Here is a 57,671-nt window from a genome sequence, read left to right as displayed (position 1 = left end):
ATCGCCACTGTGGGTGAGACCAACCGGGCGCCGTTCGACCTGCCCGAGGCCGAGTCCGAGCTGGTCGCCGGCTTCATGACGGAATACAGCTCGCTGAAGTTCGCGCTCTTCATGCTCAGCGAGTACGTCGCGATGGTGACCATGTCCGCGGTCACCACCACGCTGTTCCTGGGCGGTTGGCGAGCGCCCTGGCCGATCACCATCTGGGAGGGCGCCAACTCCGGTTGGTGGCCGATGCTCTGGTTCTTCGGCAAGGTGATCGCCCTGGTCTTCGTCTTCGTGTGGTTGCGTGGCACGCTGCCCCGTCTGCGCTACGACCAGTTCATGCGGCTCGGCTGGAAGGTGCTGCTGCCGATCAACCTGGCCTGGATCCTGGTCCTGTCGGGCCTGCGCTCCATCGAGGACTGGGACACCCGCGGCAAGATGATCGCCGTCGGCATCCCGGCCGGCATCCTGCTGATCGCCACGATCTTCTGGCCCAGCCGGCGGCCGAAGCCGAAGCCGACGACGCAGGAACAGGTCGACAACCGGCCGCACGGGAGCTTCCCGCTGCCACCGATGGATCTTCAGGTACCACCGAGCCCGCGCATCACGCGCGTGGTCGCCGAGCGGGAGCCGGCCAACATCGTTGCCGGCTCGGACTCCAGGGAGGTGTGACGTGGGCGCGATCACCGGAACGTTCAAGGGATTCGGTGTCACCTTCTCGCACATGTTCAGGAAGGTCGTCACGACCGACTACCCGTTCAAGCCGCCGGTGTCGGCGCCGCGCTACCACGGGCGGCACATCCTCAACCGGCACCCGGACGGCCTGGAGAAGTGCATCGGCTGCGAGCTGTGCGCCTGGGCCTGCCCGGCGGACGCGATCTACGTCGAGGGTGGCGACAACACCGACGAGCAGCGCTTCTCGCCGGGTGAGCGGTACGCCAGCATCTACCAGATCAACTACGCCCGCTGCATCTTCTGCGGGTTGTGCATCGAGGCCTGCCCGACCCGGTCGCTCACCATGAGCAACGAGTACGAGCTGGCCCGGGACAACCGGCAGGACCTGATCTTCACCAAGGAGCAGTTGCTCGCGCCGTTGCTGGAGGGCATGGAGCAGCCTCCGCACCCGATGCGGCTGGGTGACAGCGAGAAGGACTACTACGTCGGCGCGCTGGACAACCCGGGCACCTCCGCCGGTGCGGAGACGTCCCCGATGGGCCCCGGCCGCTACCAGGTCGAGGAGCACCCCGGCGTGACGTTCCCGGGCGCCGAGCAGGCCGCCCAGCGCGTCGCGGCCGGCAAGGGAGAGAAAGCATGACCACGTCTACGGTGCTCGCCGCGGCGGGTTCGGTCTCCACCGGCGAGGCGGTCACCTTCTGGATCCTCGCCCCGCTCGCGCTCATCGGCGCGATCGGGATGGTGGCCGCGCGCAACGCCGTGCACTCGGCGCTGTGGCTGGTGCTCACCATGCTCTGCCTGGGCGTGTTCTACGTCCTCCAGGCCGGTCCGTTCATCGGCATGGTGCAGATCATCGTCTACACCGGCGCGATCATGATGCTCTTCCTCTTCGTGCTGATGCTGGTCGGCCGCGACTCCACCGACTCGCTGATCGAGACGCTGCGCGGCCAGCGGGTCGCCGCGATCGTGCTCGGCCTGGGCTTCGCCGGTCTGGTCGGCACCGGGCTCTACCAGGCGCTGGACCGGACCAACACGGTCGGTCTGGAGCAGGTCAACGCCGAGGGGAACGTGCAGGGCATCGCCCGGCTGCTGTTCACCAAGTACGTCTTCGCGTTCGAGCTGACCTCGGCGCTGCTGATCACCGCGGCGGTCGGTGCCATGGTGCTGGCCCACGTCGAGCGGCGTAAGAAGGACAAGATCGACCAGGTGTCGACCATGAAGGCGCGCTTCGCCCCGGGCAACTACCCCGGCCCGAAGCCGGGTCCCGGCGTCTTCGCGACCTCCTCCTCGGTGGCCACCCCGGCCCGGCTGCCCGACGGTCGCCTGACCGACCGCAGCACCCCGGCGATCCTTCCGCAGCGCGAGCTGACCGCCGAGGAGACCTCGCTGAAGGGGACGGACAAGTAATGGAATCGTTCTTCTCGGTCGAGCCGACCTACTACCTCGTGCTCGCCGCGGTGCTGTTCACCATCGGCGCCGCCGGGGTGCTGGTCCGGCGCAACGCGCTCGTGCTGTTCATGTGCGTGGAGCTGATGCTCAACGCGGCCAACCTGACGCTGGTCACCTTCAGCCGGATCAACGGTGACCTCAACGGCCAGATCATGGCGTTCTTCGTGATGGTGGTGGCGGCGGCCGAGGTCGTGGTCGGGCTCGCGATCATCATGTCCATCTTCCGGACGCGACGCTCGGCGAGTGTCGACGACGCCAACCTGCTCAAGTACTAGAGGGGTCCACCGGTGGAAGAGACTGTGGAATACGCCCAGGCCACGGGGCTGCTTGGGGGCGTCTGGCTGCTGGTGGCGATCCCGCTGGTCAGCGCGGCCATCCTGCTGCTGCTCGGCCGCCGGGCCGACCGCTGGGGGCACTGGTTGGGCGTCGCCGCCATCGGCGCCGCGTTCGTGCTCGGCCTGAGCTTCTTCTTCCAGCTGCGTGGCCTGGAGAACAAGTCGGTCGAGCTGAGCCTCTGGGACTTCATCGCTGTCGGTGATCTGCGCGTCGACTTCGGCCTGCTCTTCGACCCGCTGGCCGCGGTCTTCGTACTGCTGATCACCGGGGTGGGTTTCCTGATCCACCTGTACGCGGTGGAGTACATGTCGCACGACGCGGGCCGTCGTCGGTTCTTCGCGTACTTCAACCTGTTCGTCGCGGCGATGCTGCTGCTGGTGCTCGGCAACAACTACGTGATGCTGTACTTCGGCTGGGAGGGCGTCGGTCTGGCGTCGTACCTGCTGATCTCCTTCTGGACCGAGCGGCCGAGCGCGGCCACCGCCGGCAAGAAGGCGTTCCTGATGAACCGGGTCGGCGACGCCGGCCTGGCCATCGGCATCTTCATCATGTTCGCCACCCTGGGCACCACCCAGTACGACGAGGTGTTCAACGGTGTCGGCGCGCTGACCGGCACCACCGTGCTGGTCCTCGGCCTGTTGCTGCTGCTCGGGGCGGCCGGTAAGTCCGGCCAGTTCCCGCTCCAGGCGTGGTTGCCGGACGCGATGGAGGGCCCGACCCCGGTGTCGGCGCTCATCCACGCCGCCACCATGGTCACCGCGGGCGTCTACCTGATCGCCCGGTCCAACCCGATCTTCTCGGCCAACTCGACGCTGCAACTCGTGGTGGTCAGCGTCGGCGCACTCACCCTGCTGATCGGCTGCATCATCGGTGCGGCCAAGGACGACATCAAGCGGGTGCTCGCCTGGTCGACGGTGAGCCAGATCGGCTACATGTTCCTCGGTGTCGGCCTCGGCGGCGCGGCGTACGCACTGGCCATCGTGCACCTGCTGGCGCACGGCTTCTTCAAGGCCAACATGTTCCTGGGCGCCGGCTCGGTCATGCACGGAATGAAGGACCAGGTCGACATCCGCCGCTTCGGTGGGCTGTCCAAGTACATGAAGATCACCTGGTTGACCTTCATGATGGGCTGGCTGGCCATCATCGGGATGTTCCCTTTCTCCGGCTTCTTCTCCAAGGAGCCGATCATCGTGGCCGCCTTCGAGCGGGAGGACTGGACCGCCTGGCTCTTCGGCGGTGCGGCACTGCTCGGTGCCGGGCTCACCGCGTTCTACATGACGCGGCTGTTCGTGCTCACGTTCCACGGGCCGCAGCGGTGGACCGAGGACATCGAGCACCCGCACGAGTCGCCGAAGCTGATGACCATCCCGCTGATCCTGCTGGCGGTCGGGTCGGTCGGCGCCGGCTTCCTGCTCGCCACGTCCGTTCCGGACTGGCTGACGGAGACCGCCGGGCTGGGTGGCGAGCACGCGGAGCACGCGGCGGTCCTCTCGCACACCGTGATCACGATCCTGTCGCTGCTGGTCACGGTGCTCGGTGCCGGGCTCGCCTGGTTCCTGTTCCGGGCCGGCACCGCCACCGCGCCGCAGCCGGCCGGGGTGCTGGTCACCGCCGCCCGGCGCAACCTCTACACCGACACGGTCAACGAGGCGGTCTTCGAGAAGCCGGGCATCTTCCTCACCCGGGCGCTGGTGTACCTCGACAACCGGGGCATCGACGGGCTCGTCAACGGGCTCGCCGCCGCTGTCGGCGGGGGCTCGGGTCGCCTCCGTCGGATGCAGACCGGCTTTGTCCGCTCGTACGCCACCTCGATCCTGGCCGGTGCGCTGCTGGTGATGGCGGCGTTCCTGGCGGTGCAGGCGGGGTGGTTGGCGTGATCGACCTCTTTCCGGCCGCCCCCGCCGGCGGACCACGCAGTGACGACGGAGGTAAGGCCGCATAATGTCCAACTTCCCGTTCCTCTCGGTGCTCACTGTGGCGCCGCTGGTGGGCGCCCTGGTGGTGGCCTTCCTGCCGCGCCACCGCCCGGAGCTGGCCAAGCAGGTGGCGTTCGCCTGGTCGCTGCTCGTGCTGGTGCTCTCGGTGGTGATGTGGGTCAGCTTCAACGCCGGCGGTGACCGGTTCCAGTTCCGCGAGTCGTACTCCTGGATTCCGAACTGGGGGGTCAGCTTCACCTTCGCCGCCGACGGCATCGCGCTGGTGATGCTGATGCTGATCGCGGTGCTGGTGCCGCTGGTGATCCTGGCGTCGTGGCACGACGCCGAGTCGTCGAAGCGTTCGGTGCCCGTCTACTTCGCACTGCTGCTGGTCCTCGAGTGCACGATGATCGGCGTCTTCGCGGCCGCCGACGTCTTCCTGTTCTACGTGTTCTTCGAGGTCATGCTGGTGCCGATGTACTTCCTCATCGGCAGCTACGGCGGACACCAGCGGCAGTACGCGGCGGTGAAGTTCTTCCTCTACTCGCTCGTCGGCGGTCTGTTCATGCTGGCCGCGGTGATCGGCCTGTGGGTGGTCGGCGGGAAGACCTTCGACTGGCAGGCGCTCTCGCAGGTCGACATCAGCACCGGCACCGAGCGGTGGCTGTTCCTCGGCTTCTTCCTCGCGTTCGCCATCAAGGCGCCGTTCTTCCCGTTCCACACCTGGTTGCCGGATGCCGGTGGCGCCGCCCCGGCGGGCGCGGCGGCGTTGCTCGTCGGCGTGCTGGACAAGGTCGGCACCTTCGGCATCCTGCGCTACTGCCTGCCGCTGTTCCCCGAGGCGTCGAAGTGGTTCGCGCCGTGGGCGCTGGCTCTGGGCGTGATCGGCATCGTCTACGCCGCGCTGCTGGCGGTCGGCCAGAACGACCTCAAGCGGCTGGTGTCGTACACCTCGATCGCGCACTTCGGCTTCATCGGCGTGGGCATCTTCGCCTTCACCACCCAGGCCGGCACCGGCGCGGTGCTCTACATGCTCAACCACGGGCTGGCCACCGGCCTGCTCTTCCTGGTGGTGGGCATGCTGATCTCCCGGCGTGGCTCGTCGCTGATCAGCGACTTCGGTGGCGCGGGCAAGCTCGTCCCGGTGCTCGCCGGGGTGCTCTTCTTCGCCGGTCTCGCCTCGCTCGCGCTGCCCGGCACGGCGCCGTTCATCTCCGAGTTCCTGGTGTTGATCGGCACCTTCACGGTGAACAAGCCGGTCGCGGTCATCGCCACGCTCGGCATCATCCTGGCCGCCGCGTACGTGCTGTGGATGGTGCAGCGCACCACCCAGGGCACCCTCAACCCGGCGCTGACCGAGGTCGACGGCATGCGCCGGGACCTCAACCTGCGCGAGAAGGTCGTGGTCGCCCCGCTGATCGCGCTGATCGTGCTGCTCGGCTTCTTCCCCAAGCCGGTCACTGACGTGATCAACCCCGCCGTCCAGGCGACCATGGACGACATCGGCAGAACCGACCCGGCGCCGTCCGTGGGCGGCACCGTCCAGGAGGCGGCAAAGTGACCGAGTTGAAGCTGCCGTCGATCGACTACGCGGCGATCTCTCCGATCCTGATCATGCTGGGCACCGCGTTGCTCGGTGTGCTGGTCGAGGCCCTGGTGCCTCGTCGCTGGCGGCACGTCGTGCAGTTGACGCTGGCGCTGCTCGCGGTGCTCGCGGCACTGACCATGGTGGTCCTCAGCGCCGATGAGCGGATCATCACCGCGGGCCAGGCGCTCGCGATCGACGGGCCGACGCTCTTCCTCCAGGGCGCGATCCTGGTGCTGGCCGCCATGGCGCTGCTGCTGATCGGTGACCGTTCGGTCGAGCGGGGCGGGGCGTTCGTCGCCCAGGCCGCGGTGACCGCGGAGTCGGCCGACGACCGGCGGCAGGCCGAGGGGCGCAACGGTCTCACCGAGGTCTACCCGCTGACCACGTTCGCGATCGGCGGCATGCTGATCTTCGTGGCGGCGAACGACCTGCTGACCATGTTCATCGCACTCGAGGTCTTCTCCCTGCCGCTCTACCTGCTCTGCGCGCTGGCCCGTCGCCGGCGTCTGCTGAGCCAGGAGGCGGCGATGAAGTACTTCCTGCTCGGCGCCTACGCCTCGGCGTTCTTCCTGTTCGGCGTGGCCCTGATCTACGGCTTCACCGCAGGCATCCCGGGCCGCACGGCCGGCGTCGACTTCGCCACCATCCACGCGGCGGTGGGCGAGTCGCCGGCCAGCCCGGTGCTGCTCTTCGCCGGCATGGCGCTGCTCGCCATCGGTCTGCTCTTCAAGGCGGCGGCGGCCCCGTTCCACGTCTGGACCCCGGACGTCTACCAGGGCGCTCCGACCCCGGTCACCGGGTTCATGGCGGCCTGCACCAAGGTCGCCGCGTTCGGTGCCCTGCTGCGCGTCTTCCAGGTCGCGTTCGCCGACGCCAACTGGGACTTCACGCCGGTCCTCGGCGCGGTGGCGGTGCTGACCATGCTCATCGGCGCGGTGCTCGCGGTCACCCAGACCGACATCAAGCGGCTGCTCGCGTACTCCTCGATCGCCAACGCCGGTTACCTGCTGGTCGGTGTGTTGGCACCGAGCCGCGACGGGCTGGCCGGCACGATGTTCTACCTGGTCGCGTACGGCTTCTCGGTGCTGGCCGCGTTCGCCGTGGTGACGCTGGTACGGGACGACGACGGCGAAGCCACCCACCTGTCCCGCTGGGCCGGGCTGGGCCGACGGTCGCCGTTCTTCGCCGCGCTGTTCACGTTCATCCTGCTGGCCTTCGCCGGTATTCCGCTGACCAGCGGCTTCACCAGCAAGTTCGCCATCTTCGGGCCGGCGCTGGAGGGTGGCCAGGCCTGGCTGGTGATCGCCGGTGTGTTGACCAGCATGATTCTCGCGTTCCCGTACCTGCGGGTCGTGGTGATGATGTGGCTCTCCGAGCCGGGCGAGTCGACCCCGACCGTCACGGTGCCCGGTGGGCTCACCTCCGCCGCGCTGATGATCGGTGTGCTGGCGACCCTGGTGTTGGGTGTCGCCCCGGCGCCGCTGCTCGATCTGGCTACCGGAGCCGCCGAATTCGTTCGATGACCGAAGGACCGATCACCGGGGGTCGGCACGTGTTCACGTGCCGGCCCCCGGTGCGTATCCCCGGCCCGGAGCAGGTCGAACGGGTGTGGCATGGTTGATGGCGTGGTGAAACCGGCGGGCGAGCGTTCAGGTGCCTCCGGCTCCGGCGGTCGTCGGGGTCGGGCGAGCACGAGTCAGTTCGGCGCGCTCGGCCTCAACCTCGCCGATCCTCGTGTCGAGGCGTCCGTGCTGGGTCTTCTGGGCACGGTCGAGGTCGAGTTGCGGGCCAGCGTGTCCAGCGCCGACCCGTTCGTCACCGAGGCCGCCCGGCACCTCGTCGAGGCCGGCGGGAAGCGGTTCCGACCGTTGCTGGTGGCCCTCGGCGCCCAGTTCGGTGACCCGACCGGCGCGCAGGTGGTCCCGGCCGCCGTGGTGATGGAGCTCACGCACCTCGCCACCCTCTACCACGACGACGTGATGGACGAGGCCGCCGTCCGTCGGGGCGCGCCGAGCGCGAACTCCCGGTGGACCAACTCGGTCGCCATCCTGGTCGGCGACTACCTCTTCGCCCGCGCGGCGGACATCGCCGCCGACCTGGGCCCCGAGGCGGTCCGGTTGCAGGCGCGCACCTTCGCCCGGCTGGTGCACGGCCAGATCGCGGAGACGGTGGGGCCGCGCGCCGACGACGACCCGGTGGCCCACTACCTGCACGTGATCGCCGAGAAGACCGGCTCGCTGATCGCCACGTCCGCCCGGTTCGGCGGCATGTTCGGCGGTGCCGCGCCGGAGCACGTGGAGGCCCTCGCCGGGTACGGCGAGACGATCGGCGTCGCCTTCCAACTCTCCGACGACCTGCTGGACATCGCCTCCGAGTCGGTGCAGTCGGGCAAGACACCCGGCACGGACCTGCGCGAGGGTGTCCCGACGCTGCCGGTGCTCTACGCCCGCGAGGCGGACGACTCCGACGCGTCGTCGGTGCGGCTGCGGGAGATCCTGGCGACCGGCCCGTTGACCGACGACGCGCTGCACGCCGAGGCGTTGGGGCTGCTCCGGGAGAGCCCGGCGCTCAAGCGTGCCCGGGAGACCGTGCGCAGCTACGCCGAGGACGCCCGCGCGCAGCTCGCCCCGCTGCCGCCCGGCCCGTCCCGCAGCGCGCTCGAGTCGCTCTGCGACTACATCGCCGACCGCACCAGCTGATCCACGCCCCGGCCCGTTGCGGCGGCGGCGCGGGTCAACAGTCGGCTGCCGACGAGCATGAGGGCGGCGGCGAGCAGCATCGCCACGGCCGCGATGGTCCACATCGCCGGGTAGCCGAGGTGGGCGGCGAGTGGACCCAGGCTCAGCGGGCCGAGACAGCCGCCCGCGTACACCCCGGTCTGTGTGATCGAGGTGGCGGCGGCCGGTGACTGCGGGTGGAGCCGGACCACCGCGAAGTTCATCAGGCCGGGCCAGGCCCAGCCCAGGCCGAAGCCGAGCACCACGCCGACCACCAACGGCACCGAGCCGGTCAACGCGAGCAGGCCCAGCCCGACCGCGCCGACGAGCAGCATCGCGGCGATGAGGGCGATGTGGCCGGTCTCGCGGCGGTCGGCCAACCAGCCGGCGCCCACCCGAGCCGCCACGCAGACCGCGCTACCCAGGGTCAGGGTGAGGCCGGCGAGGCCCGGCGACAGACCCCGCGCCGCGGCGGAGTCCACCAGGAAGGTGCCGAGCGCGTTGGCCGCGCCCGAGGCCAACGTCGCCGCCGCGCCGATCACCACCAGCGCCGCCGTCGCCCGCCCTGCGCGGGTGGCACCGGCCCGCCGGGCCAGGCCGGGCAACTGCCGGGGTACGGCGGCCAGCGTCGTCAGCGCGGCCACGGCGGCGGCCACGAACGCCCACCGCCAGCCGGCGGTGAGCGCGATGGTGGGCACCGCCACCCCGGCCAGCAGGGTGGAGACCGGAATGGCGGCCTGCTTGACACCGAACGACAGCCCCTGCCGCCGGGCCGGCACGTGCTGGGCCAGCGCGGCGTTGCTGGCCAACTGGCCGAGCGCGTTCGCGGCGGCGCTGAGCGCCAGCAGCCCGACCAGCACCGGGTACGACCGGGCGAAGGCGGCCACGGCCAGCATCGACCCGGCGGCCAGCAGGATGCCGCAGCGGGCCACCAGGGCCGGCCCGTACCGCTCGACCAACCGCCCGGAGGGCACCGAGGCCAGCGCGCTGACCCCGAAGTAGACGGAGACGGCCAGACCCAGACCGGCCGGGGAGAAGCCGAGGTCCGTGCCCATCTGCACGGCGAGACCACCGAGCAGGAAGACGGGGAGTACGCAGGCAACTGTGGTGACGACTGCGCCGGCGCTGGCCCGGACCGGACGGGGTCCGGCAACGGCCGGATCGGGGGTGTTGGAGGTGTCGGTCATCGTTCGGCAAACCTACGCGAACCCCGCTCACCGCACTCCTGGTGACCGGCGGGGCACAAGCAGTGGATGGTGATCTGGCATCCTCGACCCGAACAGGCATTTCGCACCGGGCCTGTTTTTCATATGGTGTAAGTCCCCGGCGGCGGAGGTGGTTGTGCGCGACCCCTTGGCAGAACCTTCGGACCTGATTCGCAGCGTGTCCCGAGCGCTACGGGTGCTGGAGTCGGTCGGTCGCGCCCCGAAGGGCCTGACCGTCAAGCAGATCGCCCGGCGCTGCGAGCTGACCGTGGCCACCACCTACCACCTGGTCCGCACCCTCGCCTACGAGGGCTACGTGATCCGTCGCGAGGACGGCACGTACATCGTGGGGTTGGAGGTGGCCGACCGGTACCGGGAGCTGGTGACGGCGTTCCGAGGCCCGCCGGCGGTCGGTGAGACGCTGCGGCGGGCCGCCCTGGACACCGGCTACAGCCACTACCTCGGTCGGTTCGTCGGCGGTCAGGTGGCCCTCACCGCGGTCGCCGAGGGGCACCGCTCGCCCTACCTGGAGGATCTGGTCCCCGGCTTCGACGAGGGGGCGCACGCGACAGCGCTCGGCAAGTCGCTGCTCGCCACCCTCACGACCGACCAGCGCTACCGCTATCTGCGCGAGTACGGCATGCGCCCGTTCACCACCGCCACGCTGACCACCACCGAGAGTTTCGAGGCCGACCTGGCCGCCGGCGACCGGCGCGGCATGCAACTGGAGATGGGGCAGTTCCGCCAGGGGGTGGCCTGCGCCGCGGTGCTCGTCGCGCCGGACAAGGACATGGAACGCCGCGTCGTGCTGGCCTGCGCGTTGCCGGCCAGCGAGATGATGACCTCCGCCCGGGTGGTACGCGCCAAGCTGCTCACCGTGGCCCGCGGCGTGGCCGACGGCATCGCCACCGACAACTGACGCCGAGAGGCCCTCTCCCGGGCTGGGAGAGGGCCTCTCGGTGCGGTCCAGCGCCGGACCGCCGGAGCAACGTCAGCGGCCGCTCGGCCGCGGGTACGGCGTCAGCTGCCCACCGGGCCGCCGTCGAGGCGCCAGGTGACCACCACGCCCGGCTTGGCGTAGTCACCGTCCGGCCAGTTCGAGGCCGGGTTCTCCACCGAGGCCCCGGTGATCTCGCCCGGGTGCTGCACGGCGACGAAGACCGAGCGGTTGTCGCCGGTGATGAACGGGCCGCAGGTCTCCGCGCCGAGCGGCACGGTCAGGAACTGCTTGAGGTGACCCCGCTCGGGACCCTCCACGGCGGTGGCGAACAGGCCGTCGTTGCTGCCCAGCGCATTGCCGTCGGTGGAGATCCAGAGGTTGCCGGAGGCGTCGAAGGCGACGTTGTCCGGGCAGGAGATCGGGGAGACCTTGGTCTTGTCGTACCCGGCGAAGAAGGTCGACGGGTCGGTCGGGTCGCCGCAGACGATCGGCAGCGACCAGGCGAAGGTCTCCGAGGTGTTGTCGTTGCGGTCCTCGACCAGTTCCAGGATCTGCCCGTGCTTGTTGGCGGTGCGGGGGTTGGCCTCGTCCGCCCTCGGGTTGCTGCCGACGCCCCGGTTGGTGTTGTTGGTCAGCGCCACGTACACCTTGCCGGTGAGCAGGCTCGGCTCGACGTCCTCGGGGCGGTCCATCCTGGTCGCGCCGACCTTGTCACCGGCGAGCCGGGTGAAGGTGAGCACGTCCGCGGCGGTCATCCCGTCGACGAACGACCGGTTGCCGCTGACCAGCCTGATCCAGCGACCCCGACCGTTGAACGCGCCGTCGGCGGGGAGCTTGCCCGAGCCGTCGATCTCGGCGGCGCTGGTCTGGTCGAGCTTCGCCACGTAGAGCGTGCCGGACTCCAGCAGGGTCAGGTTGTGCTTGCGGGCAGCCCAGGAGTTGCCCTTCATGAACTTCTTGTCCGAGACGAACTTGTAGAGGTAGTCGAACCGCTCGTCGTCGCCCATGTACGCGACCACGTGGCCGTCCTTCGCGACGATCACGTTGGCGCCCTCGTGCTTGAACCGGCCCATCGCGGTGTGCTTGCGCGGGCGGCTCTCCGGGTCGAACGGGTCGATCTCGACGACCCAGCCGAACCGGTGTGCCTCGTTGGGGTGCTTCGCCAGGTCGAAGCGCTCGTCCGCGCGCTCCCACTTGCGGCTGCCGCTGGGGTAGCGGGCGGCGGTGCTGATGCCGTACCGGTCCAGCTTCGGCTTCAGCTCGGCCGGGACGGCGTCGGCGCCCACGAAGTACTGGTTGAAGTTCTCCTCGCCGGAGAGCACAGTGCCCCACGGGGTCACGCCACCGGCGCAGTTGTTCAGCGTGCCGACGACAGTGCGGCCCCTGGGGTCGGCGGCGGTCTTCAGCCAGGCCGAGCCGGCGGCCGGGCCGGTCAGGTCGAACTTGGTGCTCAGGGCGGTGACCCGCCGGTTGTACGGCCGAGGGCCCTTGCCGACCGGTTTCCACTGCCCGGTGCCCGCGACCCGCTCAAGTTCCACCACGGACATGCCGTGCGCGGCCATCGCGGTGCGCAGCTGCTCCACGGAGAGCCCGTCCAGGCCGGGGAAGCCCGGGAACATCAGGTCCTCGTTGGTGTACTCGTGGTTGACCACGAGCAGCGCCCGCTTGCCCTGCTTGTCCAGCGGCAGCACGCCCACGAAGTCGTTGTTGTAACCGAACTGCCTGGACTGAGCGGCGGCGGTCTGGTGGTGCAGGTCGAACTCCGGCGCGCCCGGCAGCACCGGGTCACCCCACTTGATCACCACGGCGTGGTCGTAGCCGTTCGGCACGACCAGGGTGTCCAGCTTGTTCGGTGGGATCGGCTTGAAGGTCAGCGCGCCGCTGCCGGCACCGGTGCTGGGACGACCGAACCCGAAGTTCTCCGGAACGTCCGGGGCGGTCGGGGCCGCCATGGCCGGGGCCGCCCCGGCGAGCGCGCCGGCTGCCGCGCCGCCGAAACCGAGCACCAGCGCGCCGACCGCGCCGGCCCGGACCACGCCACGCCGTGACACCTCGGCGTTCACCACGTCACCGAAGTACGCGTTGTCGGAGGTGTTCGGGACCGGGTGGTCACACGCGTTTCCGCACCGGTACAGACAGGTCATGGCATCACGGGTGCCATGGCGGGTGCCGTTCAACAGGGGGAGCAGCCGGGGACGGTCGCTCATGGGGGAGGCCTCCAGAGACGTCGGTGGCACGACAGGCGGCTTACCAGCCGGACGCTAGGAGGACGTGGTGAGCGCTCGTCAGCCGCGATGTGAACCGCGCATGAACACCTTCGTCGGTGGCAACCGACACGCAACCGGTCTGACCTCGGGCTGAACCGATCGGCGTGACCGCACGTATTCCCGAGCGAACGCACCGCCGGACGCGCGCCGGAAGCGAGGGAGACCGCCATCAGCGACCACGACGCCCAACTGCTGCGCGCGCTACACGACGAGCACGCGGAGGCGCTGTACGCCCATGCCCTGCGGCTGGTCAACGGGGACCGGCAGCGGGCCGAGGACCTGGTGCAGGAGACGCTGTTGCGGGCCTGGCGACATCCGGAGTCACTCGACCCGACGCGCGGATCGGTGCGGTCCTGGCTGTTCACCACCGCCCGCAACCTGGCCATCGACGCCTGGCGGCGGCGCTCCACCCGGGTCGGCGAGGTGTTCACCGACGATCTGCCCGAACCGCCCGAGGCGATCGACGAGGCCGAACGGGCGGTGGAGGCGTGGACCGTCGCCGAGGCGCTGAACCGGCTCAGCCCGACCCACCGGGAGGTGCTGGTCGAGTGCTTCTACCAGGGGCGGTCGGTGGCCGAGGCGGCGTCCCGCCTCGGTGTACCGCCAGGGACCGTGAAATCCCGCACCCACTATGCGCTGCGGTCTCTACGGTTGGTCCTGGCCGAGATGGGGGTGACGGGATGACCCGGTGCGAGTTCGCGTACGACGACGGCGCGTACGTGCTGGGCGCCTTGGCCCCTGCCGAACGGGCGGCCTACGAGCGGCACCTGGGCGGCTGCGCCTCGTGTCGGGAGGCGGTCGCCGAGATCGCCGTCCTGCCCGGGTTGCTCGGGCGCCTCGACCCGGCGGGGTTGGAGCAGATCCTGCCGCCGCCGGCCCCGCCCCGGGTGCCCGCGCTGCTCGACGAGGCCCGCCAGCGCCGTCGTCGGGAACGCGCCGCGGATCGGCGACGGTACGTACTGACCACACTGGCCGCCGCCGGGTTGGCGCTGCTGGTCGGTGTGGGCACCGCCGTGGCGCTGCCTCGACCGGTCGACCGGTCCGGGCCGCCGGGCGCGCAGGGCAACCCGGCACCGCAGGTGTCGATGGTGGCCATGCGACCGGTGGCCGCCGCCGGGCCGGTGCACGCCGACCTCTGGCTGACCGGGACCAAGTGGGGCACCGAGGTGACCATGCGTTGCGGGTACGACGCGCGGACGAGCTACGGCAAGGCGTACCCGTTCCGGCTGGTGGCGCGTGGTCCGAACGGCGCAACCGAGCAGATCGGCTCCTGGCTGGCGGCTCCCGGCGACGACCTCAGGTTCACCGGCGCGACGAGGTTCACCGACGCCGAGTTGGTCAGCGTGGAGCTGCAGAAAGCCGACGGCACGCCCCTCCTGACCTACGCCGTCCCCTAACCAGCCCCCGCCCCGACGCCGCCCGGCCCGGCCCCGCCCTCACCCCCGCCCCCGCCCCCACCCCCGCCCTCCGCGATCTTGCAGTTTCTGTTGTCGATATGCCCTCGATGCCCCCTTATGGGAGGGCAGAAAGTGCAAGATCGCGGGGGCGGGGTGGGGCGGGGCGGGGTGGGTGGGGTTAGGGGGTTGGGAGGGGGGTTGGTTGGGGAGCTGGTTGGTGGGTGCGGCGGGTGCGGCGGGAGGTTCGGACGGCGTCGGCGGTGAAGACGATCAGGGCCAGCCAGACCAGCGCGAAGCCGGCCAGCCGGGCTGGCGGCATCGGCTCGTGGAAGATCAGCACCCCGCAGCCGAGCTGAAGGATCGGCGCCAGGTACTGGACCATGCCGAGGCTGCTCAGGGGCAGTCGGTTGGCCGCCCCGGCGAACAGCAGCAGTGGAATCGCCGTGGCCGCGCCGGCCAGCACCAGCAGCGCTGTGTGCCCGGCCGAGACGTGCCCGAAGGTCAGGTCCGCCTTCGCCATCAGCCAGCCCAGGTAGCCCAGCGCCGGCAACGCCAGCACCGCCGACTCGACGAAGAGCCCCTCCGCCGCCGGCAGCCCGAGCCGCTTCTTCACCAGGCCGTAGCCGGCGAAGCTGAACGCCAGGGTCAACGCCAGCCAGGGCAGCCGGCCGTAGTCCACGGTGAGCACCGCGACCGCCGACGCGCCGATCCCCAGCGCCACCCACTGCGCCGGGCGTAGCCGCTCCCGCAGCACCGTCACGCCGAGCAGCACCACGACCAGCGGGTTGATGAAGTAGCCGAGCGCGGTCTCCACCACCCGGTCGGAGTTGACCCCGTAGATGTAGGTGCCCCAGTTGACAGCGATCAGCGCGGCGGCGGCGACGATCCCCGCCACCGCCCAGGGGCGGCGCAGCAGCGCCCGCAGGAAGCCGACGTTGCGCAGCGCCGCCAGCAGCAGGGCCACGAAGAGCACCGACCAGACGATGCGGTGGGCCAGGATCTCCAGCGGGCCGGCGGGTCTCAGCAGCTTCAGGTAGAGCGGAAAGAAACCCCAGAGCAGGTACGCGCCGAGGCCGTAGAGGTATCCCAGGCGGAGTGGCGTCACGCCTCCACCGTAAGGGGCGTAGTGCTGCTTTGTTCCTTTCCGGTGATCGGGGTCACCGGCGGGCGCCGGTCCAGCTGCATCCACCGTTGCGGCGCGTCCAGCGGGGTGAAGCCCACCCCCGCGTACACCTGGTGGGCGTCGCTGGTGCAGAGCAGGATCCGGCGTACGCCCAGCTCGTCCAGGTGGTCGCGGACCGCGCCGGCCAGCCACCCACCCAGCCCGCGACCCCGGGCGGCGCGGTCGACGTACACGTCGCAGAGCCAGGCGAAGGTGGCACCGTCCGTGACGACCCGGGCCACCGCGACCTGGCGGCCGTCCTCCGGCCGGTAGATGCCGAACGGCAGTGAGCCGGCGAACGACCGCTCGGTGGTCTCCCGGTCTCGTCCGAGCGCCCAGTACGCGTCGGTGGACAACCAGTGGTGCACCAGGTCCAGGTCGATCCGCGCCGGATCGGTGCTGAGCAGGTGGCCGTCGGAATACGTCAGCGAGAACATGCCGCGACGCTAACCGCCGAGATGGGCGGTCCGGCCGCCAAATTCCCGAACTCTGGTCATCGGCCGACCGGGGCCCCGGCCGAGGTCGGAGCCCCGGACGGACCGGGTCGGTGCTGGCTGGTCGGTGGTCAGTCCCGATCGAGGACGGCGCCGAGGATCCAGGTCACGATGCTCACGAAGAGAGCGCCGAGCACGGCTGCCGGCCAGAAACCGTCCACCGAGAACGGCAGCCCGGCCTGGTCGGCGATCCAACTGGTGAGCAGGAAGAGCAGCCCGTTCACCACCAGGGCGATGAGACCCAGGGTCAGCAGGTAGAAGCCACAACCGACGGTCTTGATGATCGGCTGGAGAACCGCATTGACCACGCCGAAGATCACCGCCACCAGGAGCAGCGTGGTCACCGTCTCGGTGGCCGAGTTCGAATCCAGAGAGATGCCCGGGATGAGGAGCGTGGCCAGCCAGAAAGCCAGAGCTGTGCTGGCCAGCCGAATCAGCAGACCTTTCAGAAAACCCATGGCGGGGATCGTGCCACGGACACCGCACCGGCGTAACCCGCCGGCTGGCCGTCCCGGTGGATCAGCCGCGCGTCGGCGGTCCGATCAGTTGCGCCTCGATCGGAGTGGGGGAGAGCAGTGCCCAGCGCAGCGCCCGACGGTTGACCACGGCGACCATGTCCTCCCGGATCCGGGTCAGCCACTCGGCCGAGCCACCCAGCCCCAGTGCGGCTCCGGCCAGAGTGGCCTCGGCGGCGGTCAGCGGCTGGAGCAACGCCAGGTCGGCGCGGCTCAACGCGTCCATATCGGCCGGGGTCAGCTCGTCGCGTACCACCAGGGTGGCCCGCCACGGCGGGCCCGGCGCGGCCTCGGCCGCCACCGGCCCGGCGTCGACGATCAGCAGCAACGGACGCAGCGCGGTGCCCACCCCGTCGGCGACCGCCCGACCGGGAGGGAGCAACGGGATCGTGCCGCCCGGCGCGCCAACCCCTCGGATGAACGGCTCCCAGGCGCGTGGCCGGGCGGTCTGCACCACCACCAGCGCGCCGAGTGCCAGGGCGCGCAGGGCCACCAGCTGGGCTGCCCGTACCCCGCCGACCAGCAGCACGCGGGTGCTCTCCGGCCGGAACAGTCGTACGGTGACGGCTCGGCCGTGCCGGTTGGTGCCGACCATCATTCCCGCGTCGCCCAGAGACAGCTCCCAGTCGTCGACCGCCGGGGCGGGTCGCGCTCCGGGCGCCGGTGGGCGGGGTTGCGCCCCGGGTGCCGTCAGCGCCAACGGCAGCGTGGCGGCCAGCCCGCTCAGGTGGGCGCCGTCGAGTCGTCGCAGCTTGCCGCCCAGGTCGGTGACCAGGCGGACCAGCGCCTCGGTAGCCGCCGCCAACTCGGCCGCCGTCCCGGCGGCCAGGCGTACGGTCAGCTCGGTCGGCACTCCGCCGGCCGCCGGCGGACCCGACGACGTCGACATCGTCGGCGCCGGGCCGGAGCAGATCGACACCGTCGTGGCCGTCGCCGGCAGCGCGAGCAGGCGGGGCACCAGCCGGCGTCCAGCCCCAGCACCGGCGTCGGGCCAGTGGAGCAGACGGAAGGTGGCCTGGACGAGAGTCCCGGACCGGATCGCCGGCCAGGACTCCCGGACCGGTTCGCCGTCGTGGTGGGCCAGCTCGCCCAGGACGCGCAGCGCTGCCGGCACCCCGAGCGGCCGCGCGGCCAACGGCCCGAGCCGGCGGACGATCCGGCGGACCGTGCCGGCGAGCACCCGGCGCAGGTCCTCCTCGGACCAACCGTTCACCCGCAGCACCCGGACCGCCACCACCGCCCGCTCGCGCCCGGCGAGCCGCCCGTCGGTGAGCTGCCGGTACGAGGTGCCGACCGTGCCACCGGCGCCCGGCACCGGTGCCGGCGCACCGGCGAGCAGCAGTTGGACCAGCAGCGGGGGCTGGTCCGGCCCGGTCGGGGGGAGCAACGCGGCCGGGGCGGGGATCGCCTGGGACACGTCGCCCAGCAGGTCGCCGGGGTCGCCGAGCTCCAGGAGCGCGACCATGCCGGTGGTGTCCTTTAGGACGGCCGCCGGCCCGCCGGTCAACTCGGTCGAGCGGACCACCGTGCCCGGGGCGACCAGGTCGAGCAGTTCGGCCGCACCGGCCGGCCCGGTCAACGCCCGCCGGCGGGTGAGGTGCCCGATGGCGGTGCCCAGCCACTCGAACAGCCACCGCCCCCGCACCGGCACCCAGGCGGCGGCCACCAGCAGCAGGGCCACCAGTGCGGCCGACGCGACGACCGGTGCGGGCCGGCCGAGGGCGACGAGCACGAGCGCCGCCGCGACCTGCGCGGTGACCAGTTGGCCGGCTCGCGCTCCGGCAGCCGCACGACGGCCGTGTGCGACCCAGCGGGCCACCGGCGACCGGCGACGGGGGGTGCGCTGATCGACCGACCCCGGGCCGCGGTCGGTGGGCCGGTCCGGCCCGCCCACCCGTGAGGAGGCACCTGCCTCGGACCCGACCGGGATCGGCGGGTGCGGCCCTCCGGTGGTGATCGCCGGCACCGTGCCTCCTCGACCAGTGGGGACCGGGGCGGGCGGCCGGCCGCCTTCCGGCGGCCCGTCACGCGCCGCGACGTGGCTGCGGCACATCGTAAGCGACCGATGGCCGCCTCGGTTGTCCACAGGGGAAGCCGGTGGGGTAGCAGAACGGCTACGAGGTCGCTACCGTCAGCCACGAAGTCAGTCGCTGACCCGTGTCTCAGTGCTCGACGACCGGGCCAAGCGACGACGCGTCGCCCCGAGGTGGGCGCGTCGACGGCCAGGTGCGATCCGAGAGACGAGGTGACGTCCGGATGTCCCAAACCAAGGCAGAAGCAGCGGTGATGCAGCAGACTGCCGCGAAGTTCGAGCAGGTGGACCAGTCGTTGCAGTCCATGCTGACCGGCCTGCTGGCCGAGCTGGAGGTGTTGCAGCAGGCCTGGCGTGGCGCTGGTGGCCGGTCGTTCGAGCAGGTCAAGCAGCAGTGGTCACAGGACCAGGCAGCGCTGCACCGCGCGCTGCGCGAAACCGCCGGTGCGATCCGCACCGCCGGTCGGCAGTACCACGCGTCCGACGACGAGGTGGCCAGCCGGGTGGCCGGCACCAACCGCGGCGGCATCCAGTTGCCGCTCTGATCCCGCTGGGGAGGGAATCCGATGGACCATGGTGTGCTGGTCGTCAACTTCGCCGCGCTGCAGCAGGCCGGCGCTGACATTCAGAAGGCGTTGAACACCCTCGACGCGCAGCTCGGCCAACTCGAACGCGACGCCGCCCCGCTGGTGGCGAGCTGGACGGGCGAGGCGCGGCAGGCCTACGAGCAGCGGCAGGCGCGGTGGCGTTCGGCCTCGCAGGACCTGCAGGGGATGCTGCGTGACATCAGGTTGGCGGTGAACGACTCCGCCACCGACTACCTGGACACCGAGAAGAAGAACACCGGGCTGTTCCAGTGAGCGACGTGGGCCGGGAGCGCTGACCGTGTCCGGGTCAGCGCCCCGCCCGCAGCCGGTCGGCGATCTGGGCCGTGCGCGGGCGGGCTCAGGCCATGCGCGGGCGGGCTCAGGCCGGGCCGGCCGGTCGCCAGCGTCGATGGGCGCCTCGGGGCATCATCAGGGCGAGCAGCGCCACGGTGACCGCCGTGATGCCGGCCACCGCGCCGACCAGCAGGGCTCGGTCCCGTGCGGCGGCCCGGCGGGCCTGGTGGGCGAGCTGCGCCGGGTCGGCCCGATCGTCGGCGAGCGCGGCCACCGGCCGCGCGCCGCCCGCACGGCCGCCGCTGGTCTCGGTGACCGCCCGGTAGGGGTTCAACACCCCAGCGCCGTATGCGCCGCCCCGGCCCGCGCCCGGAGCCGGATCGGCGGTGGCGATGATCCGCTCCGCCACCTGGGCGGCGGTCAGCTCCGGCCGGTACTCCCGCAGCAACGCGGCGGTGGCGGCCACGAAGGGCGCCGCGTAACTGGTGCCTTCGACCCGATGGTGGCCGGCACCGGGTGCGGCGGTCAGCACCTCGCTGCCCGGGGCCACGAGATCGACGTACGGGCCGGTCTGCGAGAACGTCGCCCGCCCGCCGTCCGCCCCGATCGCGCCCACGCCGAGCACCCCGTCGTAGCCGGCGGGGAACGGTCGGGGGTCCCCGCTGCCGTGCAGGTTGCCGGCAGCGGCCACCAGCACCACGTCCCGGTCGACCGCGTACCGCACGGCCGAACGGACCTCCGGGTCGTCCGCGTACAGCACCACGGACAGGTTCACCACGTCGGCGTCATGGTCGACGGCCCACCGGATGGCCCGGGCGAACTCGTCGGCGCTGACCGTACGCCCCGACTCCCGCCCCTGCACCACCTGCTGCTCACTCACCCGCACCGGCAGGATCCGGGCACCCGGTGCCAGGCCGCGGAAGGCGACGTCGGGCCGGGGTGCCGCGACGATGATGCTCGCCACACCGGTCCCGTGCCCGGCGCAGTCCCGACCGCCGTCCCCGCCGGGGTCGAGCAGGTCGGTGCCGGCCAGCACCCGCCCAGCCAGCTGCGGGTGCGCCCGGTCCACCCCGGAGTCGACCACCGCGACGGTCACCCCGGCGCCGGTGGCCAGCGGTGCGAGCCGCGCGGGGTCGTACCGTTGCTGTGGCCAGGGCTTGGCCGCGACCGGCCGGACGGGGGCGAGTGGGGTCGAGCAGGCCGGTGCCGCCCGGAGCCCGGCGGTGGCGGCGACGGTCGGAAGGGCCGGTACGGTCAACAGGCTGGCGGCCAGACCTGCGAGGACCGGGCGCGTGATCGATCGGGACATCGACACCCTCCGTATCGTGTCGGCTCCGGAACGGGATGTTATCCCCTCCTCCGCGCCCTGGCAGGCCGCCGCCGGCCTGCCATTGTGATCTTGGTACCACCTTGTAGGTTGTACGCGATACCTGTGGCCTGTTCTCGGAAGGGGAGGTGGCCGTGACCGCATGGGAGCCGGCCACGGAGGCCGAGGTGGCGATGCGCGACGCGCTGCGCGCCAACGACCAGGAGCTCTACTTCCGGCTCCTGTCCCGCACCGATGTGCTGCTGCCGGTCTCCGCGCCGACGCAGCCCGGCCAGCCGCCCGCCGGATGGGGCACCTGGACCACCGGCGGCCGGACCCACGTCCTGGCCTTCACCTCCGCCGCCGCCCTGCGGGCCTGCCTCGGCGATCACGCCGGCGGCAACCGACGCATCCCCTTCGCCGATCTCGCGGCCAGCTGGCCCAACCACGAGTGGTGGCTCGCCGTCAATCCGGGTCTGCCGGTCGAGGGCTACCTGCCGGCCTGGTTCGTGTCGCAGCTCTCCCGAGGCGACGTGCGACTGCCCGGTCGTGCCATGGGTGCCCGCGCTCGCCTGGAGCGTGCCGAGACGTTGGCCCGTACCCGGCCCGGCGTGCCGCCGCGGGACGCCGCGCCAGCCGCTGGACCGCCTCCGGTGACGGGGGCGGCCTCGTCCGGGCCCGAGAGTTCTCCGCTCGCACCCCGAAGGCCCGCGCGGAGCCCGGCCCCTCGGGTGGGTGCCCTGCCGGTGCCGGGTCCGGCGCCCCGGCCACCCGTCCCCGCTGAGCCGCCGCGCCGAGGCGGCGAGGAGGACCTGCCCGCCGCCGGTCAGCGGCACCCGACCGAGCCGCCCCGGCCCGCCCCGGGCAACGGAGCGCTGCCCCGCACCGGCCGGCCGTCCCGGTTCACCCCGTTGGCGACCGCCGGCCCCACCACCGACCAGGCCGGGCCGGGCGCGGGCTGGCCGGCGCCGACCCGGCCGGGCGACGTCGACGGCCCCGCCCCGGGTAACGGCAACGGTGGCCCCCAGGCCGCGCCTCGGCGTTCCTTCTTCGACCCCAGTCCGGCCCGCGACCCGGCTCCGAGCGGGGGACGTCCCGGTGACCGGGCGGCCCCGCCGACCCGGTTCGGGCGAGGCAGTCAGCCATTCCCTCGCCGCCGCCCGGCCGACGCGCCGGCCGACGACGCCGCGACGCGGGCCTTTCCGATGGCGGCGGACCCGGCAGCCACCCAGCCGATACGACGGCCGGAGGGCGGCCTCGGCGCGTCCCGCGCGGTGGACTCGCAGCCATCAGGCGAGGAGATCACCCAGCCCCTGCCGCCGCGCCGGCACAACCCGCTGGCTGAGGAGCCCACCCGCGCGTTCCGGATAGCCGGTGAGCCTCCCCTGGCCGGTGCGCCTGGTCGGCCATCGGCGGAGGAGACGCAGGCGATCCACCAGGACCGTCCGGGCCGGTTCGAGCCGGCGGAGGAGCTACCGGTTTCCGTCGCGGAACCGGTCTCCGGGCCGCCCGCACCCCGCCGCGGCTTCACGCCCATCGTCATCGAGGGCACCATCATCGAGTCCCGCGACCTCACCGACCCGGTCGAGAGCAGCGCGCCCGTCGACGCGCCCCGGCGGCCCAGCCCTGCCGCCGCCCCGCCGCCGCCGTTCGGCTCGACGCCCTCCGGTCCGGGCCTGTTCGGTCCGTCTTCGCCCAGCCCCACCGGGGCCGCCGCGTCACCACCGTTCGGCCCGGCGCCCTCCGATCCGGGCGTATTCAAGGCGTCCCCCAGCCCCGCTGAGACCGCCCCGCCACCGGTCGACCCGTCGTCCGCCAGCCCCAGTCCATTCGCACCCCCGTCCTTCAGCGCCGATCAGCCCGCTCCGAGCCCGTCCATCCCGCAGCCTGTGATTCCGGCGGAGTCCGGCGCTGTCGGCGGTGGCCTGGGCAACCTGGGGGTCGACGCCCCGCTCAGTGACGATCGCTCCGACAGCGAGGCCTCGTCGGGAAGCCCGGCCGGCGACGACCTCTACCCGCCTGCCGACGAGCCGGCGCCGGTCGAGTTCGAGCCGGCCAACACGGTCGAGGAGGACCTGCTCAGCGCCGCCGGCTCGGGCAGCACCGACACGTTCCTGTCCACCCTGCTGCTGGCCCGGGTGCTACTGCCGGCGGCACCGGACTCGGTGCGGGGAAGCCGCCCCGGGGATCCCGGCTTCGTCTGGCGTACCGGGCAGCTCGACGGCGAGACGTACGTGGTGGTCTACACGTCGTCGGAGCGCCTCGCCGACCATGTCGACGGGGACGTCGACACGGTCCGGGTGAAGTTCGCCCAACTGATCCGGCGCTGGCCCGACGAGGACTGGTCGTTCGCCGTCAACCCGGGTACGCCGGTGGGTGCCAAGTTGCCCGGCGAGCAGATCGTCGCGTTGGCCAACTGGGCCGCCGAGGTGGGGCTCGGGGACGACCTGGAAGTGGACCAGGTGGAAGCGCCGGCCGTGGCCGAACCCGCCGCCCGTCCCCGGTACGCCCCCGCGGCGGTCGACCCGACCCGGCCGACGGTCATGCAGAAGGCGATCGCGCCCAGCCAGCTCGCGTACTACCTGGATCGTGGGTACGACCGGGTGTCCGGGTTCGTGCACCGTGCCGGTGAGCTGTCCCACCTGACCACACCGGCTCAGCTGCACGAGGCGCTGGGCCTCAGTTACCCCGGCTCGCCGTTCGCCCCGGACGCCGAGGAGATCTACGTGCTGCGCTGGCCGGCGCACCGGCCGAGCCTCTACCGCATCCCGTACGGCGGTCAGAACGAGCCGGCGATGCGGGCCATGGAGGGCTGGGTCATCGAACGTCCGCCGTTCCGGGGCAACGGCTTCGCCCCGAGTGAGAGCAGCGACGTGGTGGCGGAGTTCAAGGTGGACAGCGCACGGCTGCCGCACGGCGCCCAACTCTGGCGCATCGGCGCGGACGGCAGCGAGCGGGTGGTCGCCGAGCTGGACACCGACTCGGTCACCTGGCGACGGGTCGGGGAGGCGTGATGCGCGACGGTTACGTGGCCCGTTGGCAGGGCCGGGAATACCAGGCCAGCCCGGACGGCGACGACATCCGCCTCTACCAGCCCGAGCCGGGCGAGGGCTTCGAGGAGGTCCGCGCGGGCCGCTACGTCCGGGTGCTGCCAGCGAGCGAGATCGAGGATTTGGCGTACGTGCGGACCACCTGCACCTGGAAGGGGCAGCCGTTCATCGTGCTCGGGGAGCACGACGCCTGGCTGCGGGTGGAGTACACCGGTGGTCGCTGGCCGGTTGCCGAGGCGATGCGGCTGGAGGTCTTCGACTTCGGCGTCTACCAGGGTTGGGCGCCGGCCGCCGAGGTCACCGACCTGCGGGAGCAGCGGGTCTGACCGGTCAGGTCTTCGCCCACCGGAGGATTTCGCCGAGCACCAGCTCCGGTGCTTCCAGGTGCGGGAAGTGCCCCACCCCGTCGAGCAGTCGCCACTCGTACGGGGCGACGACGTACCGGCCGGAACCCAGCGCGGTGCGGGGCAGGGAGGCGGTGTCCAGGGCGCCGTGCAGTTGCAGGGTCGGAGTGGACAGCGGCTTCTGCATCAGGCGGACGAACCGGTAGCCGTGCAGTCGCAGCAGCGAGCGGAACGCCCACCGGTAACCCTCCAGCGCGCAGAACGCGGCCTGCGGGATGCACATCGCCTCCCGGCACCGTTCGGCGTACGCCTCGAAGTCCGGCCCGGCCACCCACTGTGGGCCGCCCCAGCGGCGCATGATTTCGCCGACGGCCGCAGCGCCATCGCGGGTCAGGACGTGCTCGTAGCGGGGTAGCTGGAACTTCAACGCCGGGGTGGAGGCGGTGAACTGCCCGCGCGGGTCGGCGAAGATGGCGGCGCGCAGTCGCAGCGGGTGCGGTGCCCCCAGCACGACGAGCCGGCGGACCAGGGACGGGTGGAACGAGGCCACCGTCCAGGCCACCATGCCACCGAGGCCGCTGCCGACGATCGTCGCGGATCGTTCACCGAGCGCGCGGATCAGCCCGGCGATGTCGGCGGCGAGGGTGTAGCCGTCGTACCCCCGGGGTGGTTTGTCGCTGGCGCCGTAGCCGCGCAGGTCGACGGCGACCGCCCGGAAGCCGGCGTCGGCGACCGCCGGCAGCATCTGGTGCCAGGCCCACCAGTGCTCCGGGAAGCCGTGCAGGAAGAGCACCATGGGCCCGGTGCCGGCCTCGACCACGTGGAACCGGCTGCCGTTGGCGCCGATGAAACGGTGCGTCCACGGCCCCTCGGTGAGGACACAGGACTCGTCGACGGCCCCGCCGCGCTGGTCGGTCATGGCAGACAGCCTAGGACCCGGTTGCCGCAGGCGACCCTGGCGGTCGCGTTGAACAGGGGAAAGCCCCGGGTTGCCCCGGACCAGGACCCGGGGGCACCGGGTCGATTGTCAGTGGAGAAAGCCGGTCCGGGACATCCGGGGGTGGCGCACAAAGCGCGACGCCCGGGCAGATGACCTGCCCGGGCGTCGCTGGTTGGTGCGGGATCAGTGGTCAGCTGACCCGGATCTTCATCGAGGTGCCGTCCTGCTCCAGAACCTTGATCTTGACACCGGCTGCGGGGAGCTTGACGCCGTGGTTCGGCAGCTCCTCGTAGAAGTACTTCTTGGTGTCGTCGAACAGCGGCTCAGCGGCCTGGCCACGGATGTACTGCGGCTGGCTGTTGAGGTGCAGGGTGAACGAGTCCGCCTTGTTCAGGCTGAACGGTGCGTCGTACATCTGGATGCGGGCCCGCCACGGAGCCCCGGTCAGGTTGTAGATCGGGCGCGGGTGCGCGTCGATGTACAGGTTGCGACCCTCGCCCGGGTGACCACCCGGGTTGGACGTCGACACCGGGGCGGTGTTGTTGTCGGAGAAGCGGGTGTTCCAGTACGAGATGAGCAGGCCCTCCTGGTACGCGTAGTGGTCCACCCAGTCCGGGCGGGTGTTCGCGTAGCCGAAGAAGTACGGGCCGGTCTTCAGGTACTTGTCGTACGAGACGTACGACCGGTTGCCGGCGATGTAGTAGTTGTCGAACAGCCGGGTGTAGGTCGCCCCGACCACCTGGAACTTGTCCAACGTCCAACCGGCGGCGGTCTCGGCGCCGTCGCTGAACACCGTCTGACCGTCGGCGGTCACGGTGATCGCGTCACCGAAGAAGCCGCCCTCGGAGACGCCACCGTCGGTGACGTAGTGCAGGCGAACCTGGGCCACCTTGCCGGCGACCGAGGTCAGCGGGATGTTGATGTCCGCCCAGGCGCCCCTGCTGGTGCCGGCGAGGGCCGGACGCCCCGCGCCGTCGACGCCGATCGGCGTGCCGTTGGCAGTGCCGTCCAGGTCGATCCAGGTCTTACCGCCGTCAGTGGACGCCTCGAAGTAGAGGTAGTCGTAGCCGGCCTCGATGCTGTACTTGCCCTTGAGCGACATCGCCGCTGCGGACTTGCCGGTGAGGTCGAACGTCCTCGTCATCTTGCTGTCGAGGTCGTCCTCATTGCCGGAGAAGTACTGCTTGGCGCCCTCGAACGGCGCGCCGTAGTTGAAGGTGTACTCCCGCTGCGGGAGCACGACCACGGCGGCCTGAGCCTTGTCCGAGTTGTACTCCTGCGGGCCGAGCTCCAGCGAGCGCTTCTGCCCCGCCACGATCACCTCGTAGTCGAGCCAACCGAGCTGGAGCTTGTTCCACGCGCCGAGGTCGCCGCCCCGGTCGCCGATGCCGACGTCGTTCTTGGCGCCGAGCCGGCTCTGGGCCATCAGGGTCCAGTGCTCGTTGCTGTTGTCCGCCGGGCCGTAGTCGTCCGGCAGGCCCAGGTCGTGGCCGTACTCGTGGTAGAAGACGCTGCGGCCACCGTTTTCCGGCTGGATCGTGTAGTCGCGGATCCAGACGCCGGTGTTGCCGATCTGGGTGCCGCCGATCGGGAAGTTCGGCGGGCCGACGGGCGAGCTGTTGAACGCCGACCAGCGGTGGCTCCAGATCGCGTCCTCGCCCTGCTGCGGGTCACCGTCGGCCTGGTCGCCGCCGGAGTGGACGATCTGGAAGTGGTCGATGTAGCCGTCCGACTCGTTGAAGTCGCCGTCGCCGTCGAAGTCGAACCGGTCCCACTGGTCGAAGGACTTCATCTCGGTGGCGATCTGGGCGTCCGTCCGACCCTTGGCCTTCTGGTCGGCGACCCACTGGTTGGCGGCGTCGGCGATCAGGTTCCAGGTGTTCGAGCAGACGTTGTCGGCGCAGACGGCCCGGTCATCCTGCGGGTTCGGCTCCTCGCCGGGCTCCGGGTCCGGGATCGGGTCGTCGGAGCGACCGTAGCGGGCCTCGTTGTACCGGACCTTGACCCAGTCGGTCACCTCACCGTCGACGGTGTAGCGACCCGAGGACTGGGCCTCGTAGTACTGCTTGAGCGACTCGTCGCCCGGGTTGGTGCCGAAGTACAGCTGGCGGAAGTGCTCCGGGCTGAAGTCCGGCTGCCAGATGGTGGAGTTGTCCACGGCCCGGTTGGGCTCGGGGATCTTGTTGTGCAGCGGACCCTCGAACGTTGCCGGTCCGGCGATGTTCGGGTTCATGTCCTTGTCCGGGTAGGACGGGTGCCGCTCGTCCCCGAACTCGGCCAGGATCACGAAGATCTTGTCGGTCCGCTCGCGCTTGAGCTCGACGTACTGGTCCTTGGTCTGCTTGGCGCCAGCGGTGGTGCGGGCGTTGGCGCCCGTCCCGGCCGCCTTGCCGACCTCGCCGACCTTGACGACCGTGCTTCCGTTGCGCTCGATCGGCTTGCTCCGACCGCTCAGCACGTCGCTGAGCCCCTGCTCACGCAGTGCGCGGCGCTTCTCCTCGAGCTTGTCGGGGAGTTCATCCTTCAGCGCCTGTGGTTCGGCAGCGGCCGGTGCTGCGGCCGGCAGTTTGGGCTGAGGCGCCGCCGAGGCGGACGGGCCGAAAGCCAGGCCTGTCGCCGTCAGTGAGAGCCCGAGCAGACCCACTGCGACTTTGCGCACGTGGTACCTCCGGTGTGAGGGAACCGGCCCAACGGGGGTACGGGCCGGTGGGAGATCGATCCCACTAGTGGGACCATTGGTGAACATAGTTACTGGCGGGACGGGTGGGAAGACGAACGCGTCGATTTGTTGCAAGATTTTGTTGGGAATGCTTTTCACCGTCACACCCCGCCGGTTCATCAGCCGCGCTGACCAGCGCGTGCCCGGGCGCGAACGTATACAACGACATTTCTCGATCAATCTGATCGCACATGCGACAGTGGGGCCGGCAGCGTCTCCGCCACCGGCCCCACTGTCAGTTCTCGATCCGTGAAACCGTTACTTCTTGGCCGGGGTCACGTAGATCATGGCCGACGAGTTGTCCCCGGCAGCCTTCTTGATCGTCAGCGAGACGCCGTAGTTCACGCCCTGGTCGCCGGGGTTTCCGGTGCCCAGCACGATTGCGCCACCGCCCAGGGTCACGCCGTAGAACTCCGGCGCCGGGCTGCCGTCCGGGTTGGTGACCCGAGTGGTGTACGGCGCGTTGCCACGCGACGGCAGGACCACCGACGCGTCGTTGTCGCGGGCGTAGGCAGCACCGTCGCGCATCTCGATGCCCGGGTACCAGCCCTTGGCGTCGGTGAACGCCTTCACCGGCGGCAGCCCCTTGAACTTCGTGCAGTACGCGCTGTACGGCTCGTCCGCCGCCTCCAGGCACTCGGTGAACGGGTACGTCCGGTTCAGCGTGAACGCCGCGTTCGACGACTGCGGGCGGCTCGGCAGGTTGTCCGTCACCGACGGGTCCTTCACGGCGGCCTCACCGGTGCGCCGCAACGGGTCGAAGTGCGAGTCGACGATGAGCAACCCGCCCTTCGCGCCGTAGCTGGGCAGCGCGGTCATCTGCCCGGTGACGTGGTTGACGTCGCCGAGCGCGGTGTCCCGGTACCAGACCAGCATGCCCGGCGCGTTGTAGGAGATCCGGTCGACCTTCCACGCCTCGTGCGAGTAGATGGTGTCGTAGGCGTACTTCAGGCCCTTGTCGAAGCCGTCGAAGTTGCGCCACTCCGCCAGGTAGTACTGGGCGTGCACCTCGGTGCCGCTGGAGACCTTCCAGCCCGCGCCGGTGGTGTCGACGAAGGTGCCGCCGGTGGCCGTCCAGCCGTTGGCGCCGCCCTCGACGTCGTCACTCCAGGTGGTGGCGCCGCCGCCGGTGACCGAGAAGTCGTCGACGAACCAGTTGCGCTCCTCGAACGCCTCGTCGGTGGCCAGGCGCAGCCGCACCTGGACCGTCGTGCCGGCGTACGCCGACAGGTCGACGTAGTCGTGCCGCCAGCCGTCGGTGCTGCCGGTCAGGCCGTACTTCTTGCCGCCGAAGTCGTTCATGCGGCCGTTCGGGTCCGGGTAGCCGTCCGGCGTGGTGACCACCGTGCCGCCCTCGTCGTACACCTTCTGCTCGGTCCAGGTCGTACCGCCGTCGGTGGAGAGCTCGACGAAGCCGTAGTCCCAGTCCTCCTCGATGATGTAGTTGTTCCACATCCAGAACTTCGAGTCGGCCGCCGCCGGCACGTCGACCGAGCGGCTGAGCTTGACGTCGGCCCACTCCTGGTCGTTGTTGCTGTGCCACATCTTGGTGCCGCTGTGCGGGGTCGCCAGCGTCGTCACCTTGTCCGGCAGGTCGACCTTGATGCCGTCCTCGGAGTCGATCGGGGTGCGCGACGTCTGGCCGAGTTTCACCTCGCGCGGGTTCGACCCGGGGCGGATGGTCAGCGGGTCGGCCCAACCGAGCACCCACTTGTCCCAGATGCCCATGTGCGTCGGCAGCGCCTGGAAGATCTCACCCGAGTGCGATCCCGAAGCCATCAGGTCCCAGAAGTCCACGTCGGAGTCGGCGTTGCCGGACGTGTCGTAGAGGTCCGGCAGACCCAGGTCGTGGCCGAACTCGTGGGCGAAGACGCCGACACCAGCGTCCTCCGGCTGCACGATGTAGTTCGACGCCTTCAGGTTGGTGCCCGGGATGGTGTAACCACCGGCAACCGTGGAGGAGTGCGCCCACACGGCGTACACGCCCTCGGCGCCGCCGCCGCGGGACTTGCCCTGGCCCGCGTGCACGAGCACGAGGTGGTCGATCACGCCGTCCGGCTCGAAGACGTTGCCGTCACCGTCACGGTCGGCCTGGTCCTCGATGTCGTAGTCGGCCCACGGGAAGTTCGGGTCCTTCGCGACGAGCGCGTCGATCGCGTCGGTCGCCAGGCGACCCGCGCCGGCCGGGTTGTCCGGGTGGCCGTTCATCGACTGCTCACGGCCGGGAACCCACGCGCCGGTCTCGTCCTGGAAGCAGCGGTTGGCCGCGTACCAGCCCTCCGAGTGCGGCACGGTGATCCACGGGCTGGCCTGCCCGTCCACCGTGTACGCGTTCTTGGACATCTCCAGGTACATGTTGTGCATGGTGCGACCGGACAGGTCGATGCCCTTCTTGCCGTCCGGGCCCTTCAGGTCGGTGCGGACCCGCTCGGTGATGCCCTTCTTGCTGTAGAGCATCTTGTTGTAGTGCTGCGGCGAGAAGTCCGGCACCCACATCGAGTTGTTGTCCTCGTGGGGCAGGCGCGCCGGGTCCGGGATCTTGTTGTGCTTCGGGCCGTTCTGGACCGTGCCGGGGACGCAGGTGCGGTCCTCGAACACCGTCTTGGGGACCATGACGCCGGTGAAGTCGTCGTTGGCCTTGTCGTTGAACTCCACCAGCAGCGTCAGTAGCTTCGCCGTCTGGGTGGTCGGCGCCTTCTTGAACTTGCGGGGGTTCTGGCCGGTCTTCAGCGACTTGGCCTCGTCCTTGGCCAGCTGCCGTGCGGTCACCGGGTTGCCCCGGGCGTGCTTCTGGTCGAACGCGCGCGCGGACTCCGCGGCAGGGGTGTAGATGCCACCCTTGCCCTTCACCTCACGGCCGGTGGTGTCCGGCTGCACCTCGGGCTCGGCGTAGTTGATGTAGTGCTCGTCGGCCCCGATCACCGCCTGGGGGGTGCCGGACGGCGACTGGGCCGCCGCGCTGCCACTCACGGTCAGTGACGTGGCCGCGAGGGCGATGGCGGGCAGCGCGACGAGTAGTCGTCGCCGCGCCCTGGACTGCGGTTTGTGGTTCATGCCGCTCCGTTTCTCGGGCATGGGGAGGATGACGTTGGCGTGGCCGACCATCGATGTGATGTGTGTCGAACTCTTCCAGCCTGCGTGAACCTAAAGCACAACCGGCCGAAAGGACAGAGGTGATCTCCGCCTGTGCCCGTTCAGCTTCTCCCGACTCCCCCGACCGACCGATGTGACAGTGGCGAGGCGGCACGAACCAAAGCCGTAAGACATGACGGAGGGTGGCGGTCCGCGTGGACCGCCACCCTCCAATGGGTACGCCTACCGTCAGTCCTCGTCGGACTTCGTACCGCTCATCCCCGAGGAGATCAGGTCCATCACCGAGGAGTCCTGCAACGTGGTCACGTCGCCCAGCGACCGGTTCTCTGCCACGTCCCGCAGCAACCGGCGCATGATCTTGCCTGAGCGGGTCTTCGGCAGCTCCGGCACCAGCATGATCTGCCGCGGCTTGGCGATCGGGCCGAGCGTCTTCGACACGTGGTTGCGCAGGTCGGCGATGAGCTGCTCGCCTGCCTCACCGGCGATGTCCGTGCTGCCCCGAGGAATGGCGAACGCGACGATCGCCTGACCGGTGGTCGGGTCGGTCGCGCCGACGACCGCAGCCTCGGCCACCGACGGGTGCGACACCAACGCCGACTCCACCTCGGTCGTCGAGATGTTGTGCCCGGACACCAGCATCACGTCGTCCACCCGGCCGAGCAGCCAGATGTGCCCGTCGTCGTCCTTCTTCGCACCGTCGCCGGCGAAGTACATACCCTGGAAGCGCGACCAGTACGTGTCGATGAACCGGTCGTCGTCACCCCAGATGGTGCGCAGCATCGACGGCCACGGCTCGCGCAGCACCAGGTAGCCGCCGCCACCGTTCGGCACCGACTGGCCCTGGTCGTCCACCACGTCGGCCACGATGCCCGGCAGCGGCGTCATCGCCGAACCCGGCTTGGCCGCCGTCACCCCCGGCAACGGCGAGATCATGATGGCGCCCGTCTCGGTCTGCCACCAGGTGTCCACCACCGGCAGTTCGCCCCGGCCGATGTGCTGCCGGTACCACATCCAGGCCTCCGGGTTGATCGGCTCGCCGACGCTGCCCAACAGGCGCAGCGACGACAGGTCGAAGCCCGCCGGGATGTCGTCGCCCCACTTCATCATCGTCCGGATCAGGGTGGGAGCGGTGTAGAGGATGCTCACCCCGTACTTGTCGATGATCTCCCAGAACCGGCCCTTGTGCGGCGTGTCCGGGGTGCCCTCGTACATCACCTGGGTGGCGCCGTTGGAGAGCGGGCCGTACACGATGTAGGAGTGCCCGGTGACCCAGCCGATGTCGGCCGTGCACCAGTAGACGTCCGTCTCCGGCTTCAGGTCGAACACCGCGTGCGTCGTGTACGACGCCTGGGTGAGATAGCCGCCGGTGGTGTGCAGGATGCCCTTCGGGCGGGCCGTGGTGCCGCTGGTGTAGAGGATGAACAGCGGGTGCTCGGCGTCGAACGGCTGCGCGGTGTGCTCGGCCGAAGCGGTCTCCACCGTCTCGTGCCACCAGTGGTCCTTCTCCGACCACGCCACGTCCTCGCCGGTGCGGCGGACCACGAGCACGTGCTCCACCGACGGGGAGTTCGCCACCGCCTCGTCCACAGTGGGCTTCAACGCCGACGGCTTGCCCCGCCGGTAACCGCCATCCGCGGTGATGACCACCTTGGCGCTGGCGTCCTGGATCCGGTTGCTCAACGAGTCGGCGGAGAAGCCACCGAAGACCACACTGTGCGCGGCGCCGATCCGGGCGCACGCCAACATGGCCACCGCCGCCTCCGGGATCATCGGCAGGTAGATCGCCACCCGGTCACCGGCGGTCACTCCCAGGTCGGTGAGCGCGTTCGCCGCCCGGCAGGTCAGCTCGTGCAGGTCCGCGTACGTGATGGTGCGGGTGTCGCCAGGCTCGCCCTCCCAGTGGATCGCCACCTTGTCGCCCCGGCCCGCCTCGACGTGCCGGTCCAGGCAGTTGTACGCGACGTTGAGCTGCCCACCCACGAACCACTTCGCGAACGGCGGGTTCGACCAGTCGAGCACCTCATCCCACTTCTTCGACCAGGCCAGCCGATCGGCCTGCTTCGCCCAGAAGGCCAGCCGGTCGGCCTCAGCCTCGGCGTACGCGTCGATGGTGACGTTGGCGTGCGCGGCGAGTTCGGCCGGCGGGGGGAACTGGCGCGTCTCGTTCAGCAGATTGGCCAATGCCTCGCTCATGCCGTGACTCCTCATCCTCGGGGTGACCTGGGTCTCGATGGCACGAGGGTAGTCGCGGGGCCTGCGACCGGCCACGGCTGCCCGCTGCGTCGCGCCGAGTGGCCCCCGCCGCGCGCCCGGCGGCCCGTCCCCGCCTAGTCGCCCCGGCCCGTGTCGCCCCGGCCCGTGTCGGCGTGCGCGGGCCTGCGGGCTTTGATCATCACGGGTTCATTGGAATCGCGGTGTCCAGGGCAGGCGGACACCCCAACTTCAATGAACCCGTGTTGACCTTGCCGGAAGTGCCGCGCCGGGTCGGCTGTGCGGCCGCGCCGGCTCGGCTGTGCGGCTGCGCCAGGCGCGCAGGCCCTCCTCGGCCGTGGCCGCGCCGAGGCGGCTCGCGGCGGGTGGGGGCGAAGCTGCGCCGGGTGAGGTGCCGCGCCGGGCGGGTGGTCCGGGTCGCGTTGCGGGCGGGTGCGGCCCGCCGCGCCGGGCCGGGTCGTTAGCGTGGCGGGGTGACCACCGACCCGCTCGCCCCGTTGCTCGCGCTCGCCGACATCGCCGCCGCCGTCGAGCAGGCCCGCGCGCGGTTCGACCAGGCGCTCGGGCACCGTGCGCTGCGCCGGCACGGTGGACAGGTCGCCGCCGAGGTCAGCCTGCGCTCCGCGGTGGCCAGTGCGGCCCTTGAGGGGGCCGGGCATGAGCGTGAGGCGGTCCGGGCCGGCACCGTCACCGACCCGGTGCTCCAGGGGGCGCTGCGGGTCGCCGGAGCGCTGCCGGGCCTGAGCGAGCTGTGGCCGAAGGCGCCCCGCCAGGCCCTCGCGAAACTGCACGTGCTCGCCGCCCGGGACCTGGTGTCGGAGGCCGAGCTGGGCCGCCCGGTCGCCGACCCGGTGGTCGCCACCCGGCTGGACGGGCTGGCCGGCCTCGTCGCCGGTGGCACGAAGGTCTCCCCGTTGGTGCTCGCCGCTGTCGTACACGGGGAGTTGCTGAACCTGCGCCCGTTCGCCGGGCCGTCCGGCGTGGTGGCCCGTGGGGCCGCCCGGCTGGTGCTGCTCGCCAGTGGCCTCGACCCGCGTGGCCTGCTCCCCGTCGACGTGGGGCACCGCGAGCGGGAGCCCGAGTACGTCGGCGCGGCCGGTGCCTTCGCCACCGGCACCCCGGACGGGCTGCGCTCCTGGCTACGCCACTACATGGCCGCCGTCGAGGTCGGCACCGACCAGCTCACCGCCATCGGAGACGAGATCCTCGCCGCCGCCTGAACGGTTGGACGGGTGGAGTCAGGCGGTGGTGGCGGCTCGGGTGCGACGGTGGCGGCCGTACCAGGCGATGCCGATGGCCACACCCACCCCGACCCCCAGAGCCGCCGCGGCCACCGGGACCGCGGGCCGTTCCCGCAACCGCCGGCCCAGCGGGATCGGGTGCCGGAACTCCAGCACCGGCCACGCGTTCTCCGAAGCCAGCTTGCGGAGCTGCCGGTCCGGGTTGACCACGCTCGGGTGGCCCACGCACTCCAGCAAGGGGCGATCGCTGTACGAGTCGGAGTAGGCGTACGAATCAGCCAGGTCGTAGCCTCGGGCGGCGGCCAACTCGGTGACCGCCTCGACCTTGCTCGGGCCCGCCGCGTAGAACTCGACCTCGCCGCTGTACCGGCCGTCCTCCACCGTCATCCGGGTCGCGATCACGTCGGTCACCCCGAGCAGCTCACCGATCGGCCGGACCATCTCCTCGCCGGACGCCGACACCAGCACCACGTCCCGCCCAGCCGTCTGGTGCTCCACGATCAGGGCAGCGGCCTCGGCGTACACGTAGGGGTTGATCAGCTCGTGCAGCGTCTCCGCGACGACCTGGCGGACCTGCTCCACCTGCCAGCCCTTGCAGAGCGCAGCCAGGTAGTCCCGTGTTCGGGCCATGGTCTGCTCGTCGGTGCCGCCCAGCCGGAACATCAGCTGCGCGTACGCCGACTTGACCACGTCACGCCGGGTGATCAGCCCATCCCGGTAGAACGGCCGACCGAACGCCAGGGCGCTCGACTTGGCGATGACGGTCTTGTCCAGATCGAAGAAAGCGGCACTTCGGCCCACGGCGCGAAAGTCTAGCCGGATGGTCTATCGTCGGCGGGTGCCCGGGGTCATGCCACCCCTCAGACCTGCGGGCTCTCCGCTCCGCGTGATCACGCTCACACTCTGCGAGGAGATTTTCGCAGTGAGTGGAGGCAGCACCACTCGACGTGACGGGCGCGCTCAGGCAGACTTGTCCGTACGACGAGCTTTCACATCCTCGAAACAGGCAGACCCTCAGCGGTTGCACCCCCCCGTGACCGCTGAGTGGTTCGGCTCGACCCCCCCGGAGCCGAACCTCCGACGACCCCCGTCTCCCCCCGACGGGGGTCGTCCCTTTTCCGGGAGCGCTTCCGGCCCGGTGAACGGGTCCTCCCCGGTCAGCAACGGCAGCATCGGTACAGGGTTTCCTTCTCACCTCGTCGCGGACGGTGCGACCGCCGTCTGCCGTGTAATTTGCCAAACGGGACCAGCTGAGGAGGAAACACGTGGCTGCTGGTGGCTTCTCGTCGAAACGGCTGGCTCGGCTGCAAGGGTTGCTTGAGCACCACGTCGAGTCCGGCTTCGTCCCGGGCATGGTGGTCGTCCTCGCCCGGCACGGCGAGGTGCACATCGAGGCGACGGGTCATCTCGCGTTCGAGGGCGCAGGGTCGCGGACGCCGATGGCGGTCGACACGATCTGTCGCCTGGGCTCGATGACGAAGCCGATCGTCGCCGCGTGTGCGATGACCCTCGTCGAGGACTGCACCCTCCGCCTCGACGACCCGGTCGACGATCTCCTCCCGGAGTTGGCGGACATGACAGTGCTCGCCGACCCCCACGGTCCACTGGACGACACCGTCCCGGCGGAACGCCCGATAACGCTGCGGGACGTCCTGGACGGCACCCTCGGCACCGGCATGGTCCCCGCCGAGCCGGGAACGGTGCCGATCGCCGACGCGCTGGACGCACTCGAATATCAGTCGCCGGACGAGTGGATCCGCCAGCTCGGTGACCTTCCGCTCGTCCACCAGCCAGGTGAGCGCTGGATGTACGACACCGCCGCCAACGTCACCGGCGTGCTCATCGCCCGCGCCACCGGCATGTCCTTCGGGGATGCCGTGCGTGAGCGGGTCTGCAAGCCGTTGGGAATGGCCGACACCGCCTTCAACGTGGGTAGCGAGAGCATCGGCCGGTTCGCGACGGCGTACGAGCAGGACAACGCCGCCACCGGCGAGCCGGTCGTCGAGGACGCCCCCGACGGGCGGTTCAGTCGACCGCGAATGTTCGAGTCCGGTGGCGGCGGGCTCGTCTCGACCGCCCAGGACTACCTGGCCTTCGCCTCGGCTCTGCTCGCCGGGGGCGCCCACGGCGGCGAGCGGGTGCTGTCGCGACCGGCGGTGACGCTGATGACGAGCGACCACCTGACCCCGACGCAGAAGGCCGTCTCCGGGTTCTGGCCCGGATACTTCGACGCCATCGGCTGGGGTTTCGGAATGTCGGTCCGCACCCGCCGTACGCATCTCGGGCCCTCGGTCGGCAGTTACGGATGGCCCGGCTTCTACGGCACCGCCTGGTACAACGACCCCGCCGAGGACCTGACCACGATCGTGTTCATGCAGCGGGCGCACGCGGGCGACCAGCGGCTGCCGATGTGGCACAACTTCTGGACCACCGTCTACCAGGCGATCGACGACTGACCGCAGCGTTCGTTTCCCGTTGGGCGGCACCCGCCCTCGGCCGCGCGGTAATACCGGGCCCATCAGCGACACAAGCCACTGTGAGAGTCGCCGAGGCAGTGGGGGTTCGGGTGGGTCCACCGAAGAAGCGGGACGAGGGCTGGTTCACCAGTCTCTACGCCGCCGAGTACGAGCACATGGTCCGATACGGCCTGCGCCGGCTCGCTGACCGGGATGCGTCCGCGGAGCTTGCCCAGGAGGTCTTCGTCGTCGCCTGGCGTCGCCGCGCCGAGGTGCCGGAGCGCAGCCTGCCCTGGCTGTACGGGGTGGCCCGGCGCCTTCTCGCGAACCAGTGGCGGTCGCGGCGTGCCGCACCGGACCTCCTCTCGATCACCGATGTCGACCTCGAGCGACTGGCCGGATCGTCGGGTGCCGACACGAGCGTCGGGGTCGCCGACATCTGGACTGCTCTGGCCAACCTGAACGACCTCGACCAGGAGATCCTCCGGCTGGTGGGCTGGGAGGAACTGACGGTGTCCGAGGCGGCCAAGGTTCTCGGTTGCACCGGGGCGACCGCCGCGGTGCGCCTGCATCGCGCCCGCCGTCGTCTTGCCGAAGCGATGTCGGACCGGCCCACGCAGACCCGGCGTAGCCCGGTGTTGATGACCATTCGAGAGGATCTGTGATGTTCGGAGCAGAGCGAACCCGTACTCTTCTCGGCCCGGCCGACCCGGCCCGGCGCGCCGTCGTCGGGCCACCATTGGTCTCGGCGCGCGAGCTGATCGACCGCGCCGACGCCACCGAGACGGTGGCCGGGCGTCGTCGCGTACGACCGACCCGCCGGGTGGCCCTGGTGGCCGGCACGCTGGCGGTCGCGGTCGGCGCCGTGGCGGTGCTCCAGCCGTTCGGCGAGGGCGCACCGGACACTCCGGACGAACCAGCGGCGGCAGCGGGATTGGTACTCGTACCGGTCGCGTACCAGTTCGACGCGGATCCGCCGGCCGCCGGCCCGCAGCTGCGCATGCTGGCCGACAAGATCAAAGACGCGGCGTACGACCACCAGAGCGGACGCTACATGTATCACCACTCGAAGCTGTGGGGCGATCCGGTGATGACGTCCGCCGACGGTCGCCACCACGTGGCCTTTGCCAGCGAGACGAAGGTCTGGCAGGCCGCAGACGGGACCGGCAGCCAGGCCAGCTCCCAACTGGAGCCGCAGTACCCCGACCAGGAGTCTCGGGACTACTGGGAGCGCGAAAGCAGTGCGCGGCCAGCAGCCACCGGCACTCCCGCACCGAGTGTCATTCCACTACCGCCCAGGGAGCTCAGGCCGCCGTCGGCCGTCCCGTCCGAGCTGCGGGAGCGGCTGAAGGTCGAGTACGGCGCGGGGGCGGCGAGCAAGGAGGTCAGCACGCTCTACGGCCGGTACGTCGTACCGCGTGCGACCCGAGCGGCGGTCCTGCGGGTCCTCGCCGACGTGCCCGGCTTCCGCTGGCGGGGGCAGGTCACCGACCGCGCCGGCCGGCACGGAGTGGCCGTCACCTTCGAGGACCGCGAGCACGACCAGCAATCACTTCTGATCTTCGATCCGAAGACGGGCGAATTGCTCGCCGATGAGCTGTTGACGCTGTCGCCCGTGCGGATCAGCTCGTACAAGGTGATCCTCGATACCGCCTGGACCGACCGGGTCGGCTGACCGCCGACTTGCGAGGCCGCTCCTCTGGGGGAGCGGCCTCGCTGTCTTTCCCGCAGCGGCCGTAGCTGCGAAGTTGCCCGCGCTCGTAGCAGATCAACTGTCTCGGCGGCGGTTTTCCACATCCCACCAGGTTGTCCACAGGCGACCCCATCGGGACGGGTCGGAGGGCGGATCCCGAGCACTGTCGACGGCATACCAGAGCCCGACCGCTGGAGGCCGCGATGCCACCCCGTACCACGGTTCCGCCGATCCGCCGGCTCCCGCTGGTCGTCACCGGCGACGACGATCTGCTCGATGATGTGCTCCGGCTCGCCGCCGTCGGCGGGACCGAGGTGGAGCTCGCCCGCGACCCAGCGGCTGCCCGTACCCGGTGGCTTCCCGCACCCCTGGTGCTGCTCGGCGCCGATCAGGCGCAGGCCTGCCTGCGCGCCCGGTTGCCGCAGCGACCTCGGCTGGTGCTGCTCGGCCGGGCTGGTCAGCTCGACCCCGGCTGGCAGATCGCCGAGCTGATCGGGGCCGAGCACGTCGCCACGCTGCCGGCCGCGGAGCCGTGGTTGGTCGACCGGTTCGCCGAACATGACCCGGACCGTCCGGCCGGCGTCGGTGCCCGGGTCGTCGCGGTCCTTGGTGGTCGGGGCGGCGCGGGCGCGAGTGTGCTCGCCGGTGGTCTTGCGGTGACCGCCGCCCGGGCCCGGCTGCGCACTCTCCTGGTCGACGCCGACCCGCTCGGCGGTGGCCTCGACCTCGTGCTGGGCTGGGAGCAGTTGGAAGGCCTGCGCTGGCCGTCGCTCACCAGCGCCGACGGGCGGGTGGACGCCCCGGCGCTGGTCCAGGCCCTGCCCAGCCGTGGTGATCTCGTGGTGCTCTCCTGGGACCGCGGCGAGATGCTGACGTTGCCGGTGACCGCCATGGCAGCGACCGTCGACGCGGCCCGACGTGGGCGGGACTTCGTGGTGATCGACCTGCCCCGACAGTTGGACGACGCGGCCGTGGTGGCGCTGCAAGCCGCCGACCAGGCGTTCGTCGTCGTGCCGGCCGAGTTGCGCGCCACCGCTGCGGCCACTCGGGTGGTGGCCGCAGCCGCCCCGCACTGCGCCGCGCTCTCGGTGGTGGTGCGCGGGCCTGCCCCCGGGCGGTTGCGGGCGTCCGAGGTGGCGCGCGCGCTGGGCCTCCCGCTGGCCGGCACGCTGCGCCCCGAGCCGGGGCTCTGCCGTGGGCTGGAACGGGGCGAGGCGCCGGCCGCCGGGGGCAAGGGCCCACTCGCCGCGCTCTGCCAACGGATCGTCACCGACCTCACCGGCGTGCCGGCTACGGGTGCGGCATGACCACCGGGCCGGAGGACGGCACGCTCGCCGCCCGGGTGCGGCAGCGGATCGCCGCCGCCACCACCCCGGTCACCGCGGCGGCCATCGTCTCCGCGGTACGGGCCGAGCCCGCCGCGGCAGTGCTCGGCGATACCGCCATGCTGCGGATCGCCGACCGGGTGCGCGACGATCTCGTCGGCGCCGGGCCGTTGGCGCCGCTGCTCGCCGACCCGGAGGTCACCGACGTCCTCGTCAACGGCGCCCGGGTCTGGGTCGACCGCGGGTCGGGGCTGCACCAGGTCGCCGTCCCGGTGGGCTCGGTGGAGGACGTCCGCCGGTTGGCGCAGCGGCTGATCGCCAGCGCGGGGCGGCGGCTCGACGACGGCTCCCCGTACGCGGACGCGCGGCTTCCCGACGGCACCCGACTGCACGCCGTGCTGCCGCCGGTGGCGACCGAAGGTCCCTACCTGTCGCTGCGGACCTTCCGACACCGACCGTTCACCCTCGACGAGTTGGTGCGCCAGGGGACGGTGCCGCGACCGCTGGCACCACTGCTCGCCGCAGTCGTGGCCGCCCGCCTGGCGTACCTCGTGACCGGGGGCACCGGGTCGGGCAAGACGACATTGCTCAACACCCTGCTGGGGATGGTGCCGACCACCGAACGGATCGTGCTGGTGGAGGACGCCGCCGAGCTGCGTCCGGGGCATCCGCACGTGGTGGGGCTCCAGGCGCGTACCGCCAATGTGGAGGGGACGGGCGTGGTCAGCCTGGCGGACCTGGTCCGGCAGGCGTTGCGGATGCGCCCGGACCGGCTGGTGGTCGGGGAGTGCCGGGGCGGTGAGGTGGTCGACCTGCTGGCCGCGCTCAACACCGGCCATGACGGGGGCGCCGGCACGCTGCACGCCAACACACCGTCGGACGTGCCGGCCCGGTTGGAGGCCCTGGGCATGTTGGGTGGGCTGCCTCGCGCTGCGCTGCACGCCCAGGTGGCCGCCGCGTTGCAGGTGCTGTTCCAGGTGCGACGCAGCGACCGGGGTCGCGTCCTGGAGTCGGTCTGCCTGCTGCTGCCCGAGGGGCCCGAACGGATGGTGACCGTGGTACCCGCCTGGGTGCGCGGCAGTGGGCTCGGGCTCGCCGCCCGCGCCCTCGGGGCGCTGCTGCGGGAGCGTGGGGTGGCGGTGCCGCCCATCCTCAGCGAGCCATGGCCCGGATCGGCGGGTCCGGCATGACCGGCGAGACGATGCTGGTGGCGGCGCTGCTCCTGGTCGCCGCTGCCCTGGTGGCGTGGCCTATGCGGAGCATTCGGGCCCGTCGACGGCGCGTGCTGGCACCGGGACGGAGGGCCGACGGCGTCGATCCGGATGACGCTCTGGTGCAGTGGATCAGGGAACTCGGGCGCACGCCGGACGGGCCGGTCGACGGCATCGGCGCTGCCCCGACCTCGGGTCATCCGGTCGGCATCGCGTTCGAGTCGGCAACTACTGCGGACGCCAACGGAAGGCGGACGGCACTCGGCTGGCCTGACCGGGACGTCGCCCGCAGCCCGAGGTGGCCGGGAGTGGCAGGCGGGTTCACGCGTCCGGAGGGCCCGACGCGCCCGCCGGCCCGTCGGGATCCCCGACGCCCGAACGGCACCGCCCGCCCGGAGGTGGCCCCCACCATGCTCGACGCCGAACGACGGCCGGGCGCGTCGGCGGCCACGATCGCGATCGGTGTCAGCGGTGTGGACGTAACCGGTCGGAACGACGTCTCCGGTCCGGCAACCGCAGATGGGCACGGCGACCTGGACGCCGGCTGTCGGGGCGACGCGTCCGCCGGGGCGGCGTCCGACGGGTGCGCGATCGCCGATTGCCGCGTCCACGGGCGCGTCGGCCCGACAGACAGAAGGCCGGGTACGCCTCCGTCGGTGCGCATCTCGCGATCGCCGACCCGCGTGCTGCCGGTGGTCGGTCTGCTCGGTGGCGGTGTGGGTGCCGTGGTCGGCGGTCCGGTGGCCGCGGTCGCGATGGCCGGGTACGGCACGCTGGCCGTGCGCGCCGTGCTGCGTTGGCGAGTGAACCGGAGCGCCGAGCGGGACCGACGGCGTGGGCTGGACCAGCTCTGCGGCCTCGCGGCGGATCTGCGGGCCGGCCTGCCCGTCCCACAAATGCTCGACGTCACGGCCGTCGAGGGTGACGGGGCGAGCCGCCTACGTCAGCTGACCTCGGCGGCGGTGCGGTTGGCCGACCGGACCGGCGCGCCGCTGGCGGAGCTTCTGGAGCGGATCGAGGCGGACGCTCGGGCGACCGACCGGGGTCTGGCCGCGGCGGCGGCGCAGGCGGCCGGTGCCCGGGCCACGGCCTGGCTACTGGCGGCCCTGCCGGTCGGCGGGATCGGGCTGGGGTACGGCATAGGGGTCGACCCCATGTCGGTGCTCCTGCACAGCACGATCGGTGGCGCCAGCGCGGTTGTCGCGGTCGCCCTTCAGGTCGTGGGCCTCCTCTGGGCGGAACGGCTGGGCGCGACACCGGGGCGGGCCAGATGACGGCCCGAGGCCCAGCCGGCCAGCCCGGCGCCGCCGGTCAGCGCCGCTCTGGGAGCCAACGCAGTTGGGCGAGCCAACGCAGCTGGGTCGGTCAGCGCAGCCCAGCCGGCCGGCCCAGCTCGGCGAGCCAAGCCGGCTTGGCGAGCCAGCCCAGCTCAACCAGGCGACGGCGGCCGGACGCGATCCGGCTCGTGGCGGCGCTGGCTGGGCTCGCCGTGGCCATCGTCGGCGACGGCTGGCTCGGGCTGCTCGGCGCTCTCCCGGCCGCGTTCCTGCTCGATGTCCTGTTGCGGCGGATCGAGTCGCCCGCTGTGCGTAGGCGGCGGCAGCAGGAGGCCGCAGACCTACCGCTTGCCGCCGACCTGCTGGCTGCGGCGATGCGGGCGGGTGCCCCGGTGGATCGCTCGGTGTTGGCCGTGGCCGAGGCACTGGACGGGCCGCTCGCCGGCCGGTTGGCTCGGGTTGGCCGCACGCTGCTGCTTGGTGGTGGCCCGGTGGAGGCATGGTCCGCGCTGGACGGCGTGCCCGGCGCGGAGCGCCTGACCAGTGCGGCGTTGCGCTCGGCCAACAGTGGTGCCGCCCTGGCCGGCGCACTGACCCGACTCGCCGACGACCTGCGCGCCGACCGGGCCACCGCTGCCGAGGCATCGGCCCGCCGGGCGGGTGTGCTCATCGTCCTGCCGCTGGGGCTCTGCTTCCTGCCGGCGTTCATTCTCGCCGGCCTCGTGCCGGTGATCGTCGCCGTTCTCGGCGATGTGCTCTGACCCATCGAGAAGGGAAACAGTCATGCGCAAACTCATCGCTCACCTGCGCGGCGATGCCGGGATGAACACGGCCGAGTACGCCGTGGGCACCCTCGCCGCGGTCGCCTTCGCCGGGATCCTGTTGAAGGTGCTGACCTCCGGCAACGTCCAGTCGGCGCTGACCGCCGTCATCGACCGGGCACTGAAGTGATCGAGCGCCGGCGGGCCGGCCGCGATCCAGGGTCGAGCGTTCCCGGGCTGGCGGCACGCGGCGGACGGAGGCTTCGCGTCCTCGCGCCGACCGTTGGCGGGGACCGGGGCTCCTTCACCGCCGAACTGGCGGCCGGCCTGCCGGCGCTGCTCCTGCTCCTGCTGGCCGGCCTGACCGCGGTCAACGCCGTCAGCGCGCAGGCGGGCTGCCTGCACGCGGCCCGGGAGGCTGCGCTCGCCGCCGCCCGGGGCGCGGACGGCAGCGCTGAGGGTGGCCGGGCGGCGCCGGCCGGGGCGGCGGTGTCGGTGTCCGTCGACGGCGACCGGGTGCAGGCGACGGTACGGGCACCCGTCCGGACGTTGGGCGGCCGGCTACCGCGAATCACCGTGGTCGCCACCGCCGTCGCCGCCGTCGAACCGGGCATTCACGAGGGGAGCTGGTAGTGCCACGAACTGGCGATCCATCACGGCGTGCCGGTCACCCACCGGCTTCCGGAAAGCTCGTTGACGGCCGGCCGGACCGGCAGCGAGGTGGCGCGACGGTCCTGCTGCTGGCGATGGGGCTCGTCTTCGTGGTGTTCGGGACGTTCGGCGCCGCCATCGTCGCCGCCGGCATGGCGAGTCAGCGGGCGGCGGTGGCAGCCGACCTCGGCGCGCTGGCCGGGGCGGCGCGGGCGCTCGACGGCGACACTGCGGCTTGTGCGTCCGCGTCCGACCTCGCCGGTCGCAACGACGGCCGGCTGGTCGGCTGTCACCTCGACGGGCTGGACGTGCTGGTGACGGTCGAGGTGGCGTTCACGCCACTACCCGGCCTGACCCGGGTGGCTGCGGCGAGCGCCCGTGCCGGCCCGGTGCGGGGCTGACCCTCGCGGTGGCGTCTCCGCTCACCGCCGGCGCGTGCGGCGCAGGGCGCGTGCGGCGCAGGGCGCGTGCGGCGCAGGGCGCGTGCGGCGCAGGGCGCGTGCGGCGCAGGGCGCGTGCGGCGCAGGGCGCGTCCGACGGAAGGCGCGTGCAGCGCAGGGCGGCCTGTGGAGTTCCCGGCTGACCCGCGTCGCGGCATCAGGCGCAGATACGGGCCGGCGCGTGGTCGAAGGACCTAGGGGTCTGGGGGGTTTGGTGGGCGCTGTGGAGCTGAATCGTTTACGACATCAAGGGTGATGCGTTTACGACATCAGCTCCAAAGGGGGATCGGACCCCCTTCAGGGGTCGAGTCGCCAACAGCCTGCCCGCCGGGAGTGCGGTCCGACAGCCTGCCCGCCGGGAGTGCGGTCCAACGGCCTCCCGGCCGGGGAGTGCGGTCCAACGGCCCCCCGCCGGGGAGTGCGGTCCGACGGTGCCGGCCGGGACTGCGGTTCAACGGCCTCCCGCCCGGGGAGTGCGGCCCGACGGCACGCCGGCCGGGACTGGTCGAGGTCGAGGTCCCGGCCGGCAGCGAGGAGTGGGTGGCCGCGACGGCGACCACCGAGGGTCACCGCAGCGCACTGGTCCGGGCCGGGTGTGTCAGCGGGCCTGGAGCGCGTCGAGTGCGACGGCCATCGCGATGACCAGGCGACGGTCGATCTGCGGGTTCTGCACCTCGACGATGTACTTGTCGCGCAGGCCCCACTTCTTGACCACGGTGAAGACCGGCTGGCCGTTCGCGGTGAAGTCGAAGTGGTAGGGCAGCCAGGACAGCGAGTCGACGAATCGACGCAGCAGTGCCACCGGCATGCTTCGCTCCTGGCCCGTCACCTGCGGCAGGCCGCCCTGCTCGACGTGCCAGGTCGAGCGCAGCAGCGACTGGGCGAAGTCCTTGCGGAACAGGCCGATCGGGTTGCCAGCCGCGTCGGTGACGTCGTACGTGGCACCGAGGTCGATGCGCTGGCGGGCCTTGAAGCCGAGCAGAGGCTGCTGCTTGGAGTCATCCGTGTAGATGGTCACCTGCTCCTTGAAGGCGAGCCGCTTCTGCTGCGCGAACGCCAGCAGCTCACCCTCGGTGCCGTCGGGGGAGACCGCCCGGACCTCGTACTGGTTGACCATCATGCGCAGTCGCTGGCGAATGTGGAACTGGTGCTGGCCCTGCAAGTTGTCGAGCTGCATGTGTACTCCTCTGGGGTTGGTGCGCCGGAGTCTCGCACAGCCCGACAACCGTCGTGCCCCTGCTATCCATGATCAGTTGCTGCTGGGTAGCCGTCGAGGTCGCGGGACGACTACCCAGCACGGAGTGACCACTGGTGCCCTAGCAGGATCACTCCGGGAGACCTCAGCGACTGTCGACGGAGGTCGCGGCGCGCAGCGCCCAGGTGTTGAGGACCTGGTGGATGCCGCGCAGCCGCTCGTTGATCTGTTCCAGCCGTTCCGCCTGGGCCAGGGCGGCCAGTGCCGACCCCAGCGCGATCTGCTGGTCGAGGGTGAGATTGTCCTGGTCGATGGTGTAGAGCAGGTCGACGGTCTCGGCGATGGTGTCGGCCACAGCTTCTCCTCGGGCACGGGGGGCGATCAGCAACATTGGCATCGATGGAAGCGCTCCCACATCATTGTGCCCCGTGCCATGCCGATTCATGCAAGCCGCTCAGTCCGGCAGGTTCGTCAGCACCACGTCGAGTACCCGGATCGCGTCCGGCTTGGAGAGGGGGTTGTTGCCGTTGCCGCATTTCGGTGACTGCACGCAGGACGGGCAGCCGGCCTCGCAGCCGCACTCCGCGATCGCGACCCGGGTGGCCCGCAGCCACGCCGCCGCCGTCTTGTACGCCCGCTCGGCGAACCCGGCGCCACCCGGATGCCCGTCGTAGACGAAGACGGTTGGCGCGTCGGTGTCCGGGTGCAGCGCGGTGGAGAGCCCACCGATGTCCCACCGGTCGCAGGTCGCCATCAGCGGCAGCAGGCCGATCGCGGCGTGTTCGGCGGCGTGCAGCGCACCCGGCACGTCGGCCGGCTGGACCCCGGCGAGGGCCAACGACTGCGGTGACAGGGTGAACCAGACCGCCACCGTGCGCAGTTCCCGGGCGGGCAGGTCTAGCGGCCGGGTGTCGATCACCTCGCCGGTGGCGATCCGCCGCCGCTGGTACGACACGACCTGGCTGGTCACATCCACCTCACCGAGGAACATGCCGACCGGTCCGGCGTCCACGTAGGAGCGCACCGACACCACGGACAGCTCGGTGACGTCACGGGCGTGGGTGGACCAGTCGGGCTCCTCGGCGCGCACCAGCGCGCAACCGTCGGCCAGGTCGAGATGGTCGACCACGTACGAGACGCCCTGGTGCAGATAGACCGCGCCGGAGTGCAGCAGGAAGTGCGACGAGCCGCCGTCGACAGTGCCGAGCAGCCGGCCGGTCGACGACTCCACCACGGCGACCGGGGCGCCGCCCTCGCCGCGGAGGTCCACCTCGGGCCGCTCCCGGTGCCGCCAGTACCAACCGGTGGGCCGCTGCCGCAGCGCCCCCGCCGCGACCAGTTCGTCGACCGCCTCCTTCGCTCCCTCGCCGAAGAGCGCCAGGTCGGCCGGGGTGAGCGGCGCCTCCACCGCGGCGCAGGCGAGCTGCGGTGCCAGCACGTACGGGTTGGCCGGGTCGAGCACCGTAGCCTCCACCGGCGCGCCGAAGATCGCCTCCGGGTGGTGCACCAGGTAGGTGTCCAGGGGGTCGTCCCGAGCCACCAGCACCGCGAGGGCCTCCTGCCCGGAACGCCCGGCGCGGCCCGCCTGCTGCCACAGCGACGCCCGGGTGCCCGGGTAGCCGCAGATCAGCACCGCGTCCAGCCCGACCAGGTCCACGCCCAGCTCCAGCGCGTTGGTCGAGGCCAGGCCGAGCAGGTCGCCGGTCAGCAGGGCCCGTTCCAGCTCGCGCCGCTCCTCCCGCAGGTAACCGCCCCGGTAGGCGGCCACCCGGTCGCCGAGCCCCGGGACCGCGTCGTCCAGCGCTCGACGCGCGTTTGCGGCCACCACCTCGGCGCCCTTGCGGGAGCGGACGAACGCGAGCGTGCGTACCCCCTCGGCGACCGTGTCGGCGAGCAGGTCCGCGGTCTCGCGTAGCGCCGACCGACGGACCTGGTGAAGCTCGTCGTGCTCGCCCGTCGCCTGCGGCGGCACCGGGGAAGAGGCCGACGAGTCGGGTGGCAGCAGCGGCGGTTCCCAGAGTGCGAAGGTCACCCCGCCGCGGGGGGAGGCGTCTTCGGTGACCGCTGTCACCGGCAGGCCGGTCAGCCGTCCGGCCGCGGTGGCCGGGTCGCCGGAGGTGGCCGAGGCGAGCACGAACACCGGGGTGGCCCCGAACCGGGCGCACTGCCGACGCAGCCGACGCAGCACGTGCGCGACGTGCGAGCCGAACACGCCCCGGTAGGTGTGGCACTCGTCGATCACCACGTACGCGAGTCGGCGCAGGAAGCCGGACCACTGGGCGTGCCCGGGCAGGATGCCGTGGTGCAGCATGTCCGGGTTGGTCAGCACGAACCGGGAGTGCCGCCGGATCCACTCCCGCTCGGTGCGCGGAGTGTCCCCGTCGTAGCAGGCGGGGCGTACCCCCTCCAGCTCCAGCGCGGCGACGGCGCGCAACTGATCCGCGGCGAGGGCCTTGGTCGGCGCCAGGTAGAGCACCGTGGCCCGGGGGTCGGCGAGCAGGGTGGCCAGGGCGGGCAGCTGGTACGCCAGTGACTTGCCGGACGCGGTGCCGGTGGCGACGACCACGTGCTGGCCCTCGTACGCCAGGTTGGCCGCCTCGGCCTGGTGCTGCCAGGGCGCGACCACGCCGCGCCCTGTGAACGCCGCGCGCAACTCCGCCGGTGCCCACGACGGCCACGGCGCGGGCACCCCGGCGCGGGCCGGCACCCGTTCGACGTGGGTGACCGGGTCGGCGGCACCCCGGGCGCGTAGCCGGCGCAGCAGGTCGGCAGGCGTTGGCCCAGGGCCGGGACCAGCGGATACGGTGGCCGCGGACGACGACTCCAGGTCGTGGCGCGGCGTGCCGCGCGCGGAGCTGAAGTCGTTGGAGGTCACGCCCTGCACTCTCGCACTGGTGTTCGGAGATGAAAAGTCGGACACCAGGGTAAGGGGAAGCCTCCGCTGGCGTTCGCAGGCCGCCCCGGCGGTAGTGGTTAGATGCCCACGAGAGTTTACGGCTCTTGCGAGGAGGACCGATGGAGCTGTCACTGGCGACCCGCACCGTGGGTGAGCACACGGTGCTCGAGGTTGGTGGTGAGGTGGACGTCTACACCGCGCCCCGGCTCCGTGAACGACTCCTCGAACTGATCGACGGTGGCGCCCGTCACGTGGTGGTGGACCTCGGTCGGGTGGATTTCCTCGACTCCACCGGGCTGGGCGTGCTGGTCGGTGCGCTCAAGCGGCTCCGCTCGGCGAGCGGTTCGTTCGCGCTGGTCTGCGACAAGGAGCCGTTGCTCAAGATCTTCCGGATCACCGCGCTGGACCAGGTGTTTCCGCTGCATTCGACGGTCGACGCGGCGATCAGCGCCGACTCGGCGGGCGCCGGCGCGTGATGGCGACAGTCAAGCTTTCGTTCTCGCCCGCTCCGGTGCACGTGCGCACCGCCCGGCTGGTCGGCGTCGCTGTCGCCCGGCGGGCCGGGGTGCGGGAGGACCTGCTGGACGAGGTGCGCCTGGCCATCGGTGAGGCGTGCACGCGCGCGGTGGCCCTGCACCGGCAGTACGGCTTGGCCGACCCGGTGCTGGTGGAGATGTCCGACGGTGGCTCGTACGCCGTGCGGGTGGTGGACCGGGCGCCGATCGAGGCGGGTATCGGTCTGACCGCGCTGCCGCCGGATGAGCTGGCCAACGAGTCGCTGACCGATGAGGCGCTGACCACCGGCGTGGGCTTCGCGCTGCTCGCCGGTTTCGTCGAGGACCTCCAGGTGCGGCCGGTCGACGAGGGCATCGGCACCGAGGTGCGGATGGTGTGGCCGGTCGGTCGCTGAGGAGTTCCGCTGCGTAGGCCGCGTCCCCTGCTGGGGATGCGGCCTTCTTTGCATGGATCGGGCCCTATATCAGATTTCGTTTCATAACACAGCGACGAAGATCATCGCGACACGGTGCCACCTGGGTGTGACCTCCAACACTGCGGAGGGCTACAGTACCCGGGTTGTCAGCAAGTGACCTATCCCGCAGCCAGCGGGTATGGGTGTTCATCGCTGGTCCGCTGGTGGGTTGGCGCGCGCTTGCGAGTCCGCATCCAGGCGTCGGTCAGTGCGTCTCCACTCACCGGCGCGATTGTTCGGTAACAGGAGGACACAGATGTCCGAGACCTTGGCCGCCGACGGCGGCGGGCTTTCCCTTACCGGAAGCAACGTGACCTACGTCGTCATCGCCGCGGTCGTCGCGCTGGTGGCGCTCGGTTTTGCTGCCGCCCTCACGAAAACGGTGCTGGCCGCTGGTAAGGGCACCGAGAAAATGCAGGAGATCTCGGGGGCCGTCCAGGAGGGCGCCTCGGCCTACCTGCTCCGCCAGTTCCGCACCCTGGCGATCTTCGTCGTCATCGCCGTAGTGCTGCTCTTCCTGCTTCCGGTGCACGACACCGATGGCAGTGAGCTCGCGGTGAAGATCGGCCGCTCCCTCTTCTTCGTGGTGGGCGCCCTGTTCAGCGCGTTCATCGGTGGCGCCGGCATGTGGCTGGCCACCAGAGCCAACCTGCGGGTGGCAGCCGCCGCGCGGGAGCGGGCAGGCGGCCGTGAGGCGGCCATGAAGATCGCCTTCCGGACCGGCGGCGTCGTCGGCTTCTTCACCGTCGGCCTCGGCCTCTTCGGTGCCGCGCTTGTCGTTCTGCTCTACCGGGGTGACGCGCCGACAGTGCTGGAGGGCTTCGGCTTCGGCGCCGCGCTGCTCGCGATGTTCATGCGGGTCGGCGGCGGCATCTTCACCAAGGCCGCCGACGTCGGCGCCGACCTGGTCGGCAAGGTCGAGCAGGGCATCCCCGAGGATGACCCGCGCAACGCCGCCACCATCGCCGACAACGTGGGCGACAACGTCGGTGACTGCGCCGGCATGGCCGCCGACCTGTTCGAGTCGTACGCGGTGACGCTGGTCGCCGCACTGATCCTCGGCCGCGCCGCGTTCGGCGAGGAGGGCCTCGTCTTCCCGCTGATCATCTCCACCATCGGCGTGCTGATCGCGATCGTCGGCGTCTTCATCACCCGGCTGCGCGCTACCGACCGCAACGCCCTGACCGCGATCAACCGGGCCTTCTACCTGTCGGCGGTGCTCTCCGCGGTGCTGGTGGCGATCGCCGCCTTCGCTTACCTCCCGGCGACCTTCGGCGAGTTCGACAGCGGGCTCACCGACGCGCCCGGAAACCCCCGGCTGGTGGCCATCGGCGCAGTGGTGATCGGTATCGTGCTGGCCGCCGCGATCCAGGCGCTGACCGGCTACTTCACCGAGACCAACCGGCGACCGGTGCAGGACATCGGCAAGAGCTCGCAGACCGGTGCGGCCACCGTGATCCTGGCCGGCATCAGCATCGGCCTGGAGTCGGCGGTCTACTCGGCCCTGCTGATCGGCGCCGGCGTCTTCGGGGCGTTCCTCCTCGGCGGCAGCTCCATCACGCTGTCGCTGTTCGCGGTGGCGCTGGCCGGCACCGGCCTGCTCACCACGGTCGGCGTGATCGTGGCGATGGACACCTTCGGGCCGATCTCCGACAACGCCCAGGGCATCGCCGAGATGTCCGGTGACCTCGACGAGCACGGCGCTCGCACGCTCACCGAGCTGGACGCCGTCGGCAACACCACCAAGGCGATCACCAAGGGCATCGCGATCGCCACGGCGGTGCTCGCGGCGACCGCGCTGTTCGGCTCGTACACCGACTCGCTCCGCAGCGCGTACGCGACGGCTGGCGTCGGCGACGTCGGCAACGAGATCCTCAACTCGCTGAACGTGGCGAACCCGCGCAACCTGGTCGGCCTGATCATCGGCGCGGCGGTGGTCTTCCTCTTCTCCGGGTTGGCCATCAACGCGGTGTCCCGCTCGGCCGGTGCCGTGGTGATGGAGGTCCGCCGGCAGTTCCGTGAGCTGCCCGGCATCATGGACGGCACCCAGCGCCCGGAGTACGGCAAGGTCGTCGACATCTGCACCCGGGACGCGCAGCGCGAGCTGATGACCCCCGGCCTGCTCGCCATCCTGGCGCCGATCGCTGTCGGCTTCGGCCTCGGGCCCGGCGCCCTGGCTGCGTACCTGGCCGGTGCGATCGGTGCCGGCACGCTGATGGCGGTGTTCCTGTCCAACTCCGGTGGGGCCTGGGACAACGCCAAGAAGCTGGTCGAGGACGGCGCGTACGGCGGCAAGGGCTCCGAGTCGCACGCCGCCACGGTCATCGGGGACACCGTCGGCGACCCGTTCAAGGACACCGCCGGCCCGGCGATCAACCCGCTGATCAAGGTGATGAACCTGGTCTCGCTGCTGATCGCACCCGCCGTGGTGGCCTGGAGCGTCGGCGACGACCGCAACGTCGGCCTGCGGGTCGGCATCGCGCTGGTCGCGACGCTGATCATCGTGGCGTCGGTGGTGTTCAGCAAGCGCAAGGGCATCGCGATGTCCGACTCGGACGCCGATGGCAACACCGGCGCGGGCAGCACCGATCACCGCCCGGAGACGGTCAACGCCTGATCCAGGAACGGCCCGGGGTCCCCGGTCGACGTAGCCGTCGACCGGGGACCCCGGGCCGTCCGGCCCGATGCCACGCCTGGCCAAAGGCCGTACGCTGCAACGCATGCGTACGTGCCGGGCGTCTGCCGCCGGAAAGCTCACGGTGGTCCTGGCCACGATCGTCGTTCTGGCCGGCTGCGGCGGGGGTCCCAGCCCACGGGCCTGGGCGGCCTCGGTCTGCGGTGCCCTCACCCCGTGGCGCTCCGAGATCAACAAGCTGACCAGCAGCACGGACGAGCAGATGACCGCGCAGACCACGCCGGCGCAGGCCAAGGAGAACCTGGTGCGGCTCTTCGATGGGGCGGAGCAGGCCAGCGAGGCCGCGCGCCGCAAGGTGGAGGAGGCGGGCGTCCCGGAGGCGGAGAACGGCGAGGCCATCTCCGCTGGTTTCCGTAGCTCCCTGGGGAAGATGCGGGACGCGTACGGCCGTGCCCGGGACACCATCGACGGTCTGGGCACCGGCGAGCCGACCGTCTTCTACGACGGCGTGCGGGCCGCCGTGGAGACCCTCAACAAGGAGTACGACGCCAGCGCGTTGGACACCAGCAAGCTCAACTCCGAGGAGTTGAAACAGGCATTCGACGAGGTGCCGGAGTGTCGCTGAGCGGGTTCGGTGACACCGGGAAGGCGCAGCCGCCCCCGGCGCTGTTCCCCGCGCCCGAGTCCGACACGCCCACTCCTGGGCGACGCCGCGGCGGTGCGCCGCAGACCGGCCCGGCGCAGACCGGCCCGTCCCGCGACGGCGCGCCGCAGAGCGGCCCGGGGCAGCACGGGCCGGCGCGGCCGGGTTCCCCCCAGCAGGGCCCGTCCCAGGGTGACGACGCGGGCCGGCAACTTGTCTTCTTCGGCGCGGACGCGGCCGAACCGACCGTCGCCGATCTGGCCGGGCTGCTCGCCGGGCCGGGCGAGGTGGTCCGGATGGGCGGCACCGCCCGGCTCTCGGTGCAGGTGGACGCCGCCTGGCGGGTGCACGTGCTCGTCGCCGAGCTGGCGTCGCGCGGGCTGGCGGCGAGCTGGGAGCCGACCGAGGGCGAGCGACACGCCGTTCGTACGTCGTACACCCGGGTCTTGAAGCCGCTCGCGGCCGCCTGGCTGCACGGTACGATGAAACGCCCGCCGGCCGCGTTCCACCTGACCGGTCGACGATTGCGGCTGTGGCTCGCCGCCGCGGGGACGCCGGAGCCTCCAGACTGCTTCCTGTTGCGGCTGGGTGCCGACGACCAGGAGTGTTGGGAGCCGATCGGCGTGGCGCTCGCCTCGGCGGGGCTGGCTGGGCCGCTGCTCGGTCCGGGTGAGGGCGGCCCGGCGTACCGGATCACCGGCCGTCGCCGGTTGGTCCGCCTGGCCGAGCTGGTAGGCCAACCACCGCGCGCCGCGCCCACCAACGCCTGGCCAACCCGCTCCTGAATCGGTCATTCCGCCCAGGTCGGTGGTGCCGGTCGGGTGTCCGGTGCCGGACAGCCGGCGGGTCGATCCAAGCGGAAAACGGGCGTGTCGGGCCTCGCCCATGGGTCCGCCATCGTCACAGTGACCCGCTTCGAGCCCTACCCACGGTGTACGGTGGCGCCGTCCGGCAGTGCCGAGCGCGGCGGGGCGGTGTCGACCGCCGCGTCGAAGCGGTTTGCGGCCCGCGAAACCCGAAACGCGGGCGGCGCGTTACGTTGGACATCCGGACCGCCGGTGCGACGGCGGGGTCGAAAGCGGTCGCTGTCCGGGCGCCGGCAGGCCACGAGCAGGAGTGAGGTCGGGGAGAGACGTGCCGAGCAACGCTGGAACCACCCGTCTGGTCATCGTCGAGTCACCGGCGAAGGCCAAGACGATCTCGGGCTACCTTGGCCCGGGGTACGTCGTGGAGGCCAGCTTCGGTCACGTCCGCGACCTGCCGCGCAACGCCGCCGATGTGCCGGCCAAATACAAGAAGGAGCCCTGGGCCCGGCTCGGGGTGGACGTCGACAACGGCTTCCAGGCGCTCTACGTCGTCTCCGCCGACCGTAAGCAGCAGATCAGCAAGCTGGTCAAGCTGGCCAAGGAGGTCGACGAGATCTTCCTGGCGACGGATGAGGACCGCGAGGGCGAGGCCATCGCCTGGCACCTGGTCGAGACGCTGAAGCCCAAGGTGCCGGTCAAGCGGATGGTCTTCCACGAGATCACCAAGCCGGCGATCCAGGCGGCGGTGGCCAACCCCCGGGAGATCGACCGCGACCTGGTCGACGCCCAGGAGGCCCGCCGGATCCTCGACCGGCTCTACGGCTACGAGGTCTCCCCGGTGCTGTGGAAGAAGGTCATGCCGCGGCTCTCGGCTGGCCGGGTGCAGTCCGTGGCGACCCGCATCGTGGTCGAGCGGGAGCGGCAGCGGATGGCCTTCCGCACCGCCGAGTACTGGGACATCCTGGCCACCCTTGCCGTGGCGAACGCCGGCGAGGGGCCACGAAACTTCAATGCCACCCTGATCGCCCTGAACGGCGACCGGATCGCCACCGGTAAGGACTTCGAGCCGGCCACCGGTCGCGTCCGGGCCGGTGCTGGCGTCGTGCACCTCGACGAGAGTGGTGCCCGGGGTCTCGCGGCCCGACTGGAGGGGCGGCCGTTCACCGTCACCCGGGTCGAGGAGAAGCCCTACCGCCGTCGCCCGTACGCGCCGTTCATCACCTCGACCCTCCAGCAGGAGGCGGCCCGCAAGCTGCGCCTGTCCTCGCAGCAGACGATGCGCACCGCGCAGCGCCTGTACGAGAACGGCTACATCACCTATATGCGTACCGACTCGGTCAACCTGTCGGAGACCGCCATCTCGGCGGCCCGCCGGCAGATCGTCGAGCTGTACGGCGAGCGCAGCGTGCCGCCGGAGCCGCGCCGCTACACCGGCAAGGTGAAGAACGCGCAGGAGGCGCACGAGGCGATCCGCCCGGCGGGGGACAACTTCCGCACCCCGGGCGAGGTGGCCAAGGAGCTGTCGGCCGAGGAGTTCAAGCTCTACGAGCTGATCTGGCGGCGCACCATCGCCTCGCAGATGACCGACGCGGTCGGCTCCAGCGTCTCGGTGCGCATCCGGGCGGTCTCCACCTCGCAGGAGGAAGCCGACTTCGGCGCGACCGGCAAGACCATCACCGACCCGGGCTTCCTGCGCGCCTACGTCGAGTCCAGCGACGACGAGAACGCCGAGGCCGAGGACGCCGAGCGCCGGCTGCCCACCCTGGTCAAGGACCAGCCGCTGACCGCCGACGAGCTGGCCGCCCAGGGCCACCACACCCAGCCGCCGTCGCGCTACACCGAAGCGTCGCTGGTGAAGGCCCTGGAAGAGCTGGGCATCGGCCGCCCGTCGACCTACGCGTCGATCATGCAGACGATCCAGGACCGGGGGTACGTCACCAAGCGCGGGCAGGCGATGATCCCGACCTTCCTGGCCTTCGCGGTGATCGGGCTGATGGAGCGGCACTACCCCCGCCTGATCGACTACGACTTCACGGCCACCATGGAGAACGAGCTGGACGAGATCGCCGGCGGTGACCACGCTGCGGTCGACTTCCTCACGGCGTTCTACTTCGGCAGCTCCAACGGTGCCGGCGACCAGGACATCGCCCGTTCCGGTGGGCTCAAGAAGCTGGTCACCGAGAACCTCAGCGACATCGACGCCCGCAGCGTCAACTCCATCCCGCTCTTCACCGACGACGACGGCCGCGATGTCGTCGTGCGGGTCGGCCGCTACGGGCCGTACCTGCAACGTGAACTGCCCGGCGGTGAGCAGCCGGCACCGGCTGCCGAGGGCGAGGAGGGTGGCACCCAGGGTGACCGGGCGCCGATCCCCGAGGGCCTGGCCCCGGACGAGCTGACCCCGGAGAAGGTGCACGAGCTGTTCCTGGGCGGCAGCGGCGAGCGCAAGCTCGGCGACGATCCCGCCACCGGCGAGCCGATCGTGCTCAAGTCCGGCCGGTTCGGCCCGTACGTGTCCAGCGGCGAGCGGAAGTCGTCGCTGCTGCGTACGCAGACCCCGGACTCGCTGACCCTGGAGGAGGCGCTCAAGCTGCTCAGCCTTCCCCGGCTGATCGGTGTCGCGCCGGACGGCGTCGAGGTCTTCGCGAACAACGGTCGCTACGGCCCGTACGTCAAGCGGGGCGAGGAGTTCCGTTCGCTGGAGTCCGAGGATCAGATGTTCACGGTTGGCCTGGACGAGGCGCTGGCTCTGCTGGCCGCCCCGAAGGCCCGTGGACGGCGAGCCGCGGCACCGCCGTTGCGCGAGATGGGCGTGGACCCGGCGAGCGAGAAGCCGTTGGTGATCAAGGACGGCCGGTTCGGCCCGTACGTGACCGACGGGGAGTTCAACGCGTCGCTGCGGCGCGGGCAGACGCCGGAGGCGCTGACCATCGAGGAAGCGTCCGAGATGTTGGCCGAGAAGCGGGCGAAGGGGCCGGCGCCGCGGAAGAAGGCGGCGGCGAAGAAGGCGCCCGCGAAGAAGGCCACGGCCACCAAGAAGACGGCGGCTGCCAGCAAGTCCACGGCCGCGAAGAAGACGACGACGGCCAAGGCGACCACAACGGCTGCCAAGAAGGCTCCGGCCAAGAAGGCCGCCCCGCGCAAGGCCGCGACCAGCACGGAGTAGCACGCCCGCCCCCCTGGTCTATTCAGATCTTGGACAGTTTCCGTTCCGCCCGAACGGAAACTGTCCAAGATCTGTTTCTGGCTGCTGTTTTTCCGGCTCGACAGCCCCGATCCATCCCGGCCACCGACACCTCGCGGCTGGCGGGCGCCGACGGAAGCCCGTCAGACCCCGAGGACGTGGGTCAGGTGGGGGTTGGTGAAGACGCGGTGGGGGTCGAGCCGGTCGCGGACGGCCTGGAAGTCCGCGAAGCGGGGGTACGCCGTGGCCAGCGAGGCGGCGTCGCGGTAGTGCAGCTTGCCCCAGTGCGGGCGACCGCCCAGCCCGGCGGCCACCTGCTCGAAGGCCCGGAAGTACGGCTCGTACGGCATGCCGACGTACTGGTGCACGGCGATGTAGGCGTTGTCCCGGCCGTAGCCGTGCGACAGCCAGATGTCGTCGGCGGCGGTGAACCGCACCTCCACGGGGAAGAGCACCTTGAAGGGCAGGCCGTCCACGATCCGCTGGAGCGCGGCGAGCGCCTCGGGCAACGCCTCGCGGGGCAGGCCGTACTCCATCTCCACGAAGCGGACCCGGCGCGGCGTGCAGAAGACCCGGTCGGAGCGGCCGGTGTACTGGCGTTCGGTGAGGGCACGGGCGGAGACCGCGCTGATCCCCGGGGCCAGCGCGGGCACGGCCCGGCCGAGTCGACAGGCCCCGGCGAAGACCCGGTTGGACAGGAAGTCGTCGTCCACCCAGCCGCGCCAGCGGGACAGCGGGCGGTTGTTGGCGGGTACCCGGTCGTTGGCCTTGACCTGGACCCGCGACGTGTACGGGAACCAGTAGAACTCGACGTGGTCGTGCCGGCCGATCAGCTCGGGCAGTTCGCCGAGCACGTCGGCCAGTTCGGCCGGTCGTTCGTGGGCGCGCAGGACGAAGGCGTCCACGCAGCGCAGGGTCACCTCGACCAGGACGCCGAGCGCGCCGAGTGACACCCGGGCGGCGGCGAGGACGTCGGGATGCTCGTCGGCGGAGCAGCGCAACACCTCGCCGGTGCCGGTGACCACCGTGATCGCCTCGACGAAGGTGGAGAGGCACCCGTAGCCG

48 protein-coding genes (2 of these 48 only partly in view) are annotated in these 57,671 nt (G+C 71.4%); 32 read left to right on the top strand and 16 right to left on the bottom strand.

Annotated elements, in window-relative coordinates:
• From nuoH to ACFYP0_RS10380, 8 genes are all read left to right on the top strand, one after another.
• Positions 1-657: the 3' portion of an NADH-quinone oxidoreductase subunit NuoH gene (gene nuoH / locus ACFYP0_RS10415; protein WP_124857706.1), read on the top strand. The gene continues 696 nt to the left of window position 1, outside the view; only the last 657 of its 1,353 coding nucleotides appear in the window; its start codon lies beyond the left edge, outside the window; its stop codon occupies positions 655-657.
• A 1-nt stretch (position 658) separates the two neighbouring features.
• On the top strand, positions 659-1,300 hold the full coding sequence (gene nuoI / locus ACFYP0_RS10410; protein ID WP_196920665.1) for an NADH-quinone oxidoreductase subunit NuoI: 642 nt from the start codon (positions 659-661) through the stop codon (positions 1,298-1,300).
• Entirely contained in the window at positions 1,297-2,067 is a 771-nt protein-coding gene (locus ACFYP0_RS10405; protein WP_355496127.1) for an NADH-quinone oxidoreductase subunit J, read from the top strand. Before nuoI ends, ACFYP0_RS10405 begins: the two co-directional genes overlap by 4 nt.
• Complete coding sequence (gene nuoK / locus ACFYP0_RS10400) at positions 2,067-2,384, top strand: NADH-quinone oxidoreductase subunit NuoK (RefSeq protein ID WP_112638712.1); 318 nt, start codon at positions 2,067-2,069, stop codon at positions 2,382-2,384. Before ACFYP0_RS10405 ends, nuoK begins: the two co-directional genes overlap by 1 nt.
• A gap of 12 nt (positions 2,385-2,396) precedes the next feature.
• The gene (gene nuoL / locus ACFYP0_RS10395) at positions 2,397-4,322 is read left to right on the top strand and encodes an NADH-quinone oxidoreductase subunit L (protein WP_091395553.1); all 1,926 of its coding nucleotides are present in this window, start codon (positions 2,397-2,399) and stop codon (positions 4,320-4,322) included.
• A 64-nt stretch (positions 4,323-4,386) separates the two neighbouring features.
• Complete coding sequence (locus ACFYP0_RS10390) at positions 4,387-5,922, top strand: NADH-quinone oxidoreductase subunit M (RefSeq protein ID WP_091395550.1); 1,536 nt, start codon at positions 4,387-4,389, stop codon at positions 5,920-5,922.
• A complete protein-coding gene (nuoN, locus tag ACFYP0_RS10385) occupies positions 5,919-7,472 on the top strand; it encodes an NADH-quinone oxidoreductase subunit NuoN (RefSeq protein WP_124857696.1) in 1,554 nt (517 codons plus the stop codon). The genes ACFYP0_RS10390 and nuoN overlap by 4 nt, the downstream gene beginning before the upstream one ends.
• Before the next feature lie 90 nt (positions 7,473-7,562).
• Positions 7,563-8,648, top strand: a complete 1,086-nt coding sequence (locus ACFYP0_RS10380; RefSeq protein ID WP_386995383.1) for a polyprenyl synthetase family protein — start codon at positions 7,563-7,565, stop codon at positions 8,646-8,648.
• On the opposite strand, the gene ACFYP0_RS10375 is transcribed toward ACFYP0_RS10380, so the two are convergent.
• Positions 8,624-9,853, bottom strand: a complete 1,230-nt coding sequence (locus tag ACFYP0_RS10375; RefSeq protein WP_124857693.1) for an MFS transporter — start codon at positions 9,851-9,853, stop codon at positions 8,624-8,626. The genes ACFYP0_RS10380 and ACFYP0_RS10375 overlap by 25 nt on opposite strands.
• Positions 9,854-10,007: 154 nt before the next feature.
• Between ACFYP0_RS10375 and ACFYP0_RS10370 the strand changes: the two genes are divergently transcribed.
• Positions 10,008-10,790: an IclR family transcriptional regulator gene (locus ACFYP0_RS10370; protein ID WP_091395539.1), complete on the top strand. Its 783-nt coding sequence runs from the start codon at positions 10,008-10,010 to the stop codon at positions 10,788-10,790.
• A gap of 101 nt (positions 10,791-10,891) precedes the next feature.
• On the opposite strand, the gene ACFYP0_RS10365 is transcribed toward ACFYP0_RS10370, so the two are convergent.
• On the bottom strand, positions 10,892-13,018 hold the full coding sequence (locus ACFYP0_RS10365) for a PhoX family protein (protein WP_386995380.1): 2,127 nt from the start codon (positions 13,016-13,018) through the stop codon (positions 10,892-10,894).
• Positions 13,019-13,267: 249 nt separating this feature from the next.
• Here ACFYP0_RS10365 and ACFYP0_RS10360 point away from each other — a divergent pair, with 249 nt between their 5' ends.
• Both ACFYP0_RS10360 and ACFYP0_RS10355 read left to right on the top strand, forming a co-directional pair.
• The gene (locus ACFYP0_RS10360) at positions 13,268-13,762 is read left to right on the top strand and encodes a sigma-70 family RNA polymerase sigma factor (protein WP_231393341.1); all 495 of its coding nucleotides are present in this window, start codon (positions 13,268-13,270) and stop codon (positions 13,760-13,762) included.
• Positions 13,759-14,475, top strand: a complete 717-nt coding sequence (locus ACFYP0_RS10355; protein WP_386995377.1) for an anti-sigma factor family protein — start codon at positions 13,759-13,761, stop codon at positions 14,473-14,475. Before ACFYP0_RS10360 ends, ACFYP0_RS10355 begins: the two co-directional genes overlap by 4 nt.
• Positions 14,476-14,653: 178 nt before the next feature.
• On the opposite strand, the gene rarD is transcribed toward ACFYP0_RS10355, so the two are convergent.
• The 4 genes from rarD to eccE form a co-directional block, all read right to left on the bottom strand.
• A complete protein-coding gene (gene rarD, locus ACFYP0_RS10350; RefSeq protein ID WP_386995375.1) occupies positions 14,654-15,580 on the bottom strand; it encodes an EamA family transporter RarD in 927 nt (308 codons plus the stop codon).
• Positions 15,577-16,074 (bottom strand): GNAT family N-acetyltransferase, encoded by a 498-nt coding sequence (locus ACFYP0_RS10345; protein ID WP_386995373.1) that lies wholly within the window; start codon positions 16,072-16,074, stop codon positions 15,577-15,579. The genes rarD and ACFYP0_RS10345 overlap by 4 nt, the downstream gene beginning before the upstream one ends.
• A 128-nt stretch (positions 16,075-16,202) precedes the next feature.
• Positions 16,203-16,589 (bottom strand): phage holin family protein, encoded by a 387-nt coding sequence (locus ACFYP0_RS10340; RefSeq protein WP_091395522.1) that lies wholly within the window; start codon positions 16,587-16,589, stop codon positions 16,203-16,205.
• Between the two features lie 61 nt (positions 16,590-16,650).
• Positions 16,651-18,612 carry a type VII secretion protein EccE gene (eccE, locus tag ACFYP0_RS10335; RefSeq protein ID WP_386995371.1) on the bottom strand — a complete coding sequence of 654 codons (1,962 nt, stop codon included), beginning with the start codon at positions 18,610-18,612 and terminating at the stop codon, positions 16,651-16,653.
• 290 nt (positions 18,613-18,902) lie between these two features.
• Here eccE and ACFYP0_RS10330 point away from each other — a divergent pair, with 290 nt between their 5' ends.
• Positions 18,903-19,223 (top strand): WXG100 family type VII secretion target, encoded by a 321-nt coding sequence (locus ACFYP0_RS10330; protein WP_091395516.1) that lies wholly within the window; start codon positions 18,903-18,905, stop codon positions 19,221-19,223.
• Positions 19,224-19,244: 21 nt separating this feature from the next.
• On the top strand, positions 19,245-19,538 hold the full coding sequence (locus ACFYP0_RS10325; protein ID WP_112585712.1) for a WXG100 family type VII secretion target: 294 nt from the start codon (positions 19,245-19,247) through the stop codon (positions 19,536-19,538).
• Between the two features lie 106 nt (positions 19,539-19,644).
• Here the strand turns inward: ACFYP0_RS10325 and mycP are convergent, their stop codons facing one another.
• A complete protein-coding gene (mycP, locus tag ACFYP0_RS10320) occupies positions 19,645-20,868 on the bottom strand; it encodes a type VII secretion-associated serine protease mycosin (protein ID WP_386995369.1) in 1,224 nt (407 codons plus the stop codon).
• A 152-nt stretch (positions 20,869-21,020) separates the two neighbouring features.
• On the opposite strand from mycP, the gene ACFYP0_RS10315 reads away from it, so the two are divergent.
• Together ACFYP0_RS10315 and ACFYP0_RS10310 are read left to right on the top strand one after the other, a co-directional pair.
• The gene (locus ACFYP0_RS10315; protein ID WP_386995367.1) at positions 21,021-23,879 is read left to right on the top strand and encodes an SseB family protein; all 2,859 of its coding nucleotides are present in this window, start codon (positions 21,021-21,023) and stop codon (positions 23,877-23,879) included.
• Positions 23,876-24,241 (top strand): hypothetical protein, encoded by a 366-nt coding sequence (locus tag ACFYP0_RS10310; protein WP_030334177.1) that lies wholly within the window; start codon positions 23,876-23,878, stop codon positions 24,239-24,241. Before ACFYP0_RS10315 ends, ACFYP0_RS10310 begins: the two co-directional genes overlap by 4 nt.
• 4 nt (positions 24,242-24,245) lie before the next feature.
• On the opposite strand, the gene ACFYP0_RS10305 is transcribed toward ACFYP0_RS10310, so the two are convergent.
• From ACFYP0_RS10305 to acs, 4 genes are all read right to left on the bottom strand, one after another.
• Entirely contained in the window at positions 24,246-25,178 is a 933-nt protein-coding gene (locus ACFYP0_RS10305; protein WP_386995364.1) for an alpha/beta fold hydrolase, read from the bottom strand.
• 211 nt (positions 25,179-25,389) lie between these two features.
• A complete protein-coding gene (locus ACFYP0_RS10300) occupies positions 25,390-27,843 on the bottom strand; it encodes an immune inhibitor A domain-containing protein (RefSeq protein WP_386995514.1) in 2,454 nt (817 codons plus the stop codon).
• Between the two features lie 333 nt (positions 27,844-28,176).
• On the bottom strand, positions 28,177-30,972 hold the full coding sequence (locus ACFYP0_RS10295) for an immune inhibitor A domain-containing protein (protein ID WP_356975885.1): 2,796 nt from the start codon (positions 30,970-30,972) through the stop codon (positions 28,177-28,179).
• Positions 30,973-31,239: 267 nt separating this feature from the next.
• Positions 31,240-33,204 (bottom strand): acetate--CoA ligase, encoded by a 1,965-nt coding sequence (gene acs, locus ACFYP0_RS10290; protein ID WP_112680829.1) that lies wholly within the window; start codon positions 33,202-33,204, stop codon positions 31,240-31,242.
• A 491-nt stretch (positions 33,205-33,695) separates the two neighbouring features.
• On the opposite strand from acs, the gene ACFYP0_RS10285 reads away from it, so the two are divergent.
• On the top strand, positions 33,696-34,442 hold the full coding sequence (locus tag ACFYP0_RS10285; RefSeq protein WP_091395499.1) for an oxidoreductase: 747 nt from the start codon (positions 33,696-33,698) through the stop codon (positions 34,440-34,442).
• A gap of 18 nt (positions 34,443-34,460) precedes the next feature.
• Here ACFYP0_RS10285 and ACFYP0_RS10280 read toward each other — a convergent pair whose 3' ends face one another.
• Positions 34,461-35,264 carry an HAD family hydrolase gene (locus ACFYP0_RS10280; protein WP_124854222.1) on the bottom strand — a complete coding sequence of 268 codons (804 nt, stop codon included), beginning with the start codon at positions 35,262-35,264 and terminating at the stop codon, positions 34,461-34,463.
• A gap of 464 nt (positions 35,265-35,728) precedes the next feature.
• On the opposite strand from ACFYP0_RS10280, the gene ACFYP0_RS10275 reads away from it, so the two are divergent.
• The 10 genes from ACFYP0_RS10275 to ACFYP0_RS10230 all read left to right on the top strand — a co-directional run bounded on the left by ACFYP0_RS10275 (position 35,729) and on the right by ACFYP0_RS10230 (position 44,238).
• Positions 35,729-36,919 (top strand): serine hydrolase domain-containing protein, encoded by a 1,191-nt coding sequence (locus ACFYP0_RS10275; protein ID WP_356979926.1) that lies wholly within the window; start codon positions 35,729-35,731, stop codon positions 36,917-36,919.
• Between the two features lie 110 nt (positions 36,920-37,029).
• On the top strand, positions 37,030-37,584 hold the full coding sequence (locus ACFYP0_RS10270; protein ID WP_356979928.1) for an RNA polymerase sigma factor: 555 nt from the start codon (positions 37,030-37,032) through the stop codon (positions 37,582-37,584).
• Positions 37,584-38,594, top strand: a complete 1,011-nt coding sequence (locus ACFYP0_RS10265; RefSeq protein WP_356979930.1) for a CU044_5270 family protein — start codon at positions 37,584-37,586, stop codon at positions 38,592-38,594. The genes ACFYP0_RS10270 and ACFYP0_RS10265 overlap by 1 nt, the downstream gene beginning before the upstream one ends.
• Positions 38,595-38,815: 221 nt before the next feature.
• Positions 38,816-39,919: a septum site-determining protein Ssd gene (ssd, locus tag ACFYP0_RS10260; protein ID WP_124854219.1), complete on the top strand. Its 1,104-nt coding sequence runs from the start codon at positions 38,816-38,818 to the stop codon at positions 39,917-39,919.
• On the top strand, positions 39,916-41,127 hold the full coding sequence (locus ACFYP0_RS10255; RefSeq protein ID WP_124854218.1) for a TadA family conjugal transfer-associated ATPase: 1,212 nt from the start codon (positions 39,916-39,918) through the stop codon (positions 41,125-41,127). The genes ssd and ACFYP0_RS10255 overlap by 4 nt, the downstream gene beginning before the upstream one ends.
• The gene (locus ACFYP0_RS10250) at positions 41,100-42,422 is read left to right on the top strand and encodes a hypothetical protein (protein WP_356979932.1); all 1,323 of its coding nucleotides are present in this window, start codon (positions 41,100-41,102) and stop codon (positions 42,420-42,422) included. Before ACFYP0_RS10255 ends, ACFYP0_RS10250 begins: the two co-directional genes overlap by 28 nt.
• Positions 42,419-43,186: a type II secretion system F family protein gene (locus tag ACFYP0_RS10245; RefSeq protein WP_425794345.1), complete on the top strand. Its 768-nt coding sequence runs from the start codon at positions 42,419-42,421 to the stop codon at positions 43,184-43,186. The genes ACFYP0_RS10250 and ACFYP0_RS10245 overlap by 4 nt, the downstream gene beginning before the upstream one ends.
• A 22-nt stretch (positions 43,187-43,208) precedes the next feature.
• A complete protein-coding gene (locus tag ACFYP0_RS10240; protein ID WP_356979936.1) occupies positions 43,209-43,376 on the top strand; it encodes a DUF4244 domain-containing protein in 168 nt (55 codons plus the stop codon).
• Positions 43,377-43,423: 47 nt separating this feature from the next.
• Positions 43,424-43,819, top strand: a complete 396-nt coding sequence (locus tag ACFYP0_RS10235; RefSeq protein WP_356980006.1) for a TadE family type IV pilus minor pilin — start codon at positions 43,424-43,426, stop codon at positions 43,817-43,819.
• The gene (locus ACFYP0_RS10230; RefSeq protein ID WP_356979938.1) at positions 43,819-44,238 is read left to right on the top strand and encodes an Rv3654c family TadE-like protein; all 420 of its coding nucleotides are present in this window, start codon (positions 43,819-43,821) and stop codon (positions 44,236-44,238) included. The genes ACFYP0_RS10235 and ACFYP0_RS10230 overlap by 1 nt, the downstream gene beginning before the upstream one ends.
• A 637-nt stretch (positions 44,239-44,875) precedes the next feature.
• On the opposite strand, the gene ACFYP0_RS10225 is transcribed toward ACFYP0_RS10230, so the two are convergent.
• The 3 genes from ACFYP0_RS10225 to ACFYP0_RS10215 form a co-directional block, all read right to left on the bottom strand.
• On the bottom strand, positions 44,876-45,454 hold the full coding sequence (locus ACFYP0_RS10225; protein ID WP_091395469.1) for a hypothetical protein: 579 nt from the start codon (positions 45,452-45,454) through the stop codon (positions 44,876-44,878).
• A 163-nt stretch (positions 45,455-45,617) separates the two neighbouring features.
• Positions 45,618-45,827 (bottom strand): hypothetical protein, encoded by a 210-nt coding sequence (locus ACFYP0_RS10220; protein WP_030334221.1) that lies wholly within the window; start codon positions 45,825-45,827, stop codon positions 45,618-45,620.
• Positions 45,828-45,926: 99 nt separating this feature from the next.
• Positions 45,927-48,347: a DEAD/DEAH box helicase gene (locus tag ACFYP0_RS10215; RefSeq protein WP_355501452.1), complete on the bottom strand. Its 2,421-nt coding sequence runs from the start codon at positions 48,345-48,347 to the stop codon at positions 45,927-45,929.
• A 140-nt stretch (positions 48,348-48,487) separates the two neighbouring features.
• On the opposite strand from ACFYP0_RS10215, the gene ACFYP0_RS10210 reads away from it, so the two are divergent.
• From ACFYP0_RS10210 to topA, 6 genes are all read left to right on the top strand, one after another.
• Entirely contained in the window at positions 48,488-48,844 is a 357-nt protein-coding gene (locus tag ACFYP0_RS10210) for an STAS domain-containing protein (RefSeq protein ID WP_355501449.1), read from the top strand.
• On the top strand, positions 48,841-49,278 hold the full coding sequence (locus ACFYP0_RS10205) for an ATP-binding protein (RefSeq protein WP_030334228.1): 438 nt from the start codon (positions 48,841-48,843) through the stop codon (positions 49,276-49,278). Before ACFYP0_RS10210 ends, ACFYP0_RS10205 begins: the two co-directional genes overlap by 4 nt.
• 316 nt (positions 49,279-49,594) lie before the next feature.
• A complete protein-coding gene (locus ACFYP0_RS10200) occupies positions 49,595-51,955 on the top strand; it encodes a sodium-translocating pyrophosphatase (RefSeq protein ID WP_355501447.1) in 2,361 nt (786 codons plus the stop codon).
• Between the two features lie 103 nt (positions 51,956-52,058).
• Positions 52,059-52,598, top strand: coding sequence for a hypothetical protein (locus ACFYP0_RS10195; protein ID WP_355501445.1), 540 nt, complete (start codon positions 52,059-52,061; stop codon positions 52,596-52,598).
• Entirely contained in the window at positions 52,589-53,401 is an 813-nt protein-coding gene (locus tag ACFYP0_RS10190; RefSeq protein ID WP_356979941.1) for a hypothetical protein, read from the top strand. Before ACFYP0_RS10195 ends, ACFYP0_RS10190 begins: the two co-directional genes overlap by 10 nt.
• 349 nt (positions 53,402-53,750) lie before the next feature.
• Positions 53,751-56,588 (top strand): type I DNA topoisomerase, encoded by a 2,838-nt coding sequence (gene topA, locus ACFYP0_RS10185; RefSeq protein WP_386995354.1) that lies wholly within the window; start codon positions 53,751-53,753, stop codon positions 56,586-56,588.
• A 161-nt stretch (positions 56,589-56,749) separates the two neighbouring features.
• Here topA and ACFYP0_RS10180 read toward each other — a convergent pair whose 3' ends face one another.
• On the bottom strand, positions 56,750-57,671 hold the 3' portion of the coding sequence (locus tag ACFYP0_RS10180) for a D-arabinono-1,4-lactone oxidase (RefSeq protein ID WP_386995352.1). 395 nt of this gene lie beyond the right edge of the window; the window shows 922 of its 1,317 coding nt (coding positions 396-1,317); the start codon falls outside the window, past its right edge — the gene reads right to left on this strand; it ends in the stop codon at positions 56,750-56,752.

This window comes from Micromonospora arida (assembly GCF_042873195.1).
GTDB lineage: Bacteria > Actinomycetota > Actinomycetes > Mycobacteriales > Micromonosporaceae > Micromonospora > Micromonospora arida.
Note: the sequence above shows the minus strand (reverse complement) of the source record. Positions and strands in the feature narration are given on the sequence as shown.

What these genes read in the sequence shown, in the direction of transcription:
- ACFYP0_RS10330 (WP_091395516.1), top strand. Translation starts at nt 18,903, where the DNA reads ATGTCCCAAACCAAGGCAGAAGCAGCGGTGATGCAGCAGACTGCCGCG.
- ACFYP0_RS10340 (WP_091395522.1), bottom strand. Translation starts at nt 16,589, where the DNA reads ATGGGTTTTCTGAAAGGTCTGCTGATTCGGCTGGCCAGCACAGCTCTG.
- ACFYP0_RS10380 (WP_386995383.1), top strand. Translation starts at nt 7,563, where the DNA reads ATGGTTGATGGCGTGGTGAAACCGGCGGGCGAGCGTTCAGGTGCCTCC.
- acs (WP_112680829.1), bottom strand. Translation starts at nt 33,204, where the DNA reads ATGAGCGAGGCATTGGCCAATCTGCTGAACGAGACGCGCCAGTTCCCC.
- ACFYP0_RS10390 (WP_091395550.1), top strand. Translation starts at nt 4,387, where the DNA reads ATGTCCAACTTCCCGTTCCTCTCGGTGCTCACTGTGGCGCCGCTGGTG.
- ACFYP0_RS10355 (WP_386995377.1), top strand. Translation starts at nt 13,759, where the DNA reads ATGACCCGGTGCGAGTTCGCGTACGACGACGGCGCGTACGTGCTGGGC.
- ACFYP0_RS10195 (WP_355501445.1), top strand. Translation starts at nt 52,059, where the DNA reads ATGCGTACGTGCCGGGCGTCTGCCGCCGGAAAGCTCACGGTGGTCCTG.
- ACFYP0_RS10245 (WP_425794345.1), top strand. Translation starts at nt 42,419, where the DNA reads ATGACGGCCCGAGGCCCAGCCGGCCAGCCCGGCGCCGCCGGTCAGCGC.
- ACFYP0_RS10295 (WP_356975885.1), bottom strand. Translation starts at nt 30,972, where the DNA reads ATGAACCACAAACCGCAGTCCAGGGCGCGGCGACGACTACTCGTCGCG.
- ACFYP0_RS10325 (WP_112585712.1), top strand. Translation starts at nt 19,245, where the DNA reads ATGGACCATGGTGTGCTGGTCGTCAACTTCGCCGCGCTGCAGCAGGCC.
- ACFYP0_RS10265 (WP_356979930.1), top strand. Translation starts at nt 37,584, where the DNA reads ATGTTCGGAGCAGAGCGAACCCGTACTCTTCTCGGCCCGGCCGACCCG.
- ACFYP0_RS10345 (WP_386995373.1), bottom strand. Translation starts at nt 16,074, where the DNA reads ATGTTCTCGCTGACGTATTCCGACGGCCACCTGCTCAGCACCGATCCG.
- ACFYP0_RS10225 (WP_091395469.1), bottom strand. Translation starts at nt 45,454, where the DNA reads ATGCAGCTCGACAACTTGCAGGGCCAGCACCAGTTCCACATTCGCCAG.
- ACFYP0_RS10365 (WP_386995380.1), bottom strand. Translation starts at nt 13,018, where the DNA reads ATGAGCGACCGTCCCCGGCTGCTCCCCCTGTTGAACGGCACCCGCCAT.
- ACFYP0_RS10200 (WP_355501447.1), top strand. Translation starts at nt 49,595, where the DNA reads ATGTCCGAGACCTTGGCCGCCGACGGCGGCGGGCTTTCCCTTACCGGA.
- ACFYP0_RS10405 (WP_355496127.1), top strand. Translation starts at nt 1,297, where the DNA reads ATGACCACGTCTACGGTGCTCGCCGCGGCGGGTTCGGTCTCCACCGGC.
- ssd (WP_124854219.1), top strand. Translation starts at nt 38,816, where the DNA reads ATGCCACCCCGTACCACGGTTCCGCCGATCCGCCGGCTCCCGCTGGTC.
- ACFYP0_RS10305 (WP_386995364.1), bottom strand. Translation starts at nt 25,178, where the DNA reads ATGACCGACCAGCGCGGCGGGGCCGTCGACGAGTCCTGTGTCCTCACC.
- ACFYP0_RS10250 (WP_356979932.1), top strand. Translation starts at nt 41,100, where the DNA reads ATGGCCCGGATCGGCGGGTCCGGCATGACCGGCGAGACGATGCTGGTG.
- ACFYP0_RS10375 (WP_124857693.1), bottom strand. Translation starts at nt 9,853, where the DNA reads ATGACCGACACCTCCAACACCCCCGATCCGGCCGTTGCCGGACCCCGT.
- ACFYP0_RS10210 (WP_355501449.1), top strand. Translation starts at nt 48,488, where the DNA reads ATGGAGCTGTCACTGGCGACCCGCACCGTGGGTGAGCACACGGTGCTC.
- ACFYP0_RS10240 (WP_356979936.1), top strand. Translation starts at nt 43,209, where the DNA reads ATGCGCAAACTCATCGCTCACCTGCGCGGCGATGCCGGGATGAACACG.
- mycP (WP_386995369.1), bottom strand. Translation starts at nt 20,868, where the DNA reads ATGTCCCGATCGATCACGCGCCCGGTCCTCGCAGGTCTGGCCGCCAGC.
- ACFYP0_RS10255 (WP_124854218.1), top strand. Translation starts at nt 39,916, where the DNA reads ATGACCACCGGGCCGGAGGACGGCACGCTCGCCGCCCGGGTGCGGCAG.
- nuoK (WP_112638712.1), top strand. Translation starts at nt 2,067, where the DNA reads ATGGAATCGTTCTTCTCGGTCGAGCCGACCTACTACCTCGTGCTCGCC.